Source organism: Vibrio sp. R15-SG3-ISO1B, assembly GCF_059833835.1.
The window spans coordinates 1-56,004 of sequence record NZ_JCBDGG010000051.1 but is presented as its reverse complement, the minus strand read 5'-3'; the positions used below and the strand labels follow the sequence as shown (position 1 = coordinate 56,004).

General features: G+C 49.2%; 59 protein-coding genes and 1 pseudogene (1 of these 60 only partly in view). 39 read left to right on the top strand and 21 right to left on the bottom strand.

Annotated elements, in window-relative coordinates; all coding sequences use genetic code 11:
* The 17 genes from AC6R0S_RS16485 to AC6R0S_RS16405 form a co-directional block, all read left to right on the top strand.
* Window positions 1-180, top strand: the 3' end of a protein-coding gene (locus AC6R0S_RS16485) for a protein phosphatase CheZ (RefSeq protein ID WP_500625771.1). 540 nt of this gene lie to the left of the window's left edge; the window shows 180 of its 720 coding nt (coding positions 541-720); its start codon lies off the left edge, out of view; it ends in the stop codon at window positions 178-180.
* Between the two features lie 9 nt (window positions 181-189).
* Window positions 190-2,433: a chemotaxis protein CheA gene (locus AC6R0S_RS16480; RefSeq protein ID WP_500631875.1), complete on the top strand. Its 2,244-nt coding sequence runs from the start codon at window positions 190-192 to the stop codon at window positions 2,431-2,433.
* A gap of 24 nt (window positions 2,434-2,457) precedes the next feature.
* A complete protein-coding gene (locus AC6R0S_RS16475) occupies window positions 2,458-3,594 on the top strand; it encodes a protein-glutamate methylesterase/protein-glutamine glutaminase (RefSeq protein WP_500638386.1) in 1,137 nt (378 codons plus the stop codon).
* A 10-nt stretch (window positions 3,595-3,604) separates the two neighbouring features.
* Window positions 3,605-4,381, top strand: a complete 777-nt coding sequence (locus tag AC6R0S_RS16470; RefSeq protein WP_487903592.1) for a ParA family protein — start codon at window positions 3,605-3,607, stop codon at window positions 4,379-4,381.
* Entirely contained in the window at window positions 4,374-5,465 is a 1,092-nt protein-coding gene (locus AC6R0S_RS16465; RefSeq protein ID WP_500638385.1) for a chemotaxis protein CheW, read from the top strand. Before AC6R0S_RS16470 ends, AC6R0S_RS16465 begins: the two co-directional genes overlap by 8 nt.
* 37 nt (window positions 5,466-5,502) lie before the next feature.
* Window positions 5,503-5,997 carry a chemotaxis protein CheW gene (locus AC6R0S_RS16460; RefSeq protein WP_006959436.1) on the top strand — a complete coding sequence of 165 codons (495 nt, stop codon included), beginning with the start codon at window positions 5,503-5,505 and terminating at the stop codon, window positions 5,995-5,997.
* On the top strand, window positions 5,997-6,485 hold the full coding sequence (locus tag AC6R0S_RS16455; protein WP_500628700.1) for a DUF2802 domain-containing protein: 489 nt from the start codon (window positions 5,997-5,999) through the stop codon (window positions 6,483-6,485). Before AC6R0S_RS16460 ends, AC6R0S_RS16455 begins: the two co-directional genes overlap by 1 nt.
* Window positions 6,486-6,737: 252 nt before the next feature.
* The gene (gene ccmA, locus AC6R0S_RS16450) at window positions 6,738-7,358 is read left to right on the top strand and encodes a cytochrome c biogenesis heme-transporting ATPase CcmA (protein ID WP_500625776.1); all 621 of its coding nucleotides are present in this window, start codon (window positions 6,738-6,740) and stop codon (window positions 7,356-7,358) included.
* A 2-nt stretch (window positions 7,359-7,360) separates the two neighbouring features.
* Window positions 7,361-8,029, top strand: coding sequence for a heme exporter protein CcmB (ccmB, locus tag AC6R0S_RS16445; protein ID WP_500638384.1), 669 nt, complete (start codon window positions 7,361-7,363; stop codon window positions 8,027-8,029).
* Between the two features lie 147 nt (window positions 8,030-8,176).
* Window positions 8,177-8,944, top strand: coding sequence for a heme ABC transporter permease (locus AC6R0S_RS16440; RefSeq protein ID WP_500638383.1), 768 nt, complete (start codon window positions 8,177-8,179; stop codon window positions 8,942-8,944).
* Window positions 8,945-8,946: 2 nt separating this feature from the next.
* On the top strand, window positions 8,947-9,153 hold the full coding sequence (ccmD, locus tag AC6R0S_RS16435; RefSeq protein ID WP_334551093.1) for a heme exporter protein CcmD: 207 nt from the start codon (window positions 8,947-8,949) through the stop codon (window positions 9,151-9,153).
* Entirely contained in the window at window positions 9,150-9,635 is a 486-nt protein-coding gene (gene ccmE, locus AC6R0S_RS16430) for a cytochrome c maturation protein CcmE (RefSeq protein WP_334551092.1), read from the top strand. Before ccmD ends, ccmE begins: the two co-directional genes overlap by 4 nt.
* Window positions 9,632-11,590, top strand: coding sequence for a heme lyase CcmF/NrfE family subunit (locus tag AC6R0S_RS16425; protein WP_500638382.1), 1,959 nt, complete (start codon window positions 9,632-9,634; stop codon window positions 11,588-11,590). Before ccmE ends, AC6R0S_RS16425 begins: the two co-directional genes overlap by 4 nt.
* The gene (locus tag AC6R0S_RS16420) at window positions 11,587-12,141 is read left to right on the top strand and encodes a DsbE family thiol:disulfide interchange protein (protein ID WP_487903597.1); all 555 of its coding nucleotides are present in this window, start codon (window positions 11,587-11,589) and stop codon (window positions 12,139-12,141) included. Before AC6R0S_RS16425 ends, AC6R0S_RS16420 begins: the two co-directional genes overlap by 4 nt.
* Window positions 12,138-12,644, top strand: coding sequence for a cytochrome c-type biogenesis protein (locus AC6R0S_RS16415; RefSeq protein ID WP_500638381.1), 507 nt, complete (start codon window positions 12,138-12,140; stop codon window positions 12,642-12,644). Before AC6R0S_RS16420 ends, AC6R0S_RS16415 begins: the two co-directional genes overlap by 4 nt.
* Complete coding sequence (gene ccmI / locus AC6R0S_RS16410) at window positions 12,641-13,858, top strand: c-type cytochrome biogenesis protein CcmI (RefSeq protein ID WP_500638380.1); 1,218 nt, start codon at window positions 12,641-12,643, stop codon at window positions 13,856-13,858. Before AC6R0S_RS16415 ends, ccmI begins: the two co-directional genes overlap by 4 nt.
* 66 nt (window positions 13,859-13,924) lie before the next feature.
* A complete protein-coding gene (locus AC6R0S_RS16405) occupies window positions 13,925-14,683 on the top strand; it encodes an MlaA family lipoprotein (protein ID WP_500625782.1) in 759 nt (252 codons plus the stop codon).
* A gap of 81 nt (window positions 14,684-14,764) precedes the next feature.
* Here AC6R0S_RS16405 and AC6R0S_RS16400 read toward each other — a convergent pair whose 3' ends face one another.
* From AC6R0S_RS16400 to AC6R0S_RS16385, 4 genes are all read right to left on the bottom strand, one after another.
* Window positions 14,765-16,045, bottom strand: a complete 1,281-nt coding sequence (locus tag AC6R0S_RS16400; protein WP_500638379.1) for an outer membrane protein transport protein — start codon at window positions 16,043-16,045, stop codon at window positions 14,765-14,767.
* Window positions 16,046-16,343: 298 nt separating this feature from the next.
* A complete protein-coding gene (locus AC6R0S_RS16395; RefSeq protein WP_500638378.1) occupies window positions 16,344-17,648 on the bottom strand; it encodes an outer membrane protein transport protein in 1,305 nt (434 codons plus the stop codon).
* Window positions 17,649-17,912: 264 nt separating this feature from the next.
* The gene (locus AC6R0S_RS16390) at window positions 17,913-18,644 is read right to left on the bottom strand and encodes a DUF3379 domain-containing protein (RefSeq protein ID WP_500638377.1); all 732 of its coding nucleotides are present in this window, start codon (window positions 18,642-18,644) and stop codon (window positions 17,913-17,915) included.
* On the bottom strand, window positions 18,637-19,143 hold the full coding sequence (locus AC6R0S_RS16385) for a sigma-70 family RNA polymerase sigma factor (RefSeq protein WP_334551485.1): 507 nt from the start codon (window positions 19,141-19,143) through the stop codon (window positions 18,637-18,639). The genes AC6R0S_RS16390 and AC6R0S_RS16385 overlap by 8 nt, the downstream gene beginning before the upstream one ends.
* A 551-nt stretch (window positions 19,144-19,694) precedes the next feature.
* Here AC6R0S_RS16385 and AC6R0S_RS16380 point away from each other — a divergent pair.
* The 10 genes from AC6R0S_RS16380 (at window position 19,695) to AC6R0S_RS16335 (ending at window position 32,669) form a co-directional block, all read left to right on the top strand.
* Window positions 19,695-20,360, top strand: a complete 666-nt coding sequence (locus AC6R0S_RS16380; RefSeq protein WP_500625786.1) for a response regulator transcription factor — start codon at window positions 19,695-19,697, stop codon at window positions 20,358-20,360.
* A complete protein-coding gene (locus tag AC6R0S_RS16375; RefSeq protein WP_500631888.1) occupies window positions 20,357-21,802 on the top strand; it encodes a sensor histidine kinase in 1,446 nt (481 codons plus the stop codon). The genes AC6R0S_RS16380 and AC6R0S_RS16375 overlap by 4 nt, the downstream gene beginning before the upstream one ends.
* On the top strand, window positions 21,799-22,848 hold the full coding sequence (locus AC6R0S_RS16370) for an ABC transporter substrate-binding protein (RefSeq protein WP_500634167.1): 1,050 nt from the start codon (window positions 21,799-21,801) through the stop codon (window positions 22,846-22,848). Before AC6R0S_RS16375 ends, AC6R0S_RS16370 begins: the two co-directional genes overlap by 4 nt.
* A gap of 101 nt (window positions 22,849-22,949) precedes the next feature.
* Window positions 22,950-24,020, top strand: coding sequence for a 4-oxalomesaconate tautomerase (locus tag AC6R0S_RS16365; protein ID WP_500638376.1), 1,071 nt, complete (start codon window positions 22,950-22,952; stop codon window positions 24,018-24,020).
* A gap of 182 nt (window positions 24,021-24,202) precedes the next feature.
* Window positions 24,203-25,321: a Bug family tripartite tricarboxylate transporter substrate binding protein gene (locus AC6R0S_RS16360; protein ID WP_500631891.1), complete on the top strand. Its 1,119-nt coding sequence runs from the start codon at window positions 24,203-24,205 to the stop codon at window positions 25,319-25,321.
* Window positions 25,322-25,424: 103 nt separating this feature from the next.
* Window positions 25,425-27,407, top strand: coding sequence for a tripartite tricarboxylate transporter permease (locus AC6R0S_RS16355; RefSeq protein WP_500625791.1), 1,983 nt, complete (start codon window positions 25,425-25,427; stop codon window positions 27,405-27,407).
* A 5-nt stretch (window positions 27,408-27,412) separates the two neighbouring features.
* Window positions 27,413-28,264: a universal stress protein gene (locus AC6R0S_RS16350; protein ID WP_500638375.1), complete on the top strand. Its 852-nt coding sequence runs from the start codon at window positions 27,413-27,415 to the stop codon at window positions 28,262-28,264.
* 291 nt (window positions 28,265-28,555) lie between these two features.
* Window positions 28,556-29,863: an acetyl-CoA C-acyltransferase FadI gene (gene fadI, locus AC6R0S_RS16345; protein ID WP_500631893.1), complete on the top strand. Its 1,308-nt coding sequence runs from the start codon at window positions 28,556-28,558 to the stop codon at window positions 29,861-29,863.
* Window positions 29,863-31,989, top strand: coding sequence for a fatty acid oxidation complex subunit alpha FadJ (gene fadJ, locus AC6R0S_RS16340; protein WP_500631894.1), 2,127 nt, complete (start codon window positions 29,863-29,865; stop codon window positions 31,987-31,989). Before fadI ends, fadJ begins: the two co-directional genes overlap by 1 nt.
* A gap of 131 nt (window positions 31,990-32,120) precedes the next feature.
* Entirely contained in the window at window positions 32,121-32,669 is a 549-nt protein-coding gene (locus AC6R0S_RS16335; protein WP_487903248.1) for an NAD(P)H nitroreductase, read from the top strand.
* A gap of 54 nt (window positions 32,670-32,723) precedes the next feature.
* Here AC6R0S_RS16335 and AC6R0S_RS16330 read toward each other — a convergent pair whose 3' ends face one another.
* Window positions 32,724-33,599 (bottom strand): LysR family transcriptional regulator, encoded by an 876-nt coding sequence (locus AC6R0S_RS16330; RefSeq protein ID WP_500631895.1) that lies wholly within the window; start codon window positions 33,597-33,599, stop codon window positions 32,724-32,726.
* Between the two features lie 241 nt (window positions 33,600-33,840).
* On the opposite strand from AC6R0S_RS16330, the gene AC6R0S_RS16325 reads away from it, so the two are divergent.
* From AC6R0S_RS16325 to recR, 7 genes are all read left to right on the top strand, one after another.
* Window positions 33,841-34,941, top strand: coding sequence for a response regulator (locus AC6R0S_RS16325; RefSeq protein ID WP_500631896.1), 1,101 nt, complete (start codon window positions 33,841-33,843; stop codon window positions 34,939-34,941).
* 241 nt (window positions 34,942-35,182) lie between these two features.
* The gene (locus AC6R0S_RS16320; protein WP_334551071.1) at window positions 35,183-35,314 is read left to right on the top strand and encodes a hypothetical protein; all 132 of its coding nucleotides are present in this window, start codon (window positions 35,183-35,185) and stop codon (window positions 35,312-35,314) included.
* Window positions 35,301-35,726, top strand: a complete 426-nt coding sequence (locus AC6R0S_RS16315; protein WP_500631897.1) for a YbaN family protein — start codon at window positions 35,301-35,303, stop codon at window positions 35,724-35,726. The genes AC6R0S_RS16320 and AC6R0S_RS16315 overlap by 14 nt, the downstream gene beginning before the upstream one ends.
* A gap of 169 nt (window positions 35,727-35,895) precedes the next feature.
* Window positions 35,896-36,441 carry an adenine phosphoribosyltransferase gene (gene apt / locus AC6R0S_RS16310; RefSeq protein ID WP_334551070.1) on the top strand — a complete coding sequence of 182 codons (546 nt, stop codon included), beginning with the start codon at window positions 35,896-35,898 and terminating at the stop codon, window positions 36,439-36,441.
* A gap of 12 nt (window positions 36,442-36,453) precedes the next feature.
* Complete coding sequence (gene dnaX, locus AC6R0S_RS16305; protein WP_500638374.1) at window positions 36,454-38,622, top strand: DNA polymerase III subunit gamma/tau; 2,169 nt, start codon at window positions 36,454-36,456, stop codon at window positions 38,620-38,622.
* A 71-nt stretch (window positions 38,623-38,693) separates the two neighbouring features.
* A complete protein-coding gene (locus tag AC6R0S_RS16300) occupies window positions 38,694-39,023 on the top strand; it encodes a YbaB/EbfC family nucleoid-associated protein (RefSeq protein ID WP_005380618.1) in 330 nt (109 codons plus the stop codon).
* Between the two features lie 74 nt (window positions 39,024-39,097).
* On the top strand, window positions 39,098-39,697 hold the full coding sequence (gene recR / locus AC6R0S_RS16295) for a recombination mediator RecR (protein ID WP_334551065.1): 600 nt from the start codon (window positions 39,098-39,100) through the stop codon (window positions 39,695-39,697).
* Window positions 39,698-39,837: 140 nt separating this feature from the next.
* Here recR and AC6R0S_RS16290 read toward each other — a convergent pair whose 3' ends face one another.
* Window positions 39,838-40,086 carry a YkgJ family cysteine cluster protein gene (locus AC6R0S_RS16290; protein ID WP_500625797.1) on the bottom strand — a complete coding sequence of 83 codons (249 nt, stop codon included), beginning with the start codon at window positions 40,084-40,086 and terminating at the stop codon, window positions 39,838-39,840.
* A gap of 130 nt (window positions 40,087-40,216) precedes the next feature.
* Here AC6R0S_RS16290 and AC6R0S_RS16285 point away from each other — a divergent pair, with 130 nt between their 5' ends.
* Entirely contained in the window at window positions 40,217-40,657 is a 441-nt protein-coding gene (locus AC6R0S_RS16285; protein WP_334551061.1) for a YcgN family cysteine cluster protein, read from the top strand.
* Window positions 40,658-40,724: 67 nt separating this feature from the next.
* On the opposite strand, the gene AC6R0S_RS16280 is transcribed toward AC6R0S_RS16285, so the two are convergent.
* The 8 genes from AC6R0S_RS16280 to gap form a co-directional block, all read right to left on the bottom strand.
* Window positions 40,725-40,937, bottom strand: coding sequence for a hypothetical protein (locus AC6R0S_RS16280; protein ID WP_500638373.1), 213 nt, complete (start codon window positions 40,935-40,937; stop codon window positions 40,725-40,727).
* A gap of 90 nt (window positions 40,938-41,027) precedes the next feature.
* Window positions 41,028-42,620, bottom strand: a complete 1,593-nt coding sequence (groL, locus tag AC6R0S_RS16275) for a chaperonin GroEL (protein WP_500634163.1) — start codon at window positions 42,618-42,620, stop codon at window positions 41,028-41,030.
* Between the two features lie 32 nt (window positions 42,621-42,652).
* Window positions 42,653-42,943 carry a co-chaperone GroES gene (locus tag AC6R0S_RS16270; protein ID WP_334551057.1) on the bottom strand — a complete coding sequence of 97 codons (291 nt, stop codon included), beginning with the start codon at window positions 42,941-42,943 and terminating at the stop codon, window positions 42,653-42,655.
* Between the two features lie 360 nt (window positions 42,944-43,303).
* A complete protein-coding gene (locus AC6R0S_RS16265) occupies window positions 43,304-43,657 on the bottom strand; it encodes a hypothetical protein (protein WP_500629099.1) in 354 nt (117 codons plus the stop codon).
* Window positions 43,658-43,803: 146 nt separating this feature from the next.
* Window positions 43,804-44,796 (bottom strand): ChaN family lipoprotein, encoded by a 993-nt coding sequence (locus tag AC6R0S_RS16260; protein WP_500638372.1) that lies wholly within the window; start codon window positions 44,794-44,796, stop codon window positions 43,804-43,806.
* Between the two features lie 140 nt (window positions 44,797-44,936).
* Complete coding sequence (rlmA, locus tag AC6R0S_RS16255) at window positions 44,937-45,758, bottom strand: 23S rRNA (guanine(745)-N(1))-methyltransferase (RefSeq protein WP_500638408.1); 822 nt, start codon at window positions 45,756-45,758, stop codon at window positions 44,937-44,939.
* Window positions 45,759-45,864: 106 nt separating this feature from the next.
* Window positions 45,865-46,755: a D-hexose-6-phosphate mutarotase gene (locus AC6R0S_RS16250; protein ID WP_500634172.1), complete on the bottom strand. Its 891-nt coding sequence runs from the start codon at window positions 46,753-46,755 to the stop codon at window positions 45,865-45,867.
* Between the two features lie 130 nt (window positions 46,756-46,885).
* On the bottom strand, window positions 46,886-47,881 hold the full coding sequence (gap, locus tag AC6R0S_RS16245; protein WP_334551052.1) for a type I glyceraldehyde-3-phosphate dehydrogenase: 996 nt from the start codon (window positions 47,879-47,881) through the stop codon (window positions 46,886-46,888).
* Window positions 47,882-48,215: 334 nt separating this feature from the next.
* On the opposite strand from gap, the gene msrB reads away from it, so the two are divergent.
* Window positions 48,216-48,617 (top strand): peptide-methionine (R)-S-oxide reductase MsrB, encoded by a 402-nt coding sequence (gene msrB, locus AC6R0S_RS16240; protein WP_334551050.1) that lies wholly within the window; start codon window positions 48,216-48,218, stop codon window positions 48,615-48,617.
* A gap of 92 nt (window positions 48,618-48,709) precedes the next feature.
* Here msrB and AC6R0S_RS16235 read toward each other — a convergent pair whose 3' ends face one another.
* Entirely contained in the window at window positions 48,710-49,528 is an 819-nt protein-coding gene (locus tag AC6R0S_RS16235) for a DUF2989 domain-containing protein (protein ID WP_500638371.1), read from the bottom strand.
* Window positions 49,529-49,642: 114 nt separating this feature from the next.
* Between AC6R0S_RS16235 and AC6R0S_RS16230 the strand changes: the two genes are divergently transcribed.
* The gene (locus AC6R0S_RS16230; RefSeq protein ID WP_334551047.1) at window positions 49,643-49,927 is read left to right on the top strand and encodes a YeaC family protein; all 285 of its coding nucleotides are present in this window, start codon (window positions 49,643-49,645) and stop codon (window positions 49,925-49,927) included.
* 16 nt (window positions 49,928-49,943) lie between these two features.
* Here AC6R0S_RS16230 and AC6R0S_RS16225 read toward each other — a convergent pair whose 3' ends face one another.
* From AC6R0S_RS16225 to AC6R0S_RS16210, 4 genes are all read right to left on the bottom strand, one after another.
* The gene (locus tag AC6R0S_RS16225; RefSeq protein ID WP_500629095.1) at window positions 49,944-50,420 is read right to left on the bottom strand and encodes a YchJ family metal-binding protein; all 477 of its coding nucleotides are present in this window, start codon (window positions 50,418-50,420) and stop codon (window positions 49,944-49,946) included.
* 39 nt (window positions 50,421-50,459) lie between these two features.
* A complete protein-coding gene (locus AC6R0S_RS16220) occupies window positions 50,460-51,668 on the bottom strand; it encodes an EAL and HDOD domain-containing protein (RefSeq protein WP_500631905.1) in 1,209 nt (402 codons plus the stop codon).
* Between the two features lie 82 nt (window positions 51,669-51,750).
* Window positions 51,751-52,485, bottom strand: a complete 735-nt coding sequence (lpxH, locus tag AC6R0S_RS16215) for a UDP-2,3-diacylglucosamine diphosphatase (protein WP_500638370.1) — start codon at window positions 52,483-52,485, stop codon at window positions 51,751-51,753.
* Window positions 52,486-52,610: 125 nt separating this feature from the next.
* A complete protein-coding gene (locus tag AC6R0S_RS16210; protein ID WP_334551042.1) occupies window positions 52,611-53,105 on the bottom strand; it encodes a peptidylprolyl isomerase in 495 nt (164 codons plus the stop codon).
* 212 nt (window positions 53,106-53,317) lie between these two features.
* Between AC6R0S_RS16210 and cysS the strand changes: the two genes are divergently transcribed.
* Together cysS and AC6R0S_RS16200 are read left to right on the top strand one after the other, a co-directional pair.
* Entirely contained in the window at window positions 53,318-54,700 is a 1,383-nt protein-coding gene (gene cysS, locus AC6R0S_RS16205; protein WP_500638369.1) for a cysteine--tRNA ligase, read from the top strand.
* Between the two features lie 96 nt (window positions 54,701-54,796).
* Complete coding sequence (locus tag AC6R0S_RS16200; RefSeq protein WP_500625810.1) at window positions 54,797-55,375, top strand: thymidine kinase; 579 nt, start codon at window positions 54,797-54,799, stop codon at window positions 55,373-55,375.
* A 73-nt stretch (window positions 55,376-55,448) separates the two neighbouring features.
* Here the strand turns inward: AC6R0S_RS16200 and infA are convergent, their stop codons facing one another.
* On the bottom strand, window positions 55,449-55,667 hold the full coding sequence (gene infA / locus AC6R0S_RS16195; RefSeq protein WP_001040192.1) for a translation initiation factor IF-1: 219 nt from the start codon (window positions 55,665-55,667) through the stop codon (window positions 55,449-55,451).
* 82 nt (window positions 55,668-55,749) lie between these two features.
* Window positions 55,750-56,004 (bottom strand): annotated as a pseudogene (locus tag AC6R0S_RS16190) (arginyltransferase); the annotation flags it as partial.

Below are 56,004 nucleotides of genomic sequence, written 5' to 3'. Positions count from 1 at the left end.
GAAGCACGATTAGTTGAGATTCTCACTGCGTTTGGCGCAAGCCAGTTGGAAGGCAGCACAGATAACAAGAATAAAGCATCTACGGATCCGGAAGGGCCAATCCTTAACCCTCATGAAAGGGATGATGCCGTTTCATCACAAGACGAAGTGGACGACTTGCTCTCTAGTCTTGGGTTTTAGAGGTAACATATGAGCTTTGATTTAGACGAAGATATTCTTCAGGACTTTTTGGTAGAAGCGGGTGAGATTCTAGAACTACTGTCTGAGCAGTTGGTAGAATTGGAAAACAACCCAGATGACAGAGATTTGCTCAACGCCATTTTCCGTGGTTTCCACACGGTGAAAGGGGGCGCAGGGTTTCTCTCTTTGACTGAGCTTGTTGACACATGTCACGGCGCAGAGAATGTGTTTGATACGCTGCGTAATGGCCAGCGTCAGGTCGATTCTGGCTTGATGGATACCATGCTGCAAGCACTCGACACCGTCAATGAACAGTTTCAGGCTGTCCAAGACAGAGACCCGTTAACGCCTGCTGACCCTGCGCTTCTTGAGGAACTTCATCGTCTAAGCAAACCGGCTTCAGAAGATGAGGTGCCCCAAGCCGAAGCGCCCGTTGAGCCTGAGCCTGTCGTCGAAGAGCCGGTTGTGGTCGAAGAACCTGTAGTCGAAGAACCTATCGGGGAAGCGCCAACTGCAGATGCAGCCCCGTCAGGTTCTGGCGGTTCTATCGACGAAATCACCCAAGACGAATTTGAAAAGCTACTTGATGAGCTTCACGGCAAGGGTAGTGCACCCGGTAAAGAAGCCGAAGCGCAGTCATCAGCTGCTCCAGCGCCAAGTGCAGACATGAGCGGTGATATCACCGATGATGAATTTGAAAAGCTGCTTGATGAACTTCACGGGGTCGGCAAAGGACCAGGTGAAAATGAAGCGGCAGCGGCGTCTGCTCCGCCGCCACCTCCACCACCGAGCCCTGCGGCTGGTGATGGCGATTTAATGACTGATGAAGAGTTCGAGAAGCTGTTGGACAACCTGCATGGTGCAGGTAAAGGTCCATCAGTGGAAGAACTCGAAGCGGCCACGAAGCCAGTGCCACCTAAACCTGCTGCGACGCCATCTTCTGCACCAAGTCAACCGGCTCCAGCGGCGGCTCCGAAAGCGCAGCCTGCTGCAAAACCAGCCCCTGCCGAGAAGGCAGAGGCAGCGCCACCTCCAGCGAAGAAAGAGGCGTCTGCTCCGGCCAAGAAACCTCAAGCGGAAGCCACGGTCCGTGTGGATACTTCAACCCTCGATGTCATCATGAACATGGTGGGCGAGCTAGTGTTGGTGCGAAACCGCTTACTCAGTTTGGGGCTTAATAGCAACGATGAAGAGATGTCTAAAGCGGTCGCAAACCTAGACGTTGTCACTGCGGACTTGCAAGGCGCGGTCATGAAAACGCGCATGCAGCCGATTAAGAAAGTGTTTGGACGTTTCCCGCGAGTAGTTCGAGACTTGGCGCGTAGCCTGAACAAAGACATCACGCTGGAAATGCGCGGTGAAGAGACAGACTTAGATAAAAACCTAGTTGAGGCGCTTGCCGATCCATTGATCCACTTGGTTCGAAACTCGGTGGATCACGGTGTAGAAATGCCCGACGATCGCGTTGCCGCTGGCAAGCCGCGCACGGGTAAAGTGATTCTGTCTGCCTCGCAAGAAGGTGATCATATTGAACTGGCTATTGTCGATGACGGTGGCGGTATGGACCCAGATAAGCTCCGTGCGATTGCCGTTAAACGTGGCATGATGGATGAAGACGCAGCGTCTCGCCTCACAGACAAAGAGTGTTTCAACCTGATCTTCATGCCAGGTTTCTCAAGTAAAGAGAAGATTTCTGACATCTCTGGTCGCGGTGTGGGTATGGACGTGGTGAAAACGGCCATCAATACCTTAAACGGCTCGATCGATATTGACTCAGAGCTCGGTAAAGGCACCAAGATTACGATCAAAGTACCTCTGACACTGGCGATTTTGCCAACCTTGATGGTTGGGGTGGCCGGGCATCCATTTGCGTTGCCTTTGGCAAGTGTCAACGAGATCTTCCATTTGGATTTGAGCCGCACTAACGTCGTCGACGGCCAATTGACCATCATCGTTCGAGACAAATCCATTCCGCTATTCTATCTGCAAAACTGGCTAGCGCCGAGTGCGGGGAAAGTCGAGCTACGTAAAGGGCATGGTCATGTGGTTATCGTTCAACTAGGAAGCCAGCGTGTTGGCTTTGTTGTGGATACCTTGATTGGACAAGAAGAAGTCGTCATCAAGCCGCTTGATAAGTTGTTGCAAGGGACGCCGGGTATGGCGGGGGCAACGATTACCAGTGATGGTCACATTGCTTTGATTCTTGATGTGCCTGATCTGCTGAAACAGTACGCAGCGGCATCACGCATCTAACGGTGCGTAAATAGAAGGATTTATATGGCAATCAAAGTATTAGTTGTTGACGATTCGAGCTTCTTTCGCCGTCGTGTTAGCGAGATCATTAACTCTGAGCCTAAGCTTGAAGTGATGGATGTCGCAACCAACGGCAAAGAGGCGGTGCAAAAAGCACTGTCGCTTAAGCCTGACGTCATCACTATGGACATCGAAATGCCTATTATGGACGGCATCACTGCCGTCCGCGAAATTATGGCGCAAAGTCCTGTTCCGATTTTGATGTTTTCATCATTGACACACGATGGTGCGAAAGCGACCCTCGATGCGCTGGAAGCCGGAGCGTTGGACTTTTTGCCGAAAAAGTTTGAAGACATCGCGCGCAATCGAGATGAAGCGGTGACGTTACTGCAACAAAGAGTGTTGCAAATCGCTTCGCGTCGAACCTTTATGCGCCGTCCGGTGGCAAAACCGGCGACGCCCGCGCCAAGAAGTACGCCGACCTCATCTGCGCTTCGAACGACCTCAACAGCAAGAACGGCACCAAGCGCCGCCACACCGTCGCGTCCGGCGGTGAATGCGACGCGCTTTAAAGCCAGTGGTAAAAAATATCAGTTAACGGCTATCGGAACCTCCACCGGTGGCCCGGTCGCCTTGCAAAAAATTCTCACCAAATTGCCTGCAAACTATCCGCATCCTATTGTGCTTATTCAGCATATGCCTGCGACGTTTACCGCGGCGTTTGCTAGTCGCTTAAACTCGCTGTGTAAAATCACCGTAAAAGAAGCAGAAGATGGCGATATGCTAAGACCAGGTGTGGCGTATCTCGCTCCAGGTGGCATGCAGATGATGATTGATGGCCGCCCAGGCAGCGCTAAATTGCGTGTGATTGATGGCGGTGAGCGGATGAACTACAAACCTTGTGTCGACGTCACCTTTGGCAGTGCAGCCAAAGTGTATGGTGACCAAGTGTTGTCGATGGTACTGACGGGTATGGGGGCGGATGGTCGTGAAGGCGCACGAATGCTGAAAAATGCCGGCGCAACGATTTGGGCGCAGGATGAAGAGAGCTGTGTGGTGTATGGCATGCCTCAAGCTGTGGCTAAAGCCGGACTCTCCAGTGAAGATCTACCTCTAGACCGCATTTCAGAGCGAATGTTGGTTGAGCTTGGACTCGCGTAGAGGTGGCGACATGATAGTTTGGAGTATTGCAAACCAAAAAGGCGGCGTAGGCAAAACCACCACCACCATTACGCTGGCGGGCTTATTAAGCCAGCAAGGTAAACGGGTGTTATTGGTCGATACCGATCCGCATGCCTCTTTGACGACCTATCTTGGTTATGATTCCGACAGCGTACCTGCCAGTTTGTTTGATCTTTTTCAGCTCAAGGATTATACCCCAAGCACCGTCAACCCTTTGATCATGAACTCGGACATTGAAGGCATTGATCTGATTCCGGCGCACATGTCTTTAGCGACGCTAGATCGCGTGATGGGTAATCGCAGCGGTATGGGGTTGATTCTAAAGCGCGCCTTGCTCGCGATTCGAGATCAATACGATTATGTGTTGATTGATTGCCCACCTATCTTAGGGGTGATGATGGTCAATGCTTTGGCGGCGAGCGATCGAATTTTGATTCCGGTTCAGACCGAGTTTTTGGCCATGAAAGGCTTAGAGCGCATGGTTCGCACGTTGGCGATCATGCAGAAGTCTCGTAATCGTGCATTCAAAGTGACGATAGTCCCCACCATGTACGACAAGCGGACTCGCGCGTCGCTGCAAACCCTGCAGCAGCTTAAGAAAGATTACCCGAATCAGGTGTGGTCTTCGGCCATTCCGATTGATACCAAATTTCGTGATGCGAGCTTAAAGCATTTACCTGTCTCACACTTTGCGGCAGGCAGTCGCGGTGTGTTTGCCTACAAGCAGCTGTTGATTCATTTAGAGAGGTTAGCGCTCAATGAGTAACAACGCGTTGCTGTCAGGTGAACAGGCACTGGATGATTATTTTGCCGCTTTGCTCGACGAAGAGGTGGAGCTAGAAGAGACTCAGGTCGCCGCGCCACAAGATGAATCGTCGGACACAGTCGAGCCAATGCATTCGGTTGAAATGTCATGGGAGCCAGAGCCACAAGTGCAGCCCGTGGCTGAAAACAGCTACATCTTACAGTCGACGGTCGATTTGGAAGTGCCCAATCTTGAAGACGTAGAAAGGCTGCTCAAACAGCTCGAGTCGACGAATCCTGTTGCTGACTTACAATTAGAAGAGGTCATGGAGCAGAATACGGCGGCGATTGCTCAGGTTGAACCTGACATTGTGAAGCCAGAAGTCGAAGAGATTCAAGATTGGGTGATCGATGAACCCCTAGCCCCAACACAAGAGGCGGAGGCGTTCGTCGAAGAGGACGTTGCGACGTTCGAACCGTCGCTGACTGAGGTGGTCGATGAGGCGCCCATCGCTGAGTTTTCTGCCGCAGAGATGCCGATTGCTGAAGTACCTATTGCTGAAGTGGACCCGCATATTGAATCCACGGTCGAGGTGCAGAGCGAACTCGAGACATCCAGTGGCAATGCGCTAGACAGCTGGCAAAGTACCGAGCGTCACGTATCGTTTCAGGTACTCTACTTTGAGGTGAATGGCGTGACCTTTGCGGTGCCACTCGATGAGCTTGGCGGCATTCACCGTATTGGCGATCTGAATCATTTAATTGGTCGACCAAGTTGGTATTTGGGTCTACAAACCAATCGGGATTCTCAGCTTGATGTGGTGGATACCGCGAAATGGGTGATGGCCGAAAAGCTGAAAGATGATAGCCATAAAGACGAATATCAATACATTGTCATGCTTGGTGAGAGCCTTTGGGGACTAGCAAGCACGCAATTGCTGGGTACTGAGTCGCTCAGCCCTGAAAAGGTCCGCTGGCGTGTGACTGCCGGGAAGCGTCCGTGGCTTGCGGGTATGGTAAAAGAAAAAATGTGTGCTTTGGTTCACGTTGAGGCATTGATAGCTATGCTTAATGCAGGACTTGATGTTAAAGCACTAGATAAATAAGTTCATTTAAGGCCAATTTGGGCAGAGAGGAATAGGTATGTCTCAAACGAATGAAGTCGAAGTAAGAAAAGACCAGTCCAATGACGAAGTACTTCAGTGGGTGACGTTCCAACTAGAAGAAGAAACTTACGGTATTAACGTAATGCAAGTGCGTGAAGTGCTGCGTTACACCGAAATCGCACCAGTACCGGGTGCGCCAGATTATGTACTGGGTATTATCAACCTTCGTGGTAACGTCGTCACTGTCATCGATACGCGTTCACGTTTTGGTCTCATGGAAGGTGAGATCACTGACAACACTCGTATCATTGTGATTGAGTCTGAGCACCAAGTGATCGGTATTCTGGTTGATAGTGTGGCTGAAGTGGTTTACCTCCGTTCTTCTGAAATCGATACAACTCCAAGTGTCGGCACTGACGAAAGCGCCAAGTTCATTCAGGGTGTGAGCAACCGTGATGGTAAGCTGCTTATCCTTGTGGACTTGAACAAGCTGTTGACTGACGAAGAATGGGATGAGATGGCTCACCTATAATGGATATCTTCGCTGTAGCTCCCGCACCTGTGTTAGCAGGGGCGGTAGCGTTCGTCTTTTTGTTTCTTTTGCTTGCGCTGTTTCGCCTCAAGCGAGGTCAAGTGAGAACGGCCGATCATTTTCGCCAGCAGCAACGGCATTTTGATAAAGAGCTGCAAAAGGCCAATAAGCAGCTTTTAGAAGTGCGCTCGGTTGTCGTTGGGCTTGGACAAAGGATCAGCGAGCAGCAGGACATCATTCAGCACCTCAATGAACGCGTGACAGAACTTGAGCAAGAGGACAGTGATGGGCGTCTCTATTCAAGAGCGACCAAAATGGTCCAACTCGGGGCTGATTTGGATGAGTTGATTGAGCAGTGTGAGCTTCCCAAGGCGGAAGCGGAGCTGATGATGTCATTACAGAAGAAATTAGCGGGAGAGGAGAAGATTCCTCCACTCCAGAGCACACCAAGACGTCAAGAGGCGCGCAAACGCCCGGTACGAAAGTGACATTATCAAATTAGCAGTGTCGCAAATATTGAGGATGCCCATTCAGGCATCCTTTTTTCTTTCACCCTATCCATAAGGGGTAGAGTGTGAAATTCACATCGCTGTAAATCACAATTTTCACGCCGAAAGCATAAACATAATCAACTATTAACAGAATCTTACGTAGTTTCGTGAGCCTAGGTCAGTGTTGGTAGTTTTGTCGTGAAAAGGCTGTGGTAAACTAGCGGCTCGAAAATGGTTGATTGGTCATACATGTTACAAGTCTCGCAACTGACGGCGATCCGAGATGAAAGAGTGTTGTTTGAATCGCTCTCTTTCGATATAGAGCCAGGTGAATTAGTACAAATTGAAGGGCGCAACGGCACCGGCAAAACGACGTTGCTGCGCATTATTACGGGTCTTGGTGACAAAGAGTGCGGAGACATTACTTGGCGTGGTGAATCTGTGCTTTCCAATCGTGAAGCTTTCCATCAAGACTTGCTGTTTCTCGGCCACCAGACCGGTATCAAGCGCGAACTCACCGCGTACGAAAATTTGCGTTTTTATCTGGGCCTGCACAGTCAGCAAGCGCTCACGAAAACCGATATCTATAACGCTCTGGTCAAAGTAGGATTGGCAGGGCGAGAGGATGTCCCCGTTGGGCAGCTGTCTGCGGGGCAGCAGCGGCGCGTAGCATTGGCAAGGTTGTGGCTCAGTGAACATAAATTGTGGATTCTAGATGAGCCTCTCACGGCCATCGATAAGCAAGGCGTCAAGGTGTTAGAAGCGCTCTTTCTGCAACATGCAGAGCAAGGGGGCATAGTGATTTTGACGACGCACCAAGACATGTTTGCCGACAATCCCATCCTTAGAAAAATTAAGTTAGGTGACTAGCCATGCTCGCAGCTATGAACACGATAATTCGCCGTGAGTTGCTGATCGCGTTTCGCCGTCAAGCGGATATTTTTAACCCATTGTGGTTCTTTATTATTGTCATCACGCTCTTTCCGCTCAGTATCGGGCCTGAGCCCAATTTGTTGGCTCGCATTGCTGCAGGCATCGTTTGGGTCGCGGCACTGTTGTCGGCGCTGCTCTCCTTAGAGCGCCTGTTTAGGGATGACTTTCAAGACGGTTCACTTGAGCAGATGATGCTGATGCCCATTCCATTGCCGCTGGTGGTGATGTCAAAGGTGTTCGCACACTGGCTGTTAACGGGGTTGCCGCTCATTCTGATTAGCCCGCTGCTCGCCATATTACTATCGCTGGATTTTAATACTTGGCTTGGTGTCGTGCTGACACTATTGATTGGTACACCCACGCTGAGCTTTGTTGGAGCGATAGGCGTTGCGCTGACCGTTGGTCTGCAGAAAGGTGGCGTGCTGCTGAGTTTATTGGTGCTGCCGCTCTATATACCTATTTTGATTTTTGCGACCTCCGCGATTGATGCGGCATCGCTTGGCATGGCGTATAACGGACAGTTAGCGATACTCGGTGCCATGCTGATGGGATCGATGACGTTAACGCCATTTGCGATCAGTGCAGCACTTAGGGTAAGCGTGACTTGATTGTTTTGAATCAAGCACGAAAAATTCCCTTTCTATACATGACATAATGGTCATAAATAAAAAACATAACGACAATAAATAAACCGACCGAATGACCCGTTGATGAATTTTGCGGGACGGTGCCCAGAAGTAAGAGTGAGTAAAACGATGTGGAAATGGCTCCATCCTTATGCCAAGCCAGAAGCCGCTTACCGATTGTGCGGTAAGTGCTTACCTTGGTTTTCCGTTTTAGCCTTGGTGTGTCTCGTCGCCGGAACCGTCTGGGGGCTGGCCTTTGCACCTTCTGACTACCAACAAGGCGACAGTTTTAGAATCATCTATATCCATGTACCCTCTGCGATCTGGTCGATGGGCGTCTACATGTCGATGGCGATTGCCGCGTTTATCGGATTGGTGTGGCAAGTCCGCTTATCAGATATGGCAGCCTCTGCGATGGCGCCAATTGGCGCGGTGTACACCTTCATTGCCCTATTCACGGGGGCCGTGTGGGGCAAGCCGATGTGGGGTACATGGTGGGTATGGGACGCTCGCCTAACATCCGAGCTGATTCTGTTGTTTCTCTACCTTGGCGTGATTGCTCTGTATCACGCGTTTGATGATCAAAAAACCGCCGCCAAAGCAGCCGGTATTTTAGCGATTGTTGGTGTGGTTAATTTGCCTATCATTCACTTCTCAGTGGAATGGTGGAACACCCTGCATCAGGGCGCCACCATTACCAAGTTCGAAAAGCCTTCTATCTCGGCGAACATGCTGTGGCCTTTACTCTTGAACATCTTTGGTTTTGCGTTCTTCTTTGCCAGCCTGACCATGGTTCGCTTGAGAAATGAAATTTTGGCTAAAGAGAGCCACCGCCCGTGGGTGGTTCAACTCGCCACAGAAGAATCCGCCACAGAAAAATCCAAGCAGGAGGCCTAACCATGCATTTTGATAGCTTAAGTGATTTTTGGGCAATGGGCGGTTATGCCGGCTATGTGTGGAGTGCGTTTGGAATCACGTTTTTGTCGATGTGGATACTCTGGGTGGTCAGTGTGAAGCGTGGCAAAGGCATCTTGCGCGATGTGAAAGCAAAAGTAGACCGCCAAGCACGAATCGAAGCGGCGAAAAATTTGGAGAACACCTTATGAACCCAAGACGTAAAAAGAGACTCAGTATTGTCCTCGCTATTTTTGTCGGCATCTCTGCGACCGTGGGTTTGATGCTCTATGCCCTAAACCAAAACATGGATCTTTTCTATACACCAACCGAGCTGGTCAATGGTAAGCCTGATGGCACCAAACCAGAAGTGGGTCAACGCCTTCGCATTGGTGGCATGGTGGTAGAAGGGTCAGTTAAGCGCGATCCGCAATCTTTGCGTGTGTCGTTTGACTTACATGATATCGGCCCGAAAGTGACCATTTACTACGATGGCATTTTGCCTGACCTATTTCGTGAGGGGCAAGGGATCGTGGCGCAAGGCGTACTAAAAAACGCGACCACCATTGAGGCGTTTGAAGTGTTAGCGAAGCACGACGAAGAGTATATGCCGCCTGAAGTGGCCGAAGCGATGAAGAAAACCCACGAACCGCTTCAGTACACTCAAGAGCAAAAACAAGGAAGTGACCAATGATTGCTGAGATTGGCCATTTTGCGCTGATTATTTCTCTCGCCATGGCAGTGCTCTTGAGCATTTTGCCACTGGTCGGTGCATCGCGTAACAATACGCTTTTGATGAACACTGCAAGACCACTCTCTTGGGGGATGTTCTTGCTGCTGTTGGTGTCGTTTGCCATCTTGTTGTGGGCGTTTTATACCAACGATTTCACTTTGAACTATGTGGCAAGCAACTCCAACACGCAATTGCCTTGGTACTATCGACTGACCGCGGTTTGGGGTGCCCATGAAGGATCATTGCTGCTGTGGGTTCTTATCCAAGCTGGGTGGACGGTTGCGGTGGCGAGCTTTAGTCGAGGTATGCCACAAGAATCGGTCGCACGCGTATTGGCGGTGATGGGCCTTATCACGGTAGGCTTTTTGCTGTTTATCATCGTCACCTCGAACCCATTTTTGCGTACATTGCCATACTTCCCAGTCGATGGCCGCGATTTAAACCCGTTACTGCAAGACCCGGGCTTGATCATTCACCCACCCATGCTCTACATGGGGTACGTAGGCTTTTCGGTTGCTTTCTCATTTGCGATCGCCTCACTGATGACCGGCCGACTTGATACGGCATGGGCGCGTTGGTCTCGTCCTTGGACAACCGCCGCTTGGCTCTTTCTCACACTGGGTATTGCGTTAGGCTCATGGTGGGCTTACTACGAGTTAGGTTGGGGAGGCTGGTGGTTCTGGGATCCAGTTGAAAACGCCTCTTTCATGCCTTGGCTTGCCGGTACTGCGCTGATGCACTCACTCGCTGTGACCGAAAAGCGCGGCACGTTCAAAGCGTGGACGGTGCTACTGGCCATATCGGCATTCTCGCTCAGCTTATTGGGCACCTTCTTAGTGCGCTCCGGCATTCTTGTCTCGGTGCACGCTTTCGCTTCCGATCCTTCGCGTGGGATGTTTATCCTTGGCTTCTTGGTGTTTGTCATCGGCGGCTCGCTGCTTTTGTTTGCGCTCAAAGGCGCGTCGGTTCGTGTGCGTGGCAACTTCGAGTTGGTATCACGCGAAAATGCGCTGTTGGTTAACAACGTGTTGCTGATTGCGGCGTTAGTGGTGGTGTTGGTTGGGACTTTATTGCCGCTCGTGCATAAGCAAATCGGGTTAGGCTCTGTCTCCATTGGTGCGCCATTCTTTGACATGCTGTTTGCTTGGTTGATGGTGCCGTTTGCCTTCTTCCTCGGTATTGGACCGCTGATCCGCTGGAAACGCGACAACCTCAAAACGGTCAAAGTGCCGATGCTCATCTCTGGCGTGGCTTCATTGTTGCTCGCTGCCTTGTTCACTGTATGGCTAGCCGATCAGTTCCTAGTGATGGCGTACATCGGCTGGGTGATGGCACTGTGGATCATCTTGCTGCATGGGTTTGAGCTCTACCAACGTGCGACGCACCGTCACACTTTCTGGAGCGGTGTGAAAAAACTTCAGCGCAGTCACTGGGCGATGATGTTGGGCCACGTCGGTCTTGCGGTTTCGATTATTGGTATCGCGATGGTGCAAAACTACAGTATCGAACGTGATGTCCGTTTGGCACCTGGCGAGCATTTCCAAATTCAAGGTTATGACTTCTATTTTGAAGGCTTACGAGACAAAGATGGCCCCAACTATGACGGCTATATTGCCGATTTTGAAATTACCCTCAACGGTAAATACATCAATACCTTACATGCGGAGAAACGCTTCTACCGCACGGCGCGCTCTATGATGACCGAAGCGGCGATCGATCGAGGGATAACGCGTGATCTCTATATCGCGATGGGCGAGCAACTCGACGACAACAAATCTTGGGCTGTGCGTATCTACTACAAACCGTTTGTGCGTTGGATTTGGGCGGGGGCTCTGTTGATGTCGCTCGGCGGCGCGATTGCCATCAGCGATAAGCGTTACCGATTTAGAAAGAATACCCAGCAGGAGGCATCATGAGTAAGAAGCTACTGTTTATTCCCTTGGTGGCCTTTTTGGGGCTGGTGAGCGTTTTTGCCACCCAGCTCATTAAAAACCAACACGGTGATGACCCTACAAAATTGGAGTCGGTCTTGGTCGGTAAAACGGTGCCAGAGTTTCGCTTAGAAGATCTAGCGGAACCCGGCAAACTGTACGATCAACAGATTTTTGTTGGCGAGCCTTTGCTACTCAATGTCTGGGCGACGTGGTGCCCTACGTGCTATGCCGAGCATCAGTATCTTAATGAGTTGGCTAGTCAAGGCGTTAAAATCATCGGACTGAACTACAAAGACGATCGCACTAAGGCAGTCGGCTGGCTCAATGATCTCGGTAACCCGTATCTCATCAGCCTGTTTGATGGCAATGGTATGTTGGGCCTAGATCTTGGTGTTTATGGCGCGCCAGAGACGTTCCTCATTGATGCAAATGGCGTGATTCAGTACCGCCATGTGGGTGATGTGAACGCACGCAACTGGGCAGAGAAGCTAGGGCCTATGTACCAACGTATGGTTGAGGAAGCAGTACAATGATTCGAAAGACCGTTTCCCCCTTTTGGCTTTTAACTTTGATGCTCATGACGGCATTGACGCTCTCAATGGCAGCGAAGGCGGCCATCGAGGTGTATGAATTTGAGACTCTCGAGCAAGAGCAGCAGTTTAAGGAGCTCGGGCACACCTTGCGCTGTCCGAAATGTCAAAACAACACCATTGCGGACTCTAACGCGGAACTTGCGGTCGATTTGCGCCAAAAAGTGTATGAAATGACCAAAGACGGCAAATCGAAGCAAGAGATTGTTGATTACATGATCGCGCGCTACGGCAATTTTGTGACTTACAAACCGCCGTTCACGCTGGCCACCTCGATTCTGTGGCTTGGCCCGCTGTGTGTGGTGGTGCTGGGCTTTGCGCTGATTGTTCTTCGCAGCAGAAAAAGCAAAGTAAAGAGTGTGCCCGACGAGCAATGGAGCGCCGATAAGGAAGCGCGACTGAAAGCCCTTCTAGATGAACAAAATGATGGAGATAAACACAAATGACACTATTTTGGGTAGCCTCAGTCATTTTAATCGTCATGAGCTGCTTGTTGGTTGCTTTGCCTTTCATTCGCCGCACAGAGAACCAAGATGTCCGTCTGCGTGACGAGCTCAATAAAGCGTTTTACAAAGACCGTCTCTCGGAACTCGCTGAAGAAACCGATGAAGGCTTGGTGGAGAACCAACAAGAGCTCATCGATGATCTTAAGCAATCCCTGCTTGATGACATCCCTGCCAAAGAGGGGGGCGCTGATAGCGCTACTATCAAGCCGGTCTGGGTGCTAGTGCCATCATTTGCGCTGGTCATTGCGCTCTCTTATGCGATGTATTTCCAGTTTGGTGGTGCCAATCAAGTCAACGAGTGGCAGCAAGTAAGTGCAAACTTGCCTGCGCTATCGAAAAAGCTCATGTCGCCGGAAGGCGCCAGCTTGAGCGACGACGAGATGAAAGACTTGACCTTGGCGCTGAGAACTCGCCTTCATTATCAACCGGATGATTCAACGGGCTGGTTGCTACTCGGTCGCATTGGCCTCGCTAATCGCGATGTGGATACGGCGATCGGTGCGATGAAAAAAGCCTATCGTCTAGAACCCGAGAACACCGATGTTCAACTGGGCTATGCTCAAGCCTTGATGCTCTCTCAAGATGAGTTTGATCAAAACCGCGCTCGTACCTTGCTCTCAGAGTTAGTTCAGCAAGAGTATGTGGACTTGCGTGTGTTCTCTTTGCTCGCGTTTGATGCTTACGAGCGTCAGGACTTCCCAGCGGCGATTCGTTATTGGGGCGTGATGCAGCAGATGATCGGCCCTGAGGATAGTCGCTATGAGATGCTCTCGCGCAGTATTGACAACGCGCGCAAGCAGATGGGGCAAGCGATAGGTAACGGTCAATCTGTGGCGGTGACGATTACGCTTGACCCTAGTGTACAAGCCGAACCGAATGCTTCGCTGATTGTGTCTGTGCACAGCGCCGATGGCGCGCCTATGCCAGTCGCAGCAGCGCGCTACCCTGTGGGGAGCTTCCCGCGCACTGTGGTGTTGGATGACAGCAACAGCATGTTGGAAGCACGTAAACTCTCATCGCTCGATGCGTTGATGGTGCGTGTGCGCATCGACAGCGATGGCAATGTTGCCACTAAAGCAGGGGACTGGTTTGGCGAGAGCGAAGCGGTTAAGATAGGGGAACCAGTTGAAGTGCTAATAGATAAGCAGTACTAATTCCCAATGCTTATGGATTAACAAAAAGCCGGTCACGACCGGCTTTTTTCATGGAAAGAGATAATAATGATAGATAAAACGTCTCGAACCGGACTGTTACTTTGCTCAGCGTTAGTGATGTCAGGGTGTGCTAGCCAGCCTGATGCTTCCTCGGCTTATGACGACTCTGGTCCGTACGATCCCATCGAAGGGTTTAACCGAACCATGTGGACCCTTAATTACGATTACTTAGATCCTTACTTGGTTCGACCCGTATCACTCGCCTACGTTGGTTATGTTCCGACGCCGATTCGTTCTGGTATCGGGAACTTCTTAGGCAACTTAGATGAGCCATCGAGCGTGATCAATAACCTTGTTATGGGCAATGGCGAAAAAGCGCTCGACCACTTTAATCGATTCCTGATCAACAGTACGCTGGGTTTGCTGGGTTTGATTGACGTGGCATCTGCGGCGGGTATCACCGACCATAACGAAAAAACGTTCAGTGATGCGGTGGGTCACTACGGGGTCGGAAATGGACCCTATGTCATGGTGCCCGGTTATGGCCCTTGGACAGTGCGAGAGACCGCCGATTTTGTCGACAGTGCTTACGTACCACTTTCGTTGCTGAATTTTTGGGGCGCGTTAGGTAAATGGGCCCTGGAAGGGATGGAAACCCGTGCAGCGCTGGTGAATCAAGAAGTGATGTTGGAAAACTCTCCTGACCCTTACGCACTGACGCGTGATGCGTATCTTCAACGCCAAGACTTTAACGCTGAGATAGAAAAAGAAGCGTTCAATGAGGAAGAAGAAGCCTATCTTGATGAATATCTACAAGATTTCTGACTACTTGACGTTGAGAAAGTAAAAGGGCTGGTCACTGACCAAGCCCTTTTCGTATAAAGGCGAAGTATTTAAGGGAATGCGTTAGAAGGTGTAGTTCGCTTGTACACCGACGATGATCACGTGCCCTGATGTTTCCCCCACAAACTGTCCAGCCAGTGCTTCCGCGGTGTCATCGGAATTGTAGCCGCGAGATTCGGTTATAGGCGCATCTTTCGCGAACACGTAAGTAAAGCCACCATCCAACGTGAACTGCTTGGTAAACGCGTAACTTGCGCCAACGCTCAGCCAAGTACGGTCTGTTTCTGGAATAGTGATGGTGCGGTTTTTGTCACTGACCGCTGACATGTCATACGCGACACCTGCTCGTAGCGCTAATTTCGGATCCCATTGGTAGGTCGTGCCCAGCGCAAAGCGGTAGTTGTCTTCCCAGTTTTCCACCTTGATGGTTTGCGATGGCAAGGTGTCTAAATCGGCGTAAAGTTGCTTGAATGAGCTCCAATCCGTCCAGTTTACACTGGCGTGAATCGCGACTTTTTCAGTCAGCTGGTGGAAGCTGGCGAGTTCAGCAGTGGCGGGCAACGTTAAATCAATAGAGCCTGTGCTGGTGGCAATTGCAGTACCAGTAAAGATGTTGGCTGAACCGGTAAGTTTGAGATCGACTGCCGATTTGTAGGCAAAGCCCACACGGTTACGCTCATCGATTTGCCAAGCGGCACCAAGTTGCCAACCCCAAGCAGTGTCATCGCCTTCCATATATTTGAGGGTCGTGCCTTGTGAAAGAGCGTAAGCATTATTTGTTGGCGCCGTTGCGCCAAAGCTTCCTTCACCCATCACGTAACGTAGACCACCACCGATGCTCACCGCATCATTGATTTGATATGCAGCATTCAGGTTGGCTTCCATCGAAATCACACTGGCTTCATTACCAAAGTGAGAAGCGGCGAAATCAGTGCCGAGATCGGTTTCCATGCCGTAGTTGGTGCCAAATGCGGCGCCAACAAAGAACTGCTCAGAATACTGGTGAGAAACGTAAAAGTTAGGGATAACCGCATCGTGAGCAAAGTCTTTACTGTTTGCAGGTATCTCGGTGCCATAAAAATTGGTTGTGCCACTCACATCCACATTCGGGTCCACATACACTGCACCTACAGAGAGCTGTGTCCCTTTTAGGTAAGTCAGCATGGCAGGGTTGCGCCATTGCGCACTGGCGTTGTCTGCCATCGCCGCTTCACCGGCGTACGCTCGACCTAGGCCTGTTGCGGAGTACTCGGCGAGCTGAAAGCCAGCCGCAGACACGTGTGTGGCGCTGGTCATCAGAGTGCCAGCCACTGCAAGAGAAAGAAGTGTTTTATTGGTTTTCATTTTTATGTTCGCTGATTGTCGTTGACTTTGGTCGTGTGATGATAAAGTTAGAGCAAAAACTTTAAAAATAAAAAACGAGCCATTGATGGTTTTTGGAATAAAAAACTAATCATTATAAAAATATATAGTTTAAATGTTGTTTGTTAATGGTGTGTTTCTAAAATTGAGCGTACATCTGTAGGGTCAATTGGAGGGTTCAGGTTACACGTGTAGCCTGAATGGGAAGTGAAGTGATTGAATGCAAAAATTAAAAAAGGCCGCGAGAGCGGCCTTTGAAGGTATAGCGTGTTCGCTGTGCTTAGAAGCTACGGCTGTATTGTAGGCCTAGTAGGATAGCGTCAGCTTTCGTCGTGCCAGTTACTTGTGTATAACCATAACCAGTTGGACTATCGCTGTTAGGTAGAACTAAAGTTTCCTTTACGTCTGTTTCTTTACCCATTAGGTAGGTAAAACCAAAATCAATATTGGAGCTAGAGTCAATATGATACGTGAAGCCTGTTGATAACCATTGTCTATCGGAATCAGGAACTGAAATCGATGTTAGTTCATCTTGAGCACTAGTGTCGTACATATAGCCCGCACGAAGAGTCCAATCAGAGTTAAGGTAATAAGTACCTCCTAAAGCGAAGTGCCAACCATCTTGCCATTTGTAGTCTTTGTTGTAAGTGGTGCTAACACCTGCGAGTTGTGACTGAGATACATCTAGGTTTTCAAAATCAATTTGGTCGAATTTACCCCAACCAATCCACTGCACGCTATAGTGGACAGCGAACTTAGTATCCTGGATCTTATGGAAACCAGAGAACTCCGCAATATCTGGAAGAGGTAAAGTTACTTCTTGACCGTAGTCATCTTCTGCAGAGAACTCTGGGCTGTAACGGTATGCAAACCCAAATCGATTGTTTTCATCAAGCTCATAAACAGTACCAACGTTAAAGCCTAGCGCCCATCCATCAGCTTTGTCTACGTTGAGTAAGTATGCGGCGCTGTTAGTGCCTGGGACTGCTCTTTTAAATGTACCTTGTCCATAAATGAGGTCCAAGCCAGCACCAAAACTCCACTGATCATTCAGTCTATAGGAACCCGCTAAGCCTAAATTGAAGCTTTTGACATCAGTTAAACCACCGTATTCAGACGCTGCATAGTCATCAGCAAACTCTGTTTTAGTACCAAAGTTTGTATACGCATTAACGCCCCAAGCGAATTTATCATTTACAGGCACGATCAAGTGGATGTTTGGTGCTATGGATGTGTCTCCAGCATCATCGTAGTTGGCTGATGTTGAGCTGGCTGATAGTGCGCCAGCTGTTGGAGAGTATGCGCCGCTTGTATATGTGGCGTCTTTCACTTCAATCATTGATGTGACGGTCTCGAAGCCCAGCGATAACTCTGTCTTGTCAAATAATGCCATTGTTGCGGAGTTGCGAGACATTGCTGCTGCGTTATCAGCAATAACCGCATCACCTGCGAATGCACGGCCAAGGCCCGTCGCTGATTGTGCGTTAAGTTGGAAACCGGCGGCCATCGCTTGCTGTGAAGCCATTGCCGTTGATGCGATAGTCACTGCTAGCAGTGATTTTTTAAACAGACGCGTCTTGTTCATTTGTGCTTTTTCCTTTTTGTTCGTCTCTTTCGGACGTTTTATTTGAGCAAAAGCTCAGTGGTGGCTGATCCTAGAGGCAATTATAGGAGATACATATCCGACCATTGCGTAGTTGGCGGATAAAATTAGCGAAATGACGGTTATCTGGCAGGAAAATCCTACAAAATGGCTGTTTTTAGAGTGCAAGCTCTAATTTTATGCTAAAAAAATGGCCCGAGAGGGAATCTCGGGCCATGATCTTGCTCACAAAATGTTATCAGGTTGTTAACTCATCGGCTTGATGATATCCATCAAGGTTTGCGCGATGTTCGCCACATCTTCGCCTTTGTCTCCAACCAGAATCAGACTGTTGTTGCCAATCGGTTCAACAATGCCCGCCATACCTTGTTTCTCAAACGTAAAGGCGTTCTCACTGGCGATACCGGTTAAGAACAGCGTCACTTTGCCTTGCGTGCCTTTAAAGACCATATGCACCGCATTGGCATCGCCAAAGCCACAGTGGTTAAGGTAGTAGACATGGTAAGGGAACTGCTCAATCAAGTGTTTTTTAAACGGCACCATTTTGGCATTGATTTGCGACGATTGGACTTGTTCATCCAACACAAACACGAAGCCTTTTTCATCAAACACATGTTGAATGGCGGTGTCCGCTAAATTGGCGTTCGCGGGGGATACCACTAAATTGCCCCAGTTGACTTGGCCAACCAGTAGACCAGCGACAAAGGCGACCGAAGCTGCCATTGCCATGGCACGTTTAACGAATGTCGGGCGAACGACATTGTCTTCTTTGATTGCCGCGGATTGATTAAACAAAATGCGGTCAGCGAGCCCATCGGGTACATCGACCTTCATGGCATTGGCAATGAGGGTATCGAGTTCAAGAATATCATCGGCAAACTTGGCATTCTTGCTGTCGGCTTTGATCGCTTCGTTGATTTGTGAGTCACGCTGTTTTGGGTCGGACATAATACGACGACGGAATTCTAACTCATCCATTTTTTTGCCCCCTTGCGCTGTCATCAGAATCTAACATCTCTTTAAGTTGGTTGCGCGCTCGAAAAAGCCGTGTCATGACGGTGTTTTTGTTCAAAGACAAAATCTCGCCTATCTCTTCACCACTGAACCCTCCTACCACTTGGAGGAAAAGGGGCTCACGGTATTCTTCTTCTAGCTTCATGATTTGCGCTTGGATCCACTGGGTTTGATGATGTGGGTCATCGCTCACTTTGGCTTCGCCGCTGTAATCATCGATATCCACGAGATCAAACTGCTTACGCTCAAAACGACGCGCGTTCTCACGGCGCAAGATGGTGATCAGCCAAGACTTGGCGGCTTTTTCATCTTGCAAACTGTCCAGTGACTTCCAAGCCCTTAGGCAGGTTTCCTGCACCAAATCTTCCGCGATGGTTGGGTCTTTGCAGAGCCAATACGCATAGCGGTAGAGATCTCGGTGATAGGCACGAACCAGCGCTTCATATTTTCTTTGTCTGTCCATATCCGAGTTGACCGGAGTGTCGGACTTTTTCTTTCCAAAAAACGAAATTATTGACACACGAGCCTCCTAGTATGCTCCGTGGTGCTCATTATGGCTGATAAAACCCTCTTTATATATTGAAGCAAAGTGGCGCACAGTGCGATAAAAAGAGAGAAATCCCATTAAAATTGATCTACTTCAAAAAGAGGCAAGCGGCAACAGGTATAGTAACTCCTGTCATCTAGTCGGCATCTGCTGACAAGTTGAGCAAGATGACACTTCCTTTTGAAGGCTGACTTTACTTTCTCCTAATCAGGAAACTGATTATTTTCAATTGGCGTTAGTTAATTGCTTTATACATTCCGACCACACAGTTCTGTGTGGTTTTTTTTTGCCTCGAGAAAATGCCCGGCGCAGCAACGCTGTTCTCCCGTTTAGGCGGCTGTGTTTGATGATCACAGTGTTTGGCAAAAGCCGACAACCTGGATTGTCACCCTACCTTGTCTGATGTTATAAACTGAGGATAAAAGTGATGCATTTGTTGCATTGCCTACAAGGAAAGTTGAGGACCGATGAGAATCTTGATAGTGGAAGATGATCGTTTGATCAGCCAATCATTGGAGCAGCGCTTCACTGATTTAGGTCATGGAGTTGATTGTGCCTACGATGGAAAAGTGGCGTATGCCTTGGTCGCTCACACTCAATACGACTTAATCATCTTGGATTTGAATCTTCCGCATCGTTCTGGAGAAGAGATTACAAAAAAAATTCGCCAACGTTACGATACGCCTATTTTGATACTGACGGCGAGAAACGAGGTGCTCGATAGAATCCAACTGCTTGACTTAGGTGCGGATGATTACCTTTGTAAGCCTTTTGACTTGGGTGAACTAGAGGCGCGATGCCGTTCTATTGTGCGCAGGAGTCAAGGGCAAGATCACAACCTTATCGAATTTGGTGACATCTGTTTTGACGCAGCGAGTGCCACGGTGCAGGTGAAGGGTAAGACGGTGGAGCTCAAACAGCGAGAGTATCGCTTGTTGGAAGTGTTTCTCGGTCACCCGAACCGCGTTCTCAGTAAAGAAGAGATCATCGACCATCTGTATGGCTATGACAATCCGCCGAATCTGAACGCAATTGAGACATACGTAGGGCGTCTCAGAAAAGCGTTGTCCGAGAGTGAGGTGGAGATCAAAACACTGCGTGGCCTTGGGTATGTGATGGCCAAAGCAGGATGATCGCCTCATTGCCCGTTTTTCAGGGATTTTCTACTCGTTCGTTACGTTTTCAGCTTGTTGTTTATGCGACGATGTTGCTGCTGTTTATTGGCTTGCTCTCTATGCTCGCAGTCAAGCGCTATGCGTATCAGACAGCGCAAATTGCGTTCGATCGTCCGCTCGCCAACTCAGCGTTACAAATTTTAGAGCAGGTAAGGTTTGAGCACCTGCAAGTCAGCGTTGACCTGCCTTTCTCTGCGTTTGCCGGTTTATCAGATTCTCCCAGAGACAAAGTATTTTATGCTGTTGTCATCAATCACGATGAATTTATCACGGGCTATGCTTCCTTGCTCAGCGATACAACAATTCAATCACACATTCAGCAATATCCCGTACAGTTAGAGATCAAACCCCATTTTTTCTACCACACCATGTTTGATGAGTATGTACGCTTTGCCTTGGTCAGCCGCTCGGTGAACACCAGTGAGGGGGCGCAAGTGGTCTCGGTATTGGTGGGTCAGACGGTTCAAGCCAGGACCCATTGGGAAAAAGAGCTATCAGATGTGGCATTCAAGCTATTGGTCGGTGTGGTCAGTTGTGCCCTTGTGGTGATTCTCGTACTGATTGCTATGGTACTTAAACCTTTAAACGTGATTAACCAGAAAATCGCCAGTCGCTCCAATGTGGATCTCACACCCATCGATATGGATGCACCTGAGGAAGTGTCCCACTTGATTGAGACCGTTAACACCTTTATGTCTCAGTTGGATGACACGCTGACAAACCTGAAAAACTTTACTGGAGAAGCGGCGCATCAGTTGAAAACCCCGCTTGCCGGCATGCGCGCGCAAGTCGGTTTGATTCTGAGTCGAGATCACAATGAGGCGACCGCACGATCGTTAGCGAACGTGCTCAAGGCGTGCGATGTGCTCGAACGGACCATTGATCAACTGCTTAATCACGCAACCATTAAGCACCGATATCGAAGTGTTGAGCCCCAGTGGGTGAACATGAATCAGTTAACGGCAGCTGTGTGTCGTTCGTTGGCGATGAATGCGTTGGCAAAGGAGATAGAGCTAAGTTATGACGCGGACACGGCCTTTTCTGTACGCGGGGATGCCTTTGCACTTGAGCAAATGCTGACGAACCTCGTTGAAAATGCCATTAAATACTCGCCAGCATCCAGTCGAGTGGAAGTGGAAGTCAGCCATATGGGTAGCAAAGCCGTCGTGGTGATACGTGATTTCGGCCCCGGTATTAGCGATGCTGATAAGCCTTTGGTGTTTGATCGTTTTTATCGTATCGCGGGGACCGACGAAGCCGGTACCGGTCTGGGGATGAGTATTGCGGCTGACGTAGCGAAGAAGATGCAAGCCGTATTGTTGCTAAAAGACAGTGTCCCAACGGGGCTGACGGTAGAAATACAGTTTCCTTATACAGCGTGGCAAGAGGTAAGCGAATGAAGCGTATCGGGTGGTTAGCGGTTGCGCTCCTATGGTTTGGTTTCAGTGCGGCTGATGAGGCTTCGTTGCCACTGCGGATCTATGGCGCGGCATATCAGTCAGAAATGAAGCCGATGCTGGATGATTTTAAAATGCGTCACCCAGAGGTTAAGATCGATTACCGCTGGATGAGCAGTAATGATCTAGACCGGTATGTTCGCGATAACATTCAGCCACAGCCCGATATCACCATCAGTTCCGTGATGGATTTGCAACTGCGGCTAGTGAATGATGGCTACGCATTGCCTCATCAGGTCGCGATGTCGAGCTACGGTACTTCGCAGAGTGTATTGCCGGAGTGGAGTCAATGGCGTGATGAGTTGTTTGGTTTTAGCTTTGAGCCTGCAGTTTTAGTGTTTAATAAAGCCTTCATTGACGGTAAGGTGCCCCCAATGAACCGCGTTGAATTATTGAGCTTTATCCGTCAATACAGCAGTGAGTTAGTCGGGAAAATCGGCCTGTTTGATATCCGCCGAGTGGGGATCGGTTATTTACTTTGGTCTTTTGAAAGGCAGCAGGCAAGAAATTACGGTCAGTTTCTTGAGCTGTTTAATTCCGCCCAGGCACGCACTTTTGGTAGCACCCGTTCGATGCTTAAAGCGGCCAGTGAGGGTGAGCTTCTTATGGCTTACAACGTGCTCGGATCATACGCTAGAAGCTGGCAAGAGTTGGATGACAACATCGTGATCGTGTCGCTGACAGACTACACACCCGTAATCATTCGCAGCGCCTTTATCAATAAAACCACTCAACAGCCCGATACCGCAAAAGCCTTCATTGATTACATCTTGTCTTTGTCTGGCCAATGGGTCATGGCTGAACAAACCAATATGCCGCCGATTCGCACAGATATTACTAGTGAAAAATCCGCCGCATATTTACGTCAACACTATGCAGATCAACTGAACCCAATTCCTCTGGACGTGCGACTCATGGTGTTCTCAGATCAGAGTAAACGGGAGGTGGTGACGACAGAGTGGGAGAGCGCTCTCAAAAATTACGATTGAGTTGTCCACGCATGCGTGTGTCAGTTCGGTGACAGGTTCGTTTCGTAGCCTTACGCAGCCATTTCAAGCAGGAAGTGGTGTGATTGCTAAGGAGCGAAGGAATGACACACTCTCATCTTATTCCCTGCATGCTTATTCGGGGTGGCACCTCGAAGGGCGCGTATTTTCTTTCACAAGATCTCCCCAGTGACCCAGATGAACGTGATGCGTTGCTGATACGCATCATGGGATCAGGTGATGTCCAGCAAATCAATGGTATTGGTGGGGGCACCACGTTGACCAGTAAGGTGGCGATCGTCTCGTTGTCTGACTCGCTAGGAGTCGACCTTGACTATCTGTTTGCTCAAGTTGGCGTGGAGGAGAAGATCGTGGATACCAAACCCTCCTGCGGCAACATCTTGTCTGGAATCATTGCGTTTGCAACCGAAAAGAATCTTATCTCACTTCAAGACGGTACGACGACGGTCCGAGTCAAGAACGTCAATACCAACACCATCATAGAAGTCACAGCCGAAACGCCGAATCGACGCTTAAAGTTCGACGGGGATGTGACGGTTGATGGCGTCCCTGGCACGGGCTCACCAGTCTTGTTGAACTTCCTTGACGTGGGCGGAGCAAAAACCGGGGCGCTGTTCCCAACGGGTCAACGTCAACAACGCATTCTTGATGTCGATGTAACCTGCATTGATGCCGCTGTTCCTATGGTGCATATACCCGCATCAGCACTGGGCATTATGGGTACAGAGAGCAAAGCCGAAATTGATGCGAATCATGATCTACTGGCACGCATCGAAGCGATTCGCATTGAGGCGGGTGAGCAGATGGGGCTAGGTGATGTTCGCTCGAGCGTGATCCCTAAAGTGTCCATTGTGTCCGCACCTCAATCCGGTGGAACCATTACCTCTCGCTATTTAGTTCCCCACAATTGCCATGCCAGTCATGCGGTGACCGGCGCTATTTGTGTTGCGTCTGCCTGTTTGATTCCCGGTACGGTCACTCACTCGCTGGCAGCGCCGAGCAAAGATGAGCGTGTAGTGGTTGAGCACCCAAGCGGAAAAATTGATGTGCAAATGAGTATTTTAGAAGGTGAAGGAGAGCCGATCATCGCTCAAGCGGCGTTAGTCAGAACGTCTCGGCCTTTGTTCAAGGGCGAGGTGTTTGTTAGCCACTAATGTGTCTGCTAGCAAACGGCTTCGCACTCTCGTCGTAAAGTCGATCTATGTAACATTTTTGTTAATGAGGTTGTCCTTGTCAGTTTGATGACAGGTTGAGTGATTAGTGTTAACGCATCGCAATATTGGGCGATAGATAACAAGATTAACGAGAAGCAATCAAAGGATTTGAGGAGGCATTCATGCCAATGAGCAAACCCACTTACCCCCAGTTTATTCGCCGTACTACGGCACTGTTTTCCGCAATGGTTGCCCTAGGGGTCGCCTCTCTGAGCCCGTCGGTACTGGCAGAGGATGTCTCCTTTGATGGCGAGCGTGCTCAAATTACCGTCCCATATAAAGAGGGAGGTGGTACGGATACTTGGGCACGATTTTTTGCTCCTTACTTTAGCCAAACGCTGCCTGGTGAGCCTGTTGTCGTGGTCAAAAATGTGCCTGGTGGCGGTTCAACTAAAGGGGCTAACCAATTTGCCCGCAGAGCCAAAGACAACGGTTTGGATGTCCTCGCGAGCTCCGCATCGACTCAGTTTACTTATCTACTCGGTGACCGCCGTGTCAAATACGATTACAACGATTGGGATGTCGTGATGGCGTCGCCTACCGGCGGTGTGATTTACGTATCTCCGAGTACTGGTATCAACAATGCGGATGATTTTGTTGCCAACCTAGGCTCAGTAGAGTTTCAGTATGCCAGTCAAGGTGCGACAACGATTGATTTGGTGCCTTTGTTAGCGCTTGATCTATTGGGTGCTGATGTCAAAGCTGTCTTTGGTATGAAAGGTCGTGGTGCTGGTCGCCTCGCTTTTGAACGTGGCGAAGTCAATTTAGATTCTCAGACCAGTTCTGCCTATTTGAAGAAGGTAACCCCGCTGGTAGAGGAAGGCAAAGCGATCCCCATCTTTAGTTTGGGTGTGTTGGATGACAACGGTCAACTTCAGCGCGATCCTAACTTCCCCGATATTCCACACTTCGCTGAGGTCTATCAGAAAGCCAATGGGGACATGAATGCCCAAGGTTTCAAAGTTTGGCGTTCTTTCTTTGTCGCAGGTTTCGTGGCTCAGAAAATGTTTTTCCTTCCTGATTCAACGCCAGAAGCGGTCAAACAAGCCTGGCGTGATGCAGCAAAAACCTTCGTTGCAGATGAAGAGTTCCAAGCTCGAGCTAAAGACGTACTGGGTAACTATCAACAGCTAACGGGCGAGGAGGCAGACAAAGCGGTAGAAGCGATTCTGTCACTCGATGAGAGCAGCAGAGAGTGGGTCGCTCAATGGCTTGCTGATAAGTACAACACCAAACTGTAACTCTCAATGAGCAGCGCTCTGAGCGCTGCTCTTCTCTCTCATTCCTCAATTTAGTTGTCCCTCTATTCTCCGTCTGACGACGTTGGCGTTCAAAGGTTCTACGATGTTTAGTGAATTGTTTTTGGCCCTAGAGACCATACTTACCGTCCAGCACATTACCTACATGTTAGGGGGCGTGATGCTGGGCTTAGCGATCGGTATATTCCCAGGTTTAGGGGGGATTGCGGGTCTTTCATTGTTGCTGCCGTTTCTGTATGGCATGGATCCGGTTTCAGCACTCGCGATGTTGATAGGTTTGGTTGCCGTTATCCCTACCTCTGATACCTTCACCTCTGTATTGATGGGAATTCCCGGTTCGAGTGGCTCACAAGCGACCGTACTGGATGGTTTTCCTATGGCAAAGAAAGGGCAAGCTGCGCGAGCGTTATCTGCGGCGTTCACCTCATCTTTGTTTGGTGGTTTGTTCGGTGCTGTGGTTCTGACTGGCTTTGTGCTGGTGGCTCGTCCGGTGATTTTAGCATTTGGCTCTGGTGAGCTGTTTATGCTGACGTTACTTGGTCTGACCATGGTGGGCTCTCTAGCAGGAAGAAGTTTAGTCAAAGGCTTATCGGCCTGTGGGTTGGGTGTGATGCTGGGTAGTGTCGGCAGTGCGCCAGCCACCGGCGAATATAGAATGGTGTTTGATAATTTCTATTTGATGGACGGCATTCCACTTGTTGTCGTGGGCTTGGGAATTTTCGCTTTGCCAGAGATCATCGATCTCCTTCGCCAAAACAAGCCAATAGCCAGTGCCAGCAAACTCGGTTCCGGATGGCTATCGGGGGTAAAAGATTTCTTCGAAAACAAGTGGCTTGCTCTACGATGTAGTGTCATTGGCTGCATCATCGGTGCTTTGCCAGGTTTGGGGGGAAGTGTGGTCGATTGGATAGCCTACGGACACGCAGTGCAAACCACGAAGGACAAGCCTGATTTTGGCCAGGGGGATGTGCGTGGCATTATTGCACCTGAGTCATCAAACAACGCGAAAGAGGGCGGTGGTTTAGTGCCCACTCTGCTGTTTGGTATTCCTGGATCTGGTGGCATGGCGGTGTTTTTAGGTGGCATGGTATTGGTCGGTTTGGAGCCTGGACCAGCGATGGTCAGCACTGATTTAGACATTACTTACACGATTGTTTGGTCATTAGCACTTGCCAACGTGTTTGGTGCAGGTGCTTGTATGCTGATTTCGCCATGGGTTGCTAAGTTGACCACCATTCGCTATGCCTTACTCGCTCCTTTTATGGTTATGGTGATCTGTTTTGCAGCGTTTCAAGCTACCCGCGATTTAGGGGACTTGGTGACACTGTTAGCAGTCGGTGTATTGGGCGTGCTTATGAAACGATTTGATTGGCCTCGCCCTGCGTTTCTTATCGGCTTTGTTCTTTCTGCCGGAATGGAAACCTATTTATATCAAGCGGTTCAATTTGATGGTGCAGCGTTCTTACTTCGTCCCGGCGTAATGATCATTGGTGCGCTCACATTACTTTCACTCGTTTTTATGATCCGACAAAATATGAAAAAGCGCGAGCAATCGACCAACGAAGCGTCCTCCACTCCTGCTCCACGTACCCCTCAATTAGCATTTGCGGTCGTGGTGAACTTGGCTTTCGCTTACGGTATCTATGATGGATATCAGCAGAGTTTCCTAGGGGGCATTTTCCCGATTGTCGTGGCGAGTGGTATGTGGTTGCTTTCCGCTGTGGTGATTGTGCAGTTACTGACGCACACCTCATCATCACCGATTTACTTTGATAACGAATATGAGCAAGGCTACGCGTTTGATGACAACACGTCATCGATGATGCACTACCTCTACTGGTTGGCGGGTTTGGTGCTCGGGTGCTTTTTAGTCGGCTATGTCATCTCAATTAGTGTGTTCTTCTGTTTATTCTTGATGAATAAAGCCGGTCTGAGCTTATGGCGATCTTTCGCAACGACGACATTGGCATGCGGATTTCTACTTGGTTTGACCCATCTTATGTTGTTGGATTTGCCCATTGGCCTATTGCAGGACGCCGTGGATCTACCTTGGCCATTCGGAGGATAACCTAGATGTCTATTAAATCGATCATCATGCCTTTTGCCTCGCAAGAGGATGGAGATACCCGCCTCGAGGGAGGCTTACATGTGGCCAAGTTTTTTCTGGCACACTTGGATGTATTGCACGCACAAGTGGGGTCGGAGCAACTGATGCCCCACGAGCAGCGGCTCGTGTCACGCAAATTCTATGACCAGATAGGTAAAATTGTTCGCGACTACGTCAGTAATGATATGTCGCAAGCTAAGTTGCGATTTTCTGAGCTATGTCAATCACTTAACGTGGTGGAGGGCGAGTCGAGTCTCAACCAAACCAGTGCCACTTGGCATGATATTTTTGGCTATCGTGGTGAGGTGGTGGCGGAGCGCGGTAAAGTATCGGACATCATCATTATTCCTAAATCACTAACAGGGCGCACAAGCGTCAGCTTTGAAGCGGCGATAGAGCATGGCGGCAAACCGGTTCTAGTGATGCCGAGGACGCAGACGCATTTTGCACCGAAGACGGTAATGATTGCGTGGAATGGCGATGAAGCAGCAGCAAACGCAGTAAGTTCTTCATTACCGCTGCTCAAACTTGTCGATAATGTCGTGGTTGCGACCAGTGAGCGCTCATTAGCGAAAAAGCCGACGCAAATCGATCTCGCTACCTACCTTGCACGACACGGAGTGGATGCGGAATGTTTGACGTTTACCCGAGCGAGAAGAAACACAGCCTCGCAGTTGCTTGAGGTGGCCAGTGAAATCAAAGCGGATGTCGTCGTTGCCGGCGCGTTTGCACACCAGAAGCTTCATCAGAAGGTGTTTGGGGGCGTAACTAACCAACTGCTCTCAAGTGCCACGATCCCTTTGTGGATGATGAGTTAACTACGCGATTCACCGCATTGTTCAATGACAGTTGCGTGACAGCTTGAACGTGTACTCTAACTAAAAGACTGGTTAACACCTAATCCATCCGCCCAAGAAAAATGCAGGGTTTACTCCTCCTTGTGTTGTGTTAACCAGTCTTTTCCTTTTCCTGACTTTACTCCCATTTACCGCCTCCAAACCCTCTGCTACTTTTCCATCATAAATCACGTTTATTTAAACGGCCGTTTGATTGCTTTAACAATCTCGTTACAATGGCGTGGTCAGACCTCTCATGATTAAGGAGAAACAATGGGCAAGCAGGAATTAAAGACCCGCTCGGGCGAACGCATCGCCATCGTTGCCGGTTTACGCACGCCGTTTGCACGTCAAAGTACGGAATTTAGCCAGGTCCCCGCGGTGGATCTGGGCAAAATGGTGGTCAGCGATATGTTGGCCAAAACGGACATCGATCCTGCGTTGATCGATCAGGTGGTGTTTGGCCAAGTGGTTCAAATGCCAGAGGCCCCCAACATTGCCCGAGAAATTGTACTGGGCACCGGGATGAACATTCATACCGACGCCTACAGTGTGACTCGCGCCTGTGCGACCAGTTTCCAATCTGCCGTGAATGTGGCGGAAAGCATTATGTCCGGCACGATTGATATCGGTATTGCCGGTGGCGCGGATTCATCGTCTGTGCTGCCTATTGGTGTCTCGAAAAAGCTCGCCGCGAACTTGCTGGCGCTAAGCAAAACGAAGACGCTAGGTCAAAAGCTTAACATTCTTAAAACTTTGTCATTGAAAGATCTCATGCCGGTGCCACCAGCGGTCGCTGAATATTCCACCGGTCTTTCTATGGGGCAAACGGCGGAGCAAATGGCGAAATCACACGGCATTTCTCGCCAAGAGCAAGACGCGTTAGCGCACCGTTCGCATACGCTAGCGGCAAAAGCGTGGGAAGAAGGGAAAATTCGCGACGAAGTGATGACCGCTTTCCCAGAGCCCTACAAAAAATGGATCGCCGAAGACAACAACATTCGCCGCGATTCGACCTTAGAAGGCTACGCCAAGCTTCGTCCTGCATTCGATCGTAAGTTTGGTAGCGTCACAGCGGCAAACAGTACGCCACTGACGGACGGCGCCGCCGCCATTATGTTGATGCGAGAAGGGCGCGCTAAGGAGCTTGGGCTTGAGATCATGGGTTACATCCGTTCTTACGCCTTCTCGGCGATTGGCGTTGAAACCGACATGTTGATGGGGCCATCGTACGCCACACCGGTTGCACTCGACCGAGCGGGTATTACGCTGTCTGATTTGACCTTGATCGATATGCACGAAGCGTTCGCCGCTCAGGCGCTATCGAACGTGAAGATGTTTGCGAGCGCTAAGTTTGCCCAAGAGAAATTGGGTCGCTCAAAAGCCATCGGTGAGATTGATATGGATAAGTTTAACGTTCTAGGTGGTTCGATTGCCTACGGACACCCATTCGCGGCGACGGGCGCTCGCATGATTACGCAAACGCTGCGTGAGTTGCAACGCCGTGGCGGTGGATTGGCATTGAATACCGCCTGTGCAGCAGGTGGATTGGGCGCAGCAATGGTTCTGGAGGTCGAATAATGAGTGAGCAAAAAGCATTTAACTTAACCATTGATGAGCAAAACATCGCTTGGCTGGCGATTGATGTGCCCGGCGAGAAAATGAACACGCTGCAAGCGGCGTTTGCCGATGAAATGGCCGCTATCTTTGATGAGCTCGGTGACAAGCAGTCTACCCTCAAAGGCATGGTGGTCCACTCACTCAAGCCGGACAACTTTATTGCTGGCGCCGATGTACGTATGTTGGACGCCTGTCAAAGTGCTGCAGAAGCACAAGCGTTAGCGCAACAAGGTCAGCAGATGTTCGCGACATTATCGGATCTGCCTTTTCCTGTTGTCGCGGCGATTCATGGTCCGTGTTTGGGCGGCGGCTTAGAGCTTGCTTTGGCGTGTGATTATCGTGTTTGTAGTGATGATGATGCGACGAGACTGGGTCTACCTGAAGTTCAACTTGGACTTTTGCCAGGCTCGGGCGGCACGCAAAGACTGCCTCGTTTGATTGGTTTGCTGCCATCACTGGATTTGATTTTGACCGGTAAACAGTTGCGAGCGAAAAAAGCGGGCAAATTGGGCGTGGTGGATGCGGTGGTACCGCAGACTATCTTGCTCGATGTGGCGAAAGGCTTGATTGAAAAGTCATCGCCGAAGCAAAAAAGTGGCAAAAAAGCATCGACTAAAGAAAAGCTGATGGCGCACACCGGGTTGGGCCGCAAGGTGATCTTTGAACAAGCAGCCAAGAAAACCCACGCCAAAACGCGCGGCAATTACCCAGCGGCAGAGGCGATTTTAGACGTCATTCGCTACGGGCTTGAGCACGGCTTCGATAAAGGGTTACAGAAAGAAGCGCAGCGCTTTGGTGAGTTGGTGATGACTTCAGAATCGAAGGCACTGCGCTCGATTTTCTTTGCGACCACTGAAATGAAAAAAGACAACGGCAGTGATGCTACGCCGCGCAAGATTCAGCGTGCCGCCGTGCTAGGTGGTGGCTTGATGGGGGCGGGCATTAGTCACGTTAGTGTGGCGAAAGCGAAAGTTCCTGTCCGGATAAAAGATGTGTCAAACGATGGCGTTCTTAACGCTTTGCAATACAACTACAAGTTGTTCGACAAGCAGCGTCAACGTCGCATTCTTTCCAAAGCGCAACTGCAATCGAAAATGGTGCAGCTGTCGGGTGGCACCGATTTTACCGGCTTTAAAAACACAGACATCGTGATTGAAGCGGTATTTGAAGATTTGACGCTCAAGCAGCAAATGGTGGCGGATGTGGAAGCCAATGGCCATGCAGAAACTATTTTTGCGACCAATACGTCATCATTGCCGATCCACCAAATTGCCGCCGAGGCTAAGCACCCTGAGAAAGTCGTCGGGTTGCACTACTTCAGCCCGGTGGAAAAAATGCCGCTGGTTGAGGTGATCCCACACGAAGGCACATCGGATGAAACCGTCGCCACTGTGGTCGCTTTTGCTCGCAAGCAAGGCAAAACGCCGATTGTGGTCAAAGATTGCGCAGGCTTTTACGTTAACCGTATTTTAGCGCCTTACATGAATGAAGCGGCGCAAGTACTGATGGCGGGTGAACCGATTGAACAGTTAGATAAAGCGCTGCTTAACTTCGGCTTCCCAGTCGGCCCGATTACGTTGTTGGATGAAGTTGGCGTCGATATCGGCGCGAAAATTATGCCTATCTTGGTCAAAGAACTCGGCGCGCGTTTTCAAGGCCCAGATGTGTTTGACATTTTACTCAATGATGGCCGCAAAGGGCGTAAGAGTGGCAAAGGCTTCTACACCTACAAAGGGAAAAAGAAAGAGGTCGATAAGTCCGTGTACAAACTGCTGAAATTGACCCCGGAATCTAACCTTGCTGAGAAAGACATCGCCATGCGCTGTGTGCTGCCGATGCTCAACGAAGCGGTCCGCTGTCTGGACGAGGGCATCATCCGTAGCCCTAGAGATGGTGACATCGGGGCGATTTTCGGTATTGGTTTTCCTCCATTCTTAGGTGGCCCTTTCCGCTACATGGACCAAATTGGCGTGAAGAAGCTGGTGGATATCATGAACGACCACGCACAAAAATACGGGGACCGATTCGCGCCATGCGATGGGCTGTTAACACGTGCGGGGTTAGATAAGCCCTTCTACAGCAACTAGTTTTTGCTCAAAATAAAAAGCGAGCCTGGGTAATAGGCTCGCTTTTTTTGTTTGACGCGTTACTATTTATAACGATAAGCAGCCAACCATAGGCTGGCGAGTGTCTCGAATATAATCATTAAGGATATCAAATGGATGCGCTTGATTTACTGCTCAACCGTCGCTCAGTCGGCAAACTGTCTGCCCCGGCTCCTGAGGGAGTCGCATTAGAAAACATCATTCGCGCAGGCCTGCGCGCGCCGGATCATGCGGGGTTGACGCCGTGGCGTTTCGTGATTGCTCAAGGGGAAGGGCTCAATAAGCTGTCTGCGATTTTGCACCGTGCTGCGGTGGCGGACAACAGTGATGACGCTGTGCTTGAAAAAGTGAAAAATGCGCCTTTTCGCGCGCCTATGGTGATCACGGTGATCGCAAAAGTGACGGAGCACGACAAAGTGCCAGCACTTGAGCAGCACCTATCTGCAGGTTGTGCCGTGCAAGCGATGCAGATGGCGGCGGTTGCACAGGGCTTCCAAGGGTTCTGGCGCTCTGGCCCTTGGATGTTCCACCCGAATGTGCATCAAGCTTTTGGCTTGCAGGGAGAAGATCAAATCGTCGGATTCCTCTATCTTGGTACGCCCGATAGTGAGCCAATGAAAGTGCCCCATCGCGAGTTGAGTAAATTCGTCGAGTATTTGTAATCCTTGACGGACAAAGAAAGAAAAGCACCTGATTGAAAACAATCAGGCGCTTTTTTAATGCAGGTTGAACGCGATCACAAAGTCGATGAATAAACGGACTTTCTCGGGTAAGTGATCTTTGTGGTTATACAGCATATAAATATCACGAGGGTTAGCGATCCAGTCATCGAGCACTTGGACAAGGCTGCCATCCTCAATGTACTCGCGAATCATCACATCCGGCATGAGCGTAATGCCAAGCCCTTCAGAACACGCGCTGCGAACGACATTGAGCGTATTGGCTTGGAAGCGGCCTTTATCATTATTGACCACCACTTCGCCATTGTGATTTTTGAGTTGCCATTTGAGCAGCGGCGCACCTTTGAGCAGTGCATGCTGGCTCAACTCTTCGGCGTGTTTCGGTGCAGGATGTAGGCGCAAATACGTTGGACTGGCAACCAAAATGTCTTTGACCGAGCTAATTTTACGTGCAATCAGGCTTGAATCTCGCTGCGGCCCCACTCGGAAAATGACATCCCACTCGGTGGGGTCAAGGTGGTCGGATTGCGTGCTGGTATCAAGCTCTATATGGATATCAGGGTATTGAAGCATAAACGCATTGAACATCGGCATCATCATGCGTTTGGTTAGATTGGAAGGAGAGGTAATACGAATTTTACCCGCAGCGCCACGACATTCATCAGAGATCTCCTCTGCTGTCATCGTCAGACGGTTGAGCAGGGGAGAGCACTCATTGAAAAAGCGCTCACCCGCCTCAGTCAGTGACAGCTTTCTTGCATGTCGATTGAGCAAGCGAAGGTTAAGTGAGTCTTCCAGCGCTTGAATTCGTCGAGTGATCGTGGCGACCGGAATCATGGTTTTACGGGAAGTTGCGGTATAGCTTCCATTTTCTACCACCAGTCTAAATAGGTTGAGATCATCTAATTTCATTCTGTCGAACACACTTTGGTTACGAATTTAGGTAATTTATCTTTATATATCATGTCAAAGCTTGAGGCACATCAACAACTTCACCGATCTTACCGGATTCATACATATAGTAGCTATCCCTCATTTACGGTGGAATATTTGTATAAATGGGCCGTGGCGACTACTTTTTAAGAAGTGTTTCAAACAAGCAGTTAATAATAACAATAATGTTGATAATCCAAATTTGGGTGAGGCAAGGTTTATGCACAAATCAGTTCAGGTGGCCTCGGTGGTGAATCCGCGACTGGCTGCAAGTCAAAAGCTCATTATGGTCGTTGATGACGATCCTATCTTTCGTCGCATTACGACGGGATTCCTAACCGCACAAGGTTATGAAGTCGTCGAGGCTTCAGATGGCTTAGAAGGTTTAAAACAGTTGAGGGAACATTCCCCCGACCTCATTTTATGTGATCTGTCGATGCCGGTGCTTGATGGTATCGAGTTTGTCGAGGAGGTCAGCTTAGAGTACCCGTCTATGCCGCTTATTGTTGTATCGGCGACCGATGAGATGTCTGATGTGGCGAAGGCGCTGCGTTACGGCATCAAAGATTTCCTTCCTAAACCGATTTCCAATTATGAACACCTCGCCAACGCCATTGAAGTGACGTTGGAGGATTCTGACAACCACCTCAGTGATCTCAGGGATTTTTCCAGTCAGTGGTTTCGTGTCGATAGTGGGGATATGCCTGAGGAGCAAGAGCTTCATTGGCACTTGGAGTTTCTAGAGGATAACCCAAGTGCGGCCAAAGATTTACTCCATGCGCTGCTGCCAGACAAAGACACCGCACAAGGGGATTGGAAGTGCAGTTACCGCTTACTGCAATCGACGGATGTGATGCCTTTGGTGTTTGATTATGCCTGGCTTATGAACGGTCAATTTGCTTTCTATTTGGTGGATTCGGCCAGTAGCCATCATCATGGCCCAGCGGCGACGCTGCTGGTTCGCGCTTTGTTCCATGATTATCTGCGTAACCTCAAATCCTTCAATGCGGATTTGAAAGATCTGGCGGATATTCTAGAGAAAGGCATGCAGTGCTCCGACTGCGGCGTACCGGTGAAAGCCTTGTTTGGGGTGGCAGATCTTTGCTCAGGAAAGCTGTCTCTGCTGCCTGCCGGGCTGGATGCACAGTGGTCGAATGGGTACCAATCTCAACATATCCCTTCTGGCGTCAAGTTGGGAGAAAACTGCGCCAAAAACTTCATCACCACCGATCTCTTGATACAGTCGGCGTGTCAGTTATCCCTAAGCCGCCTAGGTTCTAGCAGCTTTACTTTAGACATCTTCCGTGGTGGCAGCGCTTAAACGCATCCATGTATTTCCCCAAATAGTGATCAATCCCAAAGGCCTAATTCGTCTTTGGGGTTGATGGGTTACTCCCTCTCATTTCATCAATAACCTTACACCTGCTCGGTGTTTATGCTTTAACCATTAAGGTATAGTCTCGCCAAACAAAAATAACCCTAAAACGCAGGGCAGCACTGCGTTAATGGGACTTTCATTATTGAAAGAAACGTATCGCCACCTACCAAAAGAGAAGCAGCCCATGGCAGACAAAGATTTTAAAGAACCGTATAATATTTTTTACTTTTTAGGCTTTATTGCAGCCCTGTTGATCCCAACGCTTCCCGCGACCTTGACTTGGATTCGCGTGTTCAACGGATATGCAGGCTTCTAACGCAGTTCTGGAGCATACCATTCCTCTACGCAGATTCTTTTTCTATGTTGTTGGTGTGCTCAGTTTATGCCTAGGCATACTGGGCATCTTCCTTCCCGTTCTTCCTACCACACCGTTTATTTTGCTCTCTAGCGCCTGTTTTATGCGCAGCAGTCCACGCTTTCACCGCTGGCTTCATCAACACCCGACGTTCGGGCCTATCATTATCAATTGGCATCAGAACCGGGCGGTAACGCGCGGTGTAAAACAGCGCGGCGCGCTCGCGATGGTACTCAGTTTTAGCTTCTCAATTTGGGTTGTCCCTCACCTATGGCTGAAAGCGATGTTGGTGGTGATGCTGGTGATTTTACTCAGTTGGTTCTTGCGTCTTCCTGTGATGGAGCCGCTTGCCGATAGAGAAGAAAATCACTAAGATTACCCAGAAGTGTGCCCACTCTATTGGTGGGCGTTTGTTTTTTATACGAACCGTATTTTAGTCAGTGATTTGGTCAGATACCGGATCCGAGTGGCACAAAACCCATTATTAAGTGGCCGATGATAACAATGATAGGCGCCCACTTAGCCAAAGTAAGTAATGAACTATGACAACTGAAACGATCGCATTCATCAAATCTAGCATCAAAAGCATTCCAGACTATCCAAAGCCAGGCATTCTATTCCGTGATGTCACGAGCTTGATGGAGAACGCCAAAGCCTACCAAGCCACGATCCAACTTTTAGTGGATAAGTATAAAGATCAAGGCTTTACCAAAGTCGTTGGTACAGAAGCACGTGGCTTCTTGTTTGGTGCACCGTTGGCGTTGGAGCTTGGTGTGGGTTTTGTCCCTGTGCGTAAACCGGGCAAACTACCACGCAACACCATCGCTCAATCTTATGAGTTGGAGTATGGCGTTGATACGCTAGAGATTCATACCGATGCCATCTCAGAAGGTGACAAGGTGCTGGTGGTGGACGATTTGCTCGCAACCGGCGGTACCATCGAAGCGACCACCAAACTGATCAGACAGTTAGGTGGCGTGGTCGAACATGCGGCGTTTGTTATCAATCTACCTGAAATCGGTGGTGATAAACGTCTGCAAGGTCTCGGCCTTACGGTTTACAGCATCTGTGAATTTGACGGTCATTAATCGGAATTATTCATGAGTTATCTTGCTTTAGCGCGAAAGTGGCGTCCAACCAAATTCAGTGAAGTGGTGGGTCAAGCGCACGTTTTGACGGCGCTTGAAAATGCACTCGCTCAAAATCGTCTCCACCATGCGTACTTGTTCAGTGGTACGCGAGGTGTCGGTAAAACCTCGATTGGGCGACTGTTTGCCAAAGGTCTAAATTGTGAAACGGGTATTACTGCCAACCCTTGTGGTCAGTGTGATACGTGTCAAGAGATAGACCAAGGGCGCTTTGTGGATCTATTAGAGATCGACGCGGCGTCGCGCACCAAAGTGGAAGATACTCGAGAGTTATTGGACAACGTCCAGTACAAGCCAGCGCGTGGACGCTTTAAAGTGTACCTGATTGACGAGGTGCACATGCTCTCTCGTCATAGTTTTAACGCGCTGCTGAAAACATTGGAAGAGCCGCCAGAGTACGTGAAGTTTATTCTGGCGACCACCGATCCGCAAAAACTGCCTGTGACGATTTTGTCGCGCTGTCTGCAGTTTCATCTTAAGCCGATCACGGTCGATGCCATTCATCAACAGCTGGATCATATCCTTGCACAGGAACAAGTGAGTGCAGAGGCACGCGCATTGGGTATGATTGCCCATGCGGCGGATGGCAGTATGCGTGATGCACTCAGTTTGACTGACCAAGCGATTGCTCTTGGCAATGGCAGTATCAGCCAAGAAAGCGTGGCGCACATGTTGGGTACACTCGACACCGATCAAGCCTTGCATCTGCTGCAAGCGATCAGCTCGAAATCGGTGGATGTGGTGATGTCGAGTGTGGAGCAAATGGCGCAAAACGGTGTGGATTGGGATGGATTGTTGCAACAACTCGCCAGTCAATTGCATCGATTAGCCATGGTGCAGGCTTTGCCATCCTCGCTTGATAAAGGCCAGCCTGACGCTGACAAGGTCGTGCAGCTGAGCAAAGCGTTAACGCCGCAAGATATTCAACTGTTCTACCAAATTGCGTTGAAAGGGCGTGAAGACATCGCGTTGGCGCCGTCAGAGCGCATTGGTTTAGAGATGGTGCTGTTGCGCATGGTGGCATTTAGGCCACAAGAGGTGTCGCAAGCCAATATAATCTCAACGCAGACATCCAGCGCACCTGTCGCAGAGGCGCCGGTGCCATCTGCAGCGCCACCAGTCAGCCATGCTGCGCCTCAAGCGCCGATGTCCTCTCCAGCGGTATCACCTCAGCCTGAAGCGACACCACCTCAGCCTAAAGCGCTATCGCAGCCAATGCCAAGCGCACCGTCGTATGAGCCACCGATGGCCGATTACGACATGCCACCGCATGACGATATGCATGACGCGTCTGGGTATGACAGAGATGAGTATGCACAGATGACGCCCGCTTCGGCCCCACAAGCCCCAGCAGCGCCAACACCGCCTCCAACGCAGAAGCCTGCGTCAAGTGGGGTGAGCGGCGGCATTAGTGGTTTGCGTCATCAATTGCGTTCACAGCGTCAAGGGCGCAGCTCGCCAGGCGCGTCAACAAAAAAGGCTAAAGCGGCATCTGCCAAACCTGAATCGGTGCTCGAACGTGTTGCGCAAAAACACGCCGGAGCGCCGCAGATGTCGCCTGCTGCACACATGGCTAGAAACGAGTCGGCAAACAACGCATCGCTTGAGAAGCCTGAGCCCTATCAATGGACGCCAAGCCAACCAGTCGTGGATGAGCAAAAGCCGGAACTGAAACCCACGCAGCTGAAAAAAGCGCTCGAGCACGAGAAGACGCCAGAGATGGTCGATAAACTCGTCAATGAAAGCTTAGAGCGAAGCGAGTGGGCAAAGCTCATCAGTCAGCTCAATACAGCTAAGTTGACTGAGCAACTCGCGCTCAATTCGGATTTCGTCAAAGATGGTCGCTCTATCCAACTGACGTTGCGTCCACAGCAGGCTCACCTCAACACGGATAAAGCGCAAAGTGAACTGCTCTCGGAGCTCAATCGAGTGTTGGGCGAAGAGTGCCAGTTAAGTGTCGAGATTGGTGACAAAGGAGAAACACCGCTAGAGTTAAGAGATAAGCTGTATCAAGGCAAGCTTGAGCAAGCTTTTAGCAGTCTAGCGGCTGATGAGTACGTGCAGTTTATCGAGCAGCGTTTTGGTGCTGAACTCGATAGCGATAGTGTACGACCGATATAATTTCCGGTGGTTGAATTCATTTGATTCAGCCCCCATTTAATTCGATATAGTGACAAACTAGAGAGATAAACATGTTTGGTAAAGGCGGTATGGGCAACCTAATGAAGCAGGCCCAGCAAATGCAAGATCGCATGCAAAAGCTTCAAGAAGAAATTGCGAATATGGAAGTGACTGGTGAATCGGGCGCTGGACTTGTGAAAGTGACCATTACTGGTAGCCACAGTGTTCGCCGCGTTGATATCGACGAGAGCTTGATGGAAGACGATAAAGAGATGCTAGAAGATCTCATTGCTGCTGCGTTCAATGATGCCGCTCGTCGTGTTGAAGAGACGCAAAAAGAGAAAATGGCGTCAGTGACAGGCGGTATGCAATTACCACCTGGTATGAAAATGCCGTTCTAATCTCGCACTCTGCGCGTAACAGGTTTACGTGCAATCGACGAGAATGACGGACAATTCATAGAGAAAGAGAGTCAATGCGTACCAGTCACATGCTGGAACAATTAATGGAGGCCTTGCGCTGTCTACCTGGGGTTGGCCCCAAGTCGGCACAGCGGATGGCCTTTCATTTATTGCAGCGAGATAGAAAAGGCGGCGTGCAACTCGCCGACGCGTTAAGTCAGGCAATGACGGAAATCGGCCATTGCTCCGAATGCCGAACCTTTACTGAAGAAGAGGTTTGCCATATCTGCACCAATCCTAAACGCCAAGAGAATGGACAAATCTGTGTTGTAGAAAGCCCTGCGGATATCGCAGCGGTGGAAGCGACCGGTCAATATTCTGGGCGTTACTTTGTGTTGATGGGGCACTTGTCGCCCCTTGATGGTATTGGGCCGAGTGATATCGGTTTGGATGTGCTGGACTTTCGCCTGCGCCGCGGTGATATCAGCGAGGTGATTCTTGCGACCAACCCAACGGTGGAAGGGGAGGCGACCGCGCATTACATTGCCGAGTTGTGTCATGAGCACCAAGTCACGGCTAGTCGCATTGCCCATGGTGTGCCGGTCGGTGGTGAATTAGAGCTGGTGGATGGCACAACGCTGTCTCATTCACTGCTCGGGCGACATAAGATTTAATGCCCTGCATTTTACACCCAGAAGTAATATCAATATGGCCGCATCTGCGGCCATGTTTTTATCTGTCACCCATGACAGAGCGTGGTGCTTGGTTTGCTTTTGTTACCTCAGACGCCAAGGGTTACGTCAGACGCCAAGTGTTATGTCAGACGCTCAAGCTCGGTGATATTGGTCATCGCTTGCTGGTTGGTCGCCCCGCACACTACAGGACACGGCTTGAAATCTGCGCACACTTTGGGACGCTCTGGTAAGCCAAACAGCTTGCAGAGATTGTCTTCATTGAGCTGAATGCAACGAACACCGGCAGGTTTGCCATTTGGCATCCCCGGAATCGGTGATGAGATACTGGGCGCAATACAGCAAGCCCCGCAACCGAGTCGACAATCCATCCTGATACCCCTGAGTAAAATTGAGGCGCGATAGTAGCAAAAATCATCAAGACGATCAGTACAAGATCTTGAAGTTTTTGCCGCTAGACGGTATAAATCGCCCCTTCTTTAACTAATCCAAGATGAGTCTATGAGCGCACCCTTTTGGCAAACAAAAACGTTAGAGCAGATGACGGAGCAAGAGTGGGAATCTCTGTGCGATGGCTGCGGCAAGTGCTGCCTGCACAAACTCATGGATGAAGATACGGATGAAATCTACTACACCAATGTGGCGTGTAGCTTACTCAACACGAAAACCTGTTCGTGCAGCGATTATGAACATCGCTTTGAGTCTCATGAAGAGTGCACCAAGCTGACTCGTGATGACATCGATGATTTCACCTGGTTACCGCACACCTGTGCCTACCGTTTAATGGCAGAAGGCCAGCCACTGCCCGAATGGCACCCGCTGCGCACTGGCTCTAAGTCAGCGATGCACGCCGCCGGCGAAAGCGTCAGAAATAAAGTGGTGTACGAAATCGACGTGATCAATTGGGAAGACCACATACTCAATCATCCTACGCGTGATTAAGCCAATGATTTGTCGTTGAATTGACAACAAGTCCTCGTCTTTAACCTCTTATCCGCCCTCTTTTGTCTCAATGGACCACGGGTTGCTCGGTGCGTGTTGGCGGAGCTAAATCAAAGCGGATGATGAGCAACTGCACGGGTTTTGGCAGTTGATTCATAATAGAGAAAAGTGGACCGGCCGTTTGACTGGGAAAGGTCGTGGTGACGGGCCAAGCCGAAGCGGGGGCTGGGCGGGTGCCACACTCCGCAACGGAGAAATGTATTGATGGCAATGATTTCATCTCTCTTACCTCACAATCCAAAGTGGAAGACAAGCGGGCAACGTCGCCCGCTTGTGTGCACTGACGCTCTAGAGCGCCAGTGAGAGAAGGTTAGGCCTCCTCACTCTCAACGTGGTCTGTGATCATGGCTTCGGTGGTGATCATCAAACCTGCAACTGACGCGGCGAATTGCAAGGCGGAACGGGTCACCTTAGCAGGGTCCAAGATACCCATCTCAATCATATTGCCATATTCACCGGTTGCGGCGTTGTAGCCATAGTCCGCATCGCCTGATTTCACCGCGTTGGCGACAACGGACGCTTCATCTCCGGCGTTAATGGCGATTTGACGAAGTGGCTCTTCCATCGCACGTAGCGCGACACGAATACCGACGTTTTGATCGTCGTTATCACCTTTGAGATCGGCGAGCTCTTTGGCAATCTTGGTCAGCGCGACGCCACCACCTGCCACAATACCTTCCTCAACGGCCGCTCGTGTTGCATGCAGCGCATCATCCACACGATCTTTCTTCTCTTTCATCTCCACTTCAGTGGCAGCGCCAATCTTGATCACTGCCACACCGCCAGAGAGCTTCGCAATGCGTTGCTGGAGTTTCTCTTTATCGTATTGAGACGTTGCCGAAGCCATTTGCGCTTCAATACTTGCCACGCGGTCTTGAATTGCATGGTGCTGTTCATCGCTGCCTACAATGGTCGTCGCGTCTTTGGTGATGGTCACTTTCTTAGCCTGACCAAGCTGCTCCAAGGTGGTCTTTTCAAGCTCTAAGCCAATCTCTTCAGAGATAACCGTACCAGAGGTAAGCACCGCAATGTCTTCCATCATCGCTTTGCGGTTGTCGCCAAAGCCTGGCGCCTTGACAGCGGTTGCGCGAACGATACCACGCATGTTGTTGACGACGAGTGTCGCCAATGCTTCACCTTCGATGTCTTCGGCGATAATCAGCAATGAACGAGAGGCCTTAGCGACTGACTCTAGAATCGGCAGCAGTTCACGAATACTGCTCACTTTCTTATCGACCAGCAAGATGTACGGATTGTCGAGCTCGACGGTACCTGTGTCTTGATTGGTGATGAAGTACGGCGAGAGATACCCACGGTCAAATTGCATGCCTTCGACAACTGAGAGTTCGTTGATCAGGCCCTGACCTTCTTCAACGGTGATGACGCCGTTGCGGCCGACTTTTTCCATCGCCTGGGCAATGATCTCACCGATAGCGCGATCGCTATTGGCCGAGATACTACCAACTTGCGTAATCGATTCTTGATCGCTGCAAGGTTTCGCCATATCGCGTAATTTAGCCACAGCGGCTTCCGTCGCTTTGTCGATACCGCGTTTAAGATCCATAGGGTTCATGCCCGAGGCCACCGCTTTTAGCCCTTCATTGATGAACGATTGCGCCAGTACCGTTGCGGTAGTGGTTCCGTCGCCCGCTTCATCGTTCGCTTTGGATGCTACCTGTTTGACCATTTGAGCACCCATGTTTTCGAATTTATCTTTTAGCTCAATGGCTTTGGCGACAGACACCCCATCTTTGGTGATGGTAGGGGCACCGTAAGACTGATCTAAAACAACATTGCGTCCTTTAGGGCCAAGCGTCACTCTGACCGCATTGGCTAAGACATTGACACCAGTGAGCATTTTTTGACGTGATTCGTTTGCAAATAGTACGTCTTTTGCAGCCATGATTTTCTCCTCAAAAAGATGACAGAACGAGATTATTCGACGATAGCCAACACATCTGACTCACTGAGAATCAGATACTCTTTGCCATCAATCTTTTCTGTTTTCACGCCGTATCCATCATTGAAAATGACGTGATCACCGACTTTGACGTCCATTGACGCGCGGTCACCATTATCAAGACGTTTGCCTAAACCCACTGCGATGACTTTCCCGCGCGTGGATTTTTTCACCGATTGAGAAGTTAGTACGATTCCCCCTTCAGATTTGTTTTCCACTTCTTGTCTTTCAACAATCAGCTTGTCATTTAAAGGACGAATATTCATTGGATTTGCCTCCTACTTAGGACAAAAAATAAAAGACACAATATGAGCGATTCCTTCGCGCTCGATGAAAAAATAGGGTCTCTCATGGCAACTTCAAGGGGGAAGTTCGATAAAAGATTTTTATGAAAGTAGCGAGGACAATAAAAAAGCTCACCGAAGTGAGCTTTAAAACTAGGAAGGAGTGGCGCAATGGCTAAGAAACCGGGATGCCCAATTCGGGATGCCCAATCGGGGATGCCTAATCTCTGCAATGCGAAATGATTATGAAGCCACAGCAAGGTCGACAACAAATTGAGATTTTTGTCGTCTCGAATCAAAGGCTTGATCCCTTACCAATTGAGAACCGTTGAGCGCTCAATGTTAGATTAGGGCCAGCAAAATGCCGCCAACGGTTGCCGCCGCGGAAAGATATTGCCCCGCAGAGTAAGAGCCGTCTTCCTCTTCTTTGATCTTATCTGGATGATCCATGCCTAGCGCACCGTGGGCGAAAGACTCTACTTTGTCACCGACGGTTTTTTCCGCTTTGTTGGCTTGGCTCTCTTTCTCAATTTCTTGCAATGCGGCAAGCAGTGCTTTCCCTTCCTCTGAAAGGGTTACCGTGTTTTGCTCAACTTTTAAAGGTGCAGCGCCTTTATCTGCAACCGAGGTGTTGGCTTGAGGCTTAACCTGCTGGGTTGGTGCCAGCTTCGCTGACTCCATTCCTACTGGGGTCATAGTGTTCTCCTTACTTCATCCTCAAATAACGTATCGGCAGTGTGGTGTAAAACTTGTGCAAAATATGCGTTATTTGTATGAAAAGCCATCAAGCACAAATCATGCCTATTTATCGGTCGCGAGTGCAGGCGTTCAGCTAAGGTCGATTAGGGGGCTTCAGTCGGCTGACACTTGTTGCTCCCATGACGGGTCGACATTTTATGAAACGCCGCCATTTGATTTTCCATTTTGACGAAGCGCACAGGTGGGGCTAAGACGTGCAATGGGTAATCCGTGTTGAGAGGCTGAGGCTCGCTGGCGGCATCGATGATAGATGCGATATCAGACATAGGTGTGATAACCACGACAGAGAGGTTGGGGTTGCGCGCCAAAATAGACGCTTTGGTTCCTAGCCCTTGTTCGGTATGAAACTTCCCTGCGACATGAATGACTTGGTGGCCTGGGTGGTCATTGAGGTATTGGACGATGCTTTCCGCCATGGTTTCATCCCACGTCATTTGAGCAGCGTACTGTTTTTCGGTTTGGGCGGGCTCGCCATGATGCATTGAGGCCATAAATTTGCGTTTGTATGCGGAGTCCTCGGTGTTGATCTTAGCGGCCACGAGGCGGCGCTCATCGTCGGATAGGCGATCAAGGTAGCGTAAACCGACACGGCCCACACAACGTACCGTTGATTTAGGTGCGTTGGCGGCAATGACAGGCCAGTTAAACGTTTTTGCTAGCTCGACTAATGGTCGATAGTCACTTTCATAGTTAGGCCAAGCGTTACCCGATGTGATCAGTGTTTGCTCTCCAATCTCACCGTTAAGGTAGGCGTTGAGATGGGGTTGGGCGTCTCTTGAAAACTGCTCCATCGACAAGGCGGTGTCTCGGCCTTGGCTCGCTATTGCCTTAATAAAATCGGCTTGAAAGCGATGGATAGCGGAATGAGTATGCCATTCACCAATCAAAATAACCTCTGCCTGAGTGAAGGTTTCAGGTAGTGCATTGAGTGACAGGGCTTTTCCCGATGGGTCGTATAGTTGATAGTCATAAAAACTAACGATAGGGGTAGCAGCGCTTGGATCAGAGGCCACTGAGTTTGAACGAGTGGATGGAGAGAGTGACGCTGCGCTGTATGAACAGGCGGTCAGAGTCATACAAGCACTAAAACAAACAAAACGGGTCAATATAAAACGGATCAGCATAAACCGTGGCCTCCTAATGGTCTGCTCGCATACTAAAGGAGGCTCGGGATATTTACAATGCAAATGAGAATTGTTATCTAGTTTGTGCCGGGTTACGCCTGCTTACGATAGATGCGAATCATAAAATCTGCCTCACATTCAAACATAGTGGAGTTTTTCAGTTCGTCACGCAAAGAATCGCTGGCTTTCCAAGCAAATGGGGTCATTTGCAATAGGTCGAACGCATCACCATCGGCGAGGGGGAGGAGGTAGCTGAGCTTTTCTTCCCGCTCAAGGTCGAAGCCTTCAATCGATTCGGCTTCTTCGCTGTGCAGTCGTACATCGTCATAAATTCGCTCTCGCAACTGGTAAAGATGACGTCCTGCTGGCGTGACTGTGATGACCACGCCATTGTCTCGCACGCAGCGTTGCAACTCTTGCGCTTTGCACGGCGCGTAGATGCGTAACACGCCATCGAGTGAGTGGTCGGCAAAGGGTAGGCGGTGGCTTGAAGCAACACTGAAAAGGCAGTTTTGGTAACGTTTCGCGGCATAGCGGATGGCGATTTTGGAAATGTCCAAACCGTATGTGTTTGCTGCTGCGTGTTGTTCGATTAACCGATGTGCTACTTGGGTCGTGTAGTAGCCTTCGCCGCAGCCGATATCAAGCAACTGGTGATCACTACCGACTAAGGCTTCGGCGCATAAGTCGGCAATGCGTTGTCGCAGGGGTTGGTAGTAGGTTTTTTCCAAAAATCGGCGCCGAGCTTGCATCATCTCTTTATTGTCGCCAGGATCTTTTGAACGTTTGTGATGCACAGGCATCAGGTTGACGTAGCCCTCTTTTGCTACGTCGAATGAGTGACGGTTTTCACACGAGTAGCGCTGTTTTTCTTGCGATAAAGGCAGATGACATAAAGGACAGGAGTAAGACATATCGAGCTCTGGGCGATTTCGGGGGCTGTATTTTATCAGCTTAGACGAGCGAATCCCAGAAATAGGGTAGAGCGCCGCTCTACCCTCAACGATGTCACGTAAGGCGCTATTTATTCGCGCTGGAGAGTACGGTGACCAGTTGGTGAGTCTCACCTGGCTCAAGACGTTTACCGGTGTCTAGAGAGGTCGCATGCAGGGTCGACTCGACACACAAAAAGTGCTGATAGCCGCTGTCTTGCATGTCGGCCATCGCCGCCGCGCCTTGCTGCCAAGGGTTCCAAAGGACAGCGGAATTGTGGCCTTGGTTCTCAACGGTAAGTGTGCGATGAAAGACTGGGTCTTCCACATTGATTTGGGGCTCAGGCTTGGTATAGACGCGATCGATGGTGTCGGTCAACTGTAACACGTCACCGCCTTGGCATACTTTCCCGTCTTGAAGGCTATCGATGTACGCTGCGCCCATACCTGTTGTCTGGACTTGGGTAATATCACCTACGTTGAGGTAGGTATGCAGCGCACCGGAGAAGGTCCATGCTTGATCATCAATATTGATAACCTTGAGGGTGACGCTCAGTGTTTCGCCAATCTCAATCAAAAGTCGGGCCTCAAACATATATGGCCAGATGTCGTGGGTCTCTTCACTTGAGAAAAGGGCCAGCTCAACGATGACACCGTTTTCATTTTCTCGATGCTCGACCAATTCCCATTCGCTCGTACGAGCAAAGCCGTGTGCTGGGGCCGCAATGCGTCCAAACCATGGCCAGCAGACCGGGATGCCACCGCGCAGAGCGGCCTTACCATCAAAGACCGCTTGCTCACTCATCCAAATGAGATCTTCTTGGCCTTGAGGTTTGAATGAAATGACATGACCACCATGCAGGGCAATACCGGCGCTGGCTTTGTCATGGATGATACGAATCACCTTTACTTGGTCGACTTCGACAATCGTGACACTGTCAGACAAGACAGTCAGGGCAGGGAGCGTTAATAAGTCCATGTAAGTTTCCTGTGCCATAGAGAGCAGGCGTGTCGCCATTAATGAGCTCTCAAATTTCAGATACAAAAAAGGCGACTCAAGAGCCGCCTTTTATAAAATTCTGCGCTAAACGCTTATCTCAAAGTGATGATTACTTAGAGATGTGAGCGATTAGGTCTAGAACTTTGTTTGAGTAACCGATTTCGTTGTCGTACCAAGATACAACTTTAACGAATTTGTCAGTTAGCGCGATACCTGCTTTAGCATCGAATACTGAAGTGCAAACTTCGCCGATGAAGTCTTGAGAAACTACTTGGTCTTCAGTGTAGCCTAGAACGCCTTTTAGTTCGCCTTCAGACGCTTCTTTCATCGCTTTACAGATGTCTTCGTAAGAAGCACCGTTTACTAGGTTAACAGTTAGGTCAACAACAGAAACGTTAGCTGTTGGTACGCGGAAAGCCATACCAGTTAGTTTGCCGTTTACTTCTGGAAGTACAACGCCTACAGCTTTAGCAGCACCAGTTGATGATGGGATGATGTTTTGAGAAGCACCACGGCCACCGCGCCAGTCTTTAGCAGAAGGACCGTCAACAGTTTTTTGAGTTGCAGTTGTTGCGTGAACTGTAGTCATAAGACCAGATTCGATACCGAACTTGTCGTTAAGAACTTTAGCGATAGGTGCTAGACAGTTAGTCGTACAAGAAGCGTTAGAAACGATGTCTTGACCAGCGTAAGTGTCGAAGTTTACGCCGTTAACGAACATTGGAGTTGCGTCTTTAGAAGGACCAGTTAGTACAACTTTCTTCGCGCCAGCAGTGATGTGCTTACGTGCAGTCTCGTCAGTTAGGAAAAGACCTGTTGCTTCAGCAACAACGTCAACACCGATTTCGTCCCATTTTAGGTCTTCTGGGTTGCGCTCTGCAGTTACACGTACAGTTTTGCCGTTAACGATTAGGTTACCGCCTTCAACTTCAACAGTACCGTTGAAACGGCCGTGAGTTGAGTCGTACTTCAGCATGTATGCCATGTAATCTACATCGATAAGGTCGTTAATACCTACAACTTCGATGTCGTTGCGCTCTTGCGCTGCACGGAATACGAAACGACCGATACGGCCAAAACCGTTAATACCTACTTTGATAGTCATTATAGTTGCTCCACAACTTAATTTCTGATTAAAGATAACTGGTAGTAAAATTACAAAACCCAGTCAAAATCTGCAACCGATAATCGGACTTAACTTGTTTAATGTCAAAAAAAAGTGTCGCTTTTTTTCACAATTAAACGCGAGTGGTTGTTTTTTGAACGGATAGTGGAGTTTATACCTAACCAGTTGATGTAAAATGCGTTGAAGACTTGAACTGCTGCTTAAAGTTTAGCCATTCTGTTATGGTTTCAAAGTATGTGCTACAAAGGTTAAACTGCGCAAGTTTTTCAACAAAAAAGTCACAAATAAAAATGAGAATGTGGAGAATAAGTCAGTGAAACAACATAGCGAAAAAGTCACCAAGCCTGATGAATACTGGCGTGAGAAGCTATCGGATGAAGAGTATCGAGTATGCAGACAGCAGGGCACTGAGGCACCATTCTCCGGTAAATTGCTGCACAATAAAGAGACGGGAATCTACGCGTGTACCTGTTGTGACGCTCCGCTGTTTCGTTCAGATAACAAATACGATTCCGGTTGTGGCTGGCCAAGTTTCGATGCGCCGATCAATGACGATGCGATTCGTTACTTAGAGGATCTGAGCCACGGAATGGTGCGGACAGAGATTCGCTGTGCACGTTGTGATAGCCATTTAGGTCATGTATTTGAAGATGGACCACAAACCACCGGTGAGCGTTTCTGTGTTAACTCGGTGTCGTTAGTTTTCAACAATTGATGGCAAGGCAGCGTTAAACGCTGTGTGTGTTGTTACTCACTTTCAAATTGAACCCATTCAATTCAAAGTGAGTAACCACTAAAAACCTAAGGCTAATCAAGCCCTTCGAGTTGTTGGCGCTGAAATTTCCCGGCCCGAATCGCATCTTCAATATCGTCTGCAAACGCATCCAACTGACGATATTTGTCCTTATCAAAACCGTACAGCAATTGCAGCTCCTTCTCGGAAGCGATCGGCACATCAAAGGCTTTCGCTACCATCGCCCAAACGTACGCTTGTTCGCGTTGATGGGTTTGATAGTGAATACTGGCAAGTGATTTCAATATTTCAACGTTGACAGGCGAGCGCTTGGTCAGCTCCAACGCGTGCTTAAGCAATGCGATGGTTTTTTCTTGGTCACGACCCGTATAAAACGTGGCTAATGCATATTGCATTTCTGCGCTTTCAAGCTGAGGTGACCCTTCCATTTGAAGAAAGGCGCGGCGGGCAGAATCACTCCCAGTGCGACTCCAGAGAAAGTAGAGGGCTTGTGGGCTGGTGGATTCAGAGAGCTTTTTCACTAGCGCTTCGAGATCCTTACCCGAGTTGACCAGTGCTTCAAAACGCCGCTGTTTCAGGTTGGATTGATCAATGGGTTGGATCTGAGAGGCTAGCTCTAGACACTTTTTATACTCTGACAGCAAATTGTATTCTTTGATGAGATTTGGGTCTGATGGGTCCTTAAAGACTTCAAAGCGGTGCCAAATGAGATCGGTACGAGGAACGCGACATTGGCCATCATCCATATTCAGGCGTTCGCAACGAAGTTCCGGTGTGTCTTTACACAGTTGGTCGGTATTTTTTCGAACTTCAAAGCAGCCCGTGAGTGTGGCCGCTAGCCCTATCAATACCAGTGTGATAAGTCGATTCATACGAAGTTTGCTTGTGATCCGTTACACTTATTCTTAGCCGTTATCTTGACGCCTTCATTGAGGCGGTTAATGTCAGGGCCTTAACAAAAAACAACAGAAACCAAAGGATACGTCATGGACGCAGAGCAGTTGATTAATTCAATTACACCAGAAGCTTACGAGCGTCTCCTCTATGCAGTTGAGACGGGTAAGTGGCCTGAGGGTACACCACTTTCGCAGCAGCAGCGAGATTCTTGCATGCAAGCTGTGATGTTGTATCAGTCTAAGCATAATGTAGAAGCGCAACATATGACAGTTGCGCAGGGTGGTGAGATCAGTTTTAAGTCAAAATCTGAGCTAAAAAAACAGTTTCAAGCAGAACAAGACGACATTTTGCGAGTGAACCCGAATAAATCTTAGTCTCTGATTTTATTCGTTATCCGCAGCATTTTTTAAATTTCTTCCCGCTTTGACATGGGCAAGGATCGTTGCGACCAACCTTGGCCTGATTCGCTTGTGGGAATTCTCCATCGATGTAGTACCACAAGCCATTTTCACGGACAAATCGAGATCGCTCTTCAAGGCATAAGGTCTGTGTTGAGCGACCTTGCTCGGCAGAGAAATACGCCTTGAAGGTGACGAAACCCTCATCATGATGCTCGCCCGGCGCGGTGGATACCACTTCAAGGCCGCACCAGTCGCTCGCGATTGAATCTGCGATGGCATCGCGTTCTTTCTCCGCTTCGCACGAAGGGTGATAGGTGGCGACAACAAAATCAACCAGACCTTTGACATGGGCGCTGTAGCGAGCGCGCATGAGTTGCTCTGGTGTATGGGCATTCTGATGATGTTGATGAATCGGCAGGCAGCAAGACTCATAAGTCTGCTGACTTTCACAAGGACATAAAGACATCCAATCTCCGCTTTTTACTTATATCAGGGACAATCAGGGTTAATTAGACAGTAAATCTGCCGTCCATTGTACCGATTCATCGTAGCATTCACTAACGACTTCTTTCTCAAGGCCGAGCTGTTGACAGAGTTCAGCGGCTTCGTCCCATTGTGCGTGTTCATAGGCGATGACAAGCTTGAGCAACACCCCAAGCGTCCCTTCACCATCAGTGAGTGCATGCTTGACGGCTTCATCAATGGGGATTTCCGCCACGATTTGTTCTAACGGTCTGTCGAGTAAACTGTCGAGCAGCGAAAACATACCCGTAAGAAACGCTTGGCCAGAGGCGAGCTTCTCCTCGAGCTTCGCCGCGACTAATTCGCAGTAGCGTGCGCGCTGAATGGACAACCCGTAAAGGTACTCGGGTTTGGAGTCTTGGGAGGAGGCGAGCGCCACCAAGGATACAAATTTACGCAATCTATCTTCACCCAGGTAAATCAGCGCTTGTTTAAATGACTGAATCTTGGTGCTGACAATCGAAGACGAGTTGACGTGCGTGAGCAATTTATACGAGAGCGAGACGTCTTTACTCACCAAGGTTTCAATCCGCTGATAATCGATGTCGGATTTTGCAATCTCACTGAGCAGTTGCACTATGGTCATGAAGGAAGGTTCGATCGATTTGCGCTGCAAGATCTCGGGTTTACTAAAAAAGTAACCTTGGAAATAGTCAAAACCGGCTTCAAGCGCGTGACTAAACTCCTCATACGTCTCGACTTTCTCTGCTAAAAACTGGATTTTGCTGCCTTGTAACTTGCGAATGAACAGTCGCGCTTTTTCAATCGGGACGACACGGATATCAAATTTGATGATCGAGACATACGGCAAAAAGGCTTTCCATTCAGGGGAAGGCACAAAATCATCCAGCGCAATTTTATAGCCGAGTTTATATATCTCTTTGACCGCCTCGAGTAGCTCGGGCGTCGGCAGGCAGTCTTCCAAAATTTCAACCACTAGGCTCGCCGACGGAAATAGAGTCGGCACGCGATTGATCAAGCTTTGATAAGGGAAATTCACAAAGCCAACTTTGTCACCCAATGTCGAGTAGTGGGTGGACATAAAATGATCAGACAGCAAACGACTCGTTGCCAGCTCAGGGTCGATTTCTGGAAACGTGTTTTTAGGGCCATCACGAAACAGCAGCTCATAGCCAATAGTATGTTTGTGCCGATCTAAGATAGGTTGGCGTGCAATGTATGAGGTTTTCAAAGTAGCAGTCTAATTTCAACGTGTTACCGAACATTGAAATTAAGTATAGGCACAATTTATTGAAAAATCTGGTACTTATTTGTCAATTTGTTGATAGGAATGCACGATTTTGTAGGTCGTATCCTGTTTTATCAACCACTAAGACCGATCCTTGTGTGTACCAATCCCCTAATACGACGCGATGCAGGTTTTTTCCGTTACTGATAAAACGGTGAATATTCGGGCGATGAGTGTGGCCATGAATCATGAGCTCAACATGGTGTTTATTCATCACGCTCTCCACTTCTTGCTGATTGACATCCATGATCTCAAGGGATTTGGTCTGCTTATCTGCACTGATGTCTGTTTGTACCTTGGCGACGATCTTCTGCTTGATGAACATCGGGATACGATTGAACACCCATTGTAGCCAAGGCTGATGAACTTTTTTTCGGTACTCAAGATAGCTGACATCGTCAGTGCACAGCGTATCACCGTGCAGAATCACGGTGGGCTGACCATACAAATCAATGACGGTCTCATCCCCGAGTAAGGTGACTCCGGTTTGCTTTGCAAAGCGCTTACCGACCAAAAAATCACGATTCCCCTGAGTAAAATAGCAAGGCACACCAGAGCGTGTTAAGCGGCGAAACTCGTCACGAATAGTTTGCGCGAATTCAGACTTATCGTCATCTCCCACCCAAAATTCGAACAAATCACCCAAGACATATAAGGCGTCGGCTTGGCTGGCTTCTTCGCGCATAAAGCGAATAAAACACGCGGTGATTTCGTGCGTTGAAGGGGAGAGATGCAGATCGGAAATAAACAGAGTGGTCATAAAGCAATCAGAGTTCAGGCGAGCCCAGTGGGCTGAAAGGGTAGGGCAAAACAATCACAGGTTTAGGGTAAAAGCGCCCAATATAGGAAAAAAGAGCTGCATTAGGCAGCTCTTCTTTGGATAGATTACTCTTCGATCGTTGTGCCAGTGATCACAACATCTTCAAGCGGTACATCTTGGTGCATGCCGTAAGAACCCGTGCTGACACCTTTGATCTGGTTAACAACGTCCATACCTTCAACGACTTCAGCGAAGACACAGTAACCCCAACCGTCAAGACTTTCACTGCGGAAGTCTAGGAAGGTGTTGTTGTTTACGTTGATGAAGAACTGAGAGCTTGCAGAGTGCGGCTCCATGGTACGTGCCATTGCTAATGTACCCACTTTGTTGCTTAGGCCGTTGTTTGCTTCATTTTTGATAGGAGCACGAGTAGCCTTTTCGCGAAGACCAGACTCCATGCCACCGCCTTGAATCATGAAACCGTCGATAACGCGGTGAAATAGCGTGTTATCGTAGAAACCGTCGCGGCAGTATTGAAGGAAGTTTGCGCTGGTTTCCGGTGCTTTCTCTTCGTTTAGCTGAATTTTGATGTCACCAAAATTAGTGTGAAGGGTGATCATGATTATGTCCTTTCGGTCGATTTTCTATGTGAAGGCAAGATTCTAACGTAAGTTTTACGACTTTCCTACGTCCAAAGTCAGTCGTGTTGTTCACGTACTGGCCCTTTGTCACAAGGATAGTCGGTTTTTCGCCGAGTTAGGGATGACTTCGCCAAGCAGGACTTGATATACTGCCCCACTATTTTGTTTCACTCATTTATTAGATAGAGATCATGTTAAAGATATATAACACACTCACAAGACAGAAAGAGGAATTCAAACCCATCACCGCTGGCAAAGTCGGCATGTATGTCTGTGGCGTCACCATCTACGATCTCTGTCATATCGGTCATGGCCGTACGTTTGTGTCTTTTGATGTGGTCTCACGTTACCTGCGCTACCTAGGCTACGATCTCACGTTCGTGCGCAACATTACCGACATTGATGACAAAATCATCAAACGTGCAAACGAAAACGGTGAGAGCTGTGATGCGCTGACAGAACGTCTTATCGGTGAGATGTACGCTGACTTTGATGCTTTGAATATGAAGCGCCCAGATGTTGAACCTCGCGCGACACAATTTATCCCTGAAATCATCGCCTTGGTTGAAAAGCTGATCGAGCGTGGTTTTGCCTATGTGGCCGATAATGGCGACGTGATGTTTGAAGTGGGCAAATTTGACGAATACGGTAAGTTGTCAAAACAGGATTTGGATCAGCTGCAAGCTGGTGCGCGCGTTGATGTGGAAAGCGCAAAACGCAGCCCGCTTGATTTCGTGTTGTGGAAAATGTCGAAGCCGGGTGAGCCAACGTGGGAGTCACCATGGGGCCCGGGCCGTCCTGGCTGGCACATTGAGTGTTCGGCAATGAACTCGTCGATCTTGGGCAATCACTTTGACATTCACGGTGGTGGTTCCGATCTGCAGTTCCCACACCATGAAAATGAAATCGCACAATCTTGCTGCGCACACGGGACACAATACGTGAACACCTGGATGCACAGTGGCATGGTCATGGTCGACAAAGAAAAAATGTCCAAGTCGCTGGGTAACTTCTTTACTATCCGTGATGTGTTGGGTCATTACGATGCAGAAACCGTGCGTTACTTCTTAATGTCGGGTCACTACCGCAGTCAGTTGAACTATAGCGAAGAGAACCTTAACCAAGCGCGTGCGTCGCTTGAGCGTTTGTACACAGCGCTACGTGGCTTGGATCTGTCGGCCTCCGCATCGGGCGGGCAGCAGTACATCACTCGCTTTACCGAAGCGATGAACGACGATTTCAATACGCCGGAAGCCTATTCAGTGCTCTTTGATATGGCGCGTGACATCAATCGCTTGAAGAACGAAGACATCAATGCCGCGAACGGTTTAGGTGTCCTGATGCGCGAATTGGCAGACATCATCGGCATTCTTGGTCAAGATCCCGAAGCTTTCCTAAAAGGCGACGCGGGCAATGACGGCGAAGTGGCCGAGATTGAAGCGCTTATCAAACTGCGTAACGACAGTCGCGCCGCTAAAGATTGGGCAAACGCGGACATGGCGCGAGACAAACTGACCGATATGGGTATCGTTTTGGAAGATGGCCCAGAAGGGACCACCTGGCGTCGTAAATAATTTTAACTTAAGGGCTGACTTTTCAGCCCTTTTTGTCATTTTAATCGGCCGCATTGAGTATGCTCATGTTGCCACTTTTGCTACAGGTAACCTTTCGTGGCTCAGATGTACTTCTACTACTCTGCGATGAATGCAGGGAAATCCACCACACTACTTCAATCGTCTTTTAACTATCAAGAGCGTGGTATGACGCCGGTGATTTTTACCGCAGCGTTAGATGACCGTTACGGCATCGGTAAAGTCAGCTCTCGTATCGGCTTGCAATCTGACGCGCAGCTGTTTCGCGCTGAGACGGATCTCTTTGCAGAGATCAAAGCGCTGAACGAACAACAAAAGCGTCACTGTATCTTGGTCGATGAATGTCAGTTTCTCACTAAAGAGCAAGTTTACCAGTTGACCGAAGTGGTGGATAAACTGCATATTCCTGTGCTCTGTTATGGTCTAAGAACCGATTTTCTTGGTGAGCTATTTGAAGGAAGTAAGTATTTACTCTCTTGGGCAGATAAGCTGATTGAACTGAAAACGATTTGTCACTGTGGAAGAAAAGCCAACATGGTGATTCGCACCGATGAAGAGGGCAACGCCATCGCTCACGGTGATCAGGTGGCCATCGGGGGCAACGACAAATACGTGTCGGTGTGTCGTGAGCACTACAAAGAAGCGCTGGGTAAATAAAGTTTTTCAGTGATTCACCAACAAAAAAGCGGAGCCTAGCTCCGCTTTTTTGTTGGTGTCTGATAATCAAAGATTAACGAGCACGGAAGACGATGCGACCTTTTGATAGATCGTATGGAGTCATCTCTACAGTTACTTTGTCACCAGTAAGAATACGGATGTAGTTCTTACGCATTTTACCAGAGATGTGAGCAGTCACGACGTGGCCGTTTTCTAGTTCAACACGGAACATTGTGTTTGGTAGAGTATCAAGGACCGTGCCTTGCATCTCAATTACGTCTTCTTTAGCCATTTAATCCTCTTTTAAAAAAATGGGCGATTTTCAGCGGCGAGAAAGGCCGATAAAAATGAATTAAGTAAAGTTGGGGCGTATTCTACCCTTGCCAACGCTGATTTACTAGCCTTTGATGACGCGCAAATCGGACTTTATAGTTCATAGCCGGGCATTCATCGATTTGATAGCCAAGATAGAGCCACTGTTTTCCAGCGTTCTGACAATAGGTGATTTGCAGCAAGACCGCTAAGGTGCCTAAGGATAAATCGATGTCTGGGTCGAAGAAGGTATAAAACGCACTGGCACTATTGGAGAGAATATCGGTGACCGCGACCGCAATTAAACGCTCGCCATC

Excerpts from the sequence above, each read along its gene's own strand:
- AC6R0S_RS16230 (WP_334551047.1), top strand. The coding sequence starts at position 49,643 with ATGGACGCAGAGCAGTTGATTAATTCAATTACACCAGAAGCTTACGAG.
- AC6R0S_RS16375 (WP_500631888.1), top strand. The coding sequence starts at position 20,357 with ATGATCGCCTCATTGCCCGTTTTTCAGGGATTTTCTACTCGTTCGTTA.
- AC6R0S_RS16420 (WP_487903597.1), top strand. The coding sequence starts at position 11,587 with ATGAGTAAGAAGCTACTGTTTATTCCCTTGGTGGCCTTTTTGGGGCTG.
- AC6R0S_RS16455 (WP_500628700.1), top strand. The coding sequence starts at position 5,997 with ATGGATATCTTCGCTGTAGCTCCCGCACCTGTGTTAGCAGGGGCGGTA.
- ccmA (WP_500625776.1), top strand. The coding sequence starts at position 6,738 with ATGTTACAAGTCTCGCAACTGACGGCGATCCGAGATGAAAGAGTGTTG.
- fadI (WP_500631893.1), top strand. The coding sequence starts at position 28,556 with ATGGGCAAGCAGGAATTAAAGACCCGCTCGGGCGAACGCATCGCCATC.
- AC6R0S_RS16465 (WP_500638385.1), top strand. The coding sequence starts at position 4,374 with ATGAGTAACAACGCGTTGCTGTCAGGTGAACAGGCACTGGATGATTAT.
- AC6R0S_RS16365 (WP_500638376.1), top strand. The coding sequence starts at position 22,950 with ATGACACACTCTCATCTTATTCCCTGCATGCTTATTCGGGGTGGCACC.
- AC6R0S_RS16325 (WP_500631896.1), top strand. The coding sequence starts at position 33,841 with ATGCACAAATCAGTTCAGGTGGCCTCGGTGGTGAATCCGCGACTGGCT.
- AC6R0S_RS16335 (WP_487903248.1), top strand. The coding sequence starts at position 32,121 with ATGGATGCGCTTGATTTACTGCTCAACCGTCGCTCAGTCGGCAAACTG.
- AC6R0S_RS16300 (WP_005380618.1), top strand. The coding sequence starts at position 38,694 with ATGTTTGGTAAAGGCGGTATGGGCAACCTAATGAAGCAGGCCCAGCAA.
- AC6R0S_RS16270 (WP_334551057.1), bottom strand. The coding sequence starts at position 42,943 with ATGAATATTCGTCCTTTAAATGACAAGCTGATTGTTGAAAGACAAGAA.
- AC6R0S_RS16265 (WP_500629099.1), bottom strand. The coding sequence starts at position 43,657 with ATGACCCCAGTAGGAATGGAGTCAGCGAAGCTGGCACCAACCCAGCAG.
- AC6R0S_RS16285 (WP_334551061.1), top strand. The coding sequence starts at position 40,217 with ATGAGCGCACCCTTTTGGCAAACAAAAACGTTAGAGCAGATGACGGAG.
- fadJ (WP_500631894.1), top strand. The coding sequence starts at position 29,863 with ATGAGTGAGCAAAAAGCATTTAACTTAACCATTGATGAGCAAAACATC.
- AC6R0S_RS16355 (WP_500625791.1), top strand. The coding sequence starts at position 25,425 with ATGTTTAGTGAATTGTTTTTGGCCCTAGAGACCATACTTACCGTCCAG.
- AC6R0S_RS16320 (WP_334551071.1), top strand. The coding sequence starts at position 35,183 with ATGGCAGACAAAGATTTTAAAGAACCGTATAATATTTTTTACTTTTTA.
- AC6R0S_RS16290 (WP_500625797.1), bottom strand. The coding sequence starts at position 40,086 with ATGGATTGTCGACTCGGTTGCGGGGCTTGCTGTATTGCGCCCAGTATC.
- dnaX (WP_500638374.1), top strand. The coding sequence starts at position 36,454 with ATGAGTTATCTTGCTTTAGCGCGAAAGTGGCGTCCAACCAAATTCAGT.
- AC6R0S_RS16260 (WP_500638372.1), bottom strand. The coding sequence starts at position 44,796 with ATGACTCTGACCGCCTGTTCATACAGCGCAGCGTCACTCTCTCCATCC.
- AC6R0S_RS16470 (WP_487903592.1), top strand. The coding sequence starts at position 3,605 with ATGATAGTTTGGAGTATTGCAAACCAAAAAGGCGGCGTAGGCAAAACC.
- AC6R0S_RS16360 (WP_500631891.1), top strand. The coding sequence starts at position 24,203 with ATGCCAATGAGCAAACCCACTTACCCCCAGTTTATTCGCCGTACTACG.
- gap (WP_334551052.1), bottom strand. The coding sequence starts at position 47,881 with ATGACTATCAAAGTAGGTATTAACGGTTTTGGCCGTATCGGTCGTTTC.
- AC6R0S_RS16380 (WP_500625786.1), top strand. The coding sequence starts at position 19,695 with ATGAGAATCTTGATAGTGGAAGATGATCGTTTGATCAGCCAATCATTG.
- AC6R0S_RS16405 (WP_500625782.1), top strand. The coding sequence starts at position 13,925 with ATGATAGATAAAACGTCTCGAACCGGACTGTTACTTTGCTCAGCGTTA.
- AC6R0S_RS16235 (WP_500638371.1), bottom strand. The coding sequence starts at position 49,528 with ATGAATCGACTTATCACACTGGTATTGATAGGGCTAGCGGCCACACTC.
- AC6R0S_RS16280 (WP_500638373.1), bottom strand. The coding sequence starts at position 40,937 with ATGAAATCATTGCCATCAATACATTTCTCCGTTGCGGAGTGTGGCACC.
- AC6R0S_RS16440 (WP_500638383.1), top strand. The coding sequence starts at position 8,177 with ATGTGGAAATGGCTCCATCCTTATGCCAAGCCAGAAGCCGCTTACCGA.
- ccmB (WP_500638384.1), top strand. The coding sequence starts at position 7,361 with ATGCTCGCAGCTATGAACACGATAATTCGCCGTGAGTTGCTGATCGCG.
- AC6R0S_RS16425 (WP_500638382.1), top strand. The coding sequence starts at position 9,632 with ATGATTGCTGAGATTGGCCATTTTGCGCTGATTATTTCTCTCGCCATG.
- AC6R0S_RS16415 (WP_500638381.1), top strand. The coding sequence starts at position 12,138 with ATGATTCGAAAGACCGTTTCCCCCTTTTGGCTTTTAACTTTGATGCTC.
- ccmE (WP_334551092.1), top strand. The coding sequence starts at position 9,150 with ATGAACCCAAGACGTAAAAAGAGACTCAGTATTGTCCTCGCTATTTTT.
- infA (WP_001040192.1), bottom strand. The coding sequence starts at position 55,667 with ATGGCTAAAGAAGACGTAATTGAGATGCAAGGCACGGTCCTTGATACT.
- recR (WP_334551065.1), top strand. The coding sequence starts at position 39,098 with ATGCGTACCAGTCACATGCTGGAACAATTAATGGAGGCCTTGCGCTGT.
- ccmI (WP_500638380.1), top strand. The coding sequence starts at position 12,641 with ATGACACTATTTTGGGTAGCCTCAGTCATTTTAATCGTCATGAGCTGC.
- AC6R0S_RS16395 (WP_500638378.1), bottom strand. The coding sequence starts at position 17,648 with ATGAACAAGACGCGTCTGTTTAAAAAATCACTGCTAGCAGTGACTATC.
- AC6R0S_RS16370 (WP_500634167.1), top strand. The coding sequence starts at position 21,799 with ATGAAGCGTATCGGGTGGTTAGCGGTTGCGCTCCTATGGTTTGGTTTC.
- AC6R0S_RS16315 (WP_500631897.1), top strand. The coding sequence starts at position 35,301 with ATGCAGGCTTCTAACGCAGTTCTGGAGCATACCATTCCTCTACGCAGA.
- AC6R0S_RS16460 (WP_006959436.1), top strand. The coding sequence starts at position 5,503 with ATGTCTCAAACGAATGAAGTCGAAGTAAGAAAAGACCAGTCCAATGAC.
- AC6R0S_RS16225 (WP_500629095.1), bottom strand. The coding sequence starts at position 50,420 with ATGTCTTTATGTCCTTGTGAAAGTCAGCAGACTTATGAGTCTTGCTGC.
- cysS (WP_500638369.1), top strand. The coding sequence starts at position 53,318 with ATGTTAAAGATATATAACACACTCACAAGACAGAAAGAGGAATTCAAA.
- AC6R0S_RS16250 (WP_500634172.1), bottom strand. The coding sequence starts at position 46,755 with ATGGACTTATTAACGCTCCCTGCCCTGACTGTCTTGTCTGACAGTGTC.
- AC6R0S_RS16210 (WP_334551042.1), bottom strand. The coding sequence starts at position 53,105 with ATGATCACCCTTCACACTAATTTTGGTGACATCAAAATTCAGCTAAAC.
- AC6R0S_RS16385 (WP_334551485.1), bottom strand. The coding sequence starts at position 19,143 with ATGGACAGACAAAGAAAATATGAAGCGCTGGTTCGTGCCTATCACCGA.
- AC6R0S_RS16330 (WP_500631895.1), bottom strand. The coding sequence starts at position 33,599 with ATGAAATTAGATGATCTCAACCTATTTAGACTGGTGGTAGAAAATGGA.
- AC6R0S_RS16480 (WP_500631875.1), top strand. The coding sequence starts at position 190 with ATGAGCTTTGATTTAGACGAAGATATTCTTCAGGACTTTTTGGTAGAA.
- AC6R0S_RS16475 (WP_500638386.1), top strand. The coding sequence starts at position 2,458 with ATGGCAATCAAAGTATTAGTTGTTGACGATTCGAGCTTCTTTCGCCGT.
- groL (WP_500634163.1), bottom strand. The coding sequence starts at position 42,620 with ATGGCTGCAAAAGACGTACTATTTGCAAACGAATCACGTCAAAAAATG.
- AC6R0S_RS16400 (WP_500638379.1), bottom strand. The coding sequence starts at position 16,045 with ATGAAAACCAATAAAACACTTCTTTCTCTTGCAGTGGCTGGCACTCTG.
- ccmD (WP_334551093.1), top strand. The coding sequence starts at position 8,947 with ATGCATTTTGATAGCTTAAGTGATTTTTGGGCAATGGGCGGTTATGCC.
- rlmA (WP_500638408.1), bottom strand. The coding sequence starts at position 45,758 with ATGTCTTACTCCTGTCCTTTATGTCATCTGCCTTTATCGCAAGAAAAA.
- lpxH (WP_500638370.1), bottom strand. The coding sequence starts at position 52,485 with ATGACCACTCTGTTTATTTCCGATCTGCATCTCTCCCCTTCAACGCAC.
- AC6R0S_RS16390 (WP_500638377.1), bottom strand. The coding sequence starts at position 18,644 with ATGGATGAGTTAGAATTCCGTCGTCGTATTATGTCCGACCCAAAACAG.
- apt (WP_334551070.1), top strand. The coding sequence starts at position 35,896 with ATGACAACTGAAACGATCGCATTCATCAAATCTAGCATCAAAAGCATT.
- AC6R0S_RS16350 (WP_500638375.1), top strand. The coding sequence starts at position 27,413 with ATGTCTATTAAATCGATCATCATGCCTTTTGCCTCGCAAGAGGATGGA.